The sequence below is a fragment of the Sporosarcina koreensis genome (assembly GCF_001531445.1).
Taxonomy (GTDB): domain Bacteria; phylum Bacillota; class Bacilli; order Bacillales_A; family Planococcaceae; genus Sporosarcina; species Sporosarcina koreensis_C.
The window spans coordinates 1-57,671 of the sequence record NZ_LQYA01000023.1; the positions used below are offsets into that span (position 1 = coordinate 1).

Here is a 57,671-nt window from a genome sequence, read left to right on the forward strand (position 1 = left end):
TCCTTGAACCAGATGGAAGCGAAGCATCCTATTGAAATGATCAAATCGAACGGATAATGAACAACGCTTACACCAGCTTCCCGCCAATAGAGCACCCATACAAAATGATGTGTGACTGCTAGGAAAGATAGTAATAATAAGAAGTTCCCCGGTGTATCTTGATAGATCTTTTTGGCGATCGTAAATAACGCAACGGCTATTCCTATTCCCCCCAGTAGATAATAAACAGGGAACATCATAAGAATTTGACTCGGCGACAGAAACAATGTAACAATCGCCATCACGATGCTGCTCATCGAATAGATCGGTTTTATGATTCGCCAAAATGGAACCCTGCTGTAATCCATGGAGTGTAACAAAGCAATGCAAGCAATCGGAATAAGAGCATTTGACACCCGGAAATCCCATTCATATCCTCCATCGATTAATAAGTGGAAGAGCTTTTCATCGTTGCTAATTAAATTCATTAATGTTATGCAAAATAATAGAAGAGAAAAGAATAACAGCTTTTTATCCCGATTTCCTAGGAAAAATAGAGCGAGTGCATAAATGGAATGAATCAGGAAAATGACCGATGCCACCATCTGCATCGCCAAGGACAAGCTTCTTTCCTTAGCCATTGCAGCTTCCGATCCGAACTTGATCGAACGGATGATGCCGCTGCGGCGGACATCCTTGAAATTTGCCGCCTGGATAACGATGTCAATGACACCATTCTCATCCGCAGTAAACGTTGCTGTATAGGGCAGGTTTTTGGGACTGTACTCATCTTCTGATTTTCCAACTTGCCCGGACCCGGCCAAGAAACGCCCGTTGACATACAATTCCGAAGAGCTTCGTACGCTTGGTACATATAAACTATAGCTGATCGGTTTTTCAGGATTCACGTATATGCGTAGGTGGTAGGAGCCATAGCCATAGGGAGTTGATTCGCCTTCATTCATATCGTCATTCCACTTTCCAGGCACTTGAACAAGCCTCTTTGGAAGATCATCTACTTGCCATTTCCCATCCATCACCCATTGTGACGGATAAAACTCCCACTCCCCGTCCAACAGCAGAACATCGCTCTCATTCGCATGCCAATCGCTCAAATCCAATTGTCCATTTTGTACGTCCGTATCGGAAAGACTGTTAAATGTATTCATCCACAAAGTACGGGAGGCCGATAAAACTAGTAAAAATAAGCCTATGAGCAGTAAAATGTTTCTTTTTTTCATATATGTATTCGCGGAAATCCTCTCCGCCACTCCCCCTTCAAAAATCATCTGCTCTACTTCCGCATAACAAAATCTGTTGATTCAATGGTTGGACATAAAGTTGGAACATATTACTACTTATTGTACAGGAACAATTTATTTCTGCCAGACGCGCTTTTAAAAAAGTTTCCCTATTGTTGGTGGTTGCTAGGGTGAGCAAAATGACTATTTTCACGACGATTATATGATGGTTTGTGTGAGGGAGTTTAACACTCGTGCATCCCACCTCACAGAATAGTTATTATTGCTATACATCGGTAAACAGGTGGGCATATATCTTTCAAATGACACTCCTGCAAAGTTTTTGAAATATTCTTGCGGTATTTCGAAACTTTTGACATGCCTGTCCGTACACCATAATGCACGGAGTTTGTCAGTCTATGAATAATGCAATTTTGTCGTTTTCATAAAAATGAATCGGGGATGGAAATGAGAATGGTGAAGAGGATGATCATAGGGGGATTTGCAGCGATTGTGGTTTTACTTGCGGGATGTCAGAAGGAAGAGAAGGCGGTTGCTGAATTGGTGGAGACGGAAATTGTTGAAGAGGTCGAAGCCCATCAAGAAGATGAACCAGTAGTCGATGTGTACTGGTCGCAGCCGATTGATTCGGAGCTATGTCAAACAATAGGCGAATGCCGCGATTTAGGGGATGAATACGGAAGCGAACATTTTTCTAGTTTTTTAGGAGGACTCAAAGCGTCAAACCAGATGTCGTATTTGTACGTAGCTGCTGAAGAAGATGAATCTGTTCTTGCATTTTCATTTAATGATGAAGTGGAAGAAAATCCCGTTATCGCCCGCTACGAAATAACAGAAGATGAATTTGTTTTGACGGAAGGCGAAGAAAATGACTTTTTCAAACGCATAGCTGATATTGTGCTCGCGTTGTTCGATCGAAATAAAGTGAATTTGCAAATCCTTGATTTTCAAGAGGACGTTTACCCGTATGTTGATCCTTATGAGGGGAAATTGGTGTTGCCTTCTAATTTGATAGCACATTGGATTCAGTCTAACATGGTCAGTACACTGATTCATGAATATGGCCATATGCTGACATGGAATGAAGCAGATGTTGTCATTTCAGATACATGTCCAGCTGATCAATTTCATATTAAGCCATTCTGGCAGTGTTATAACGCTGACAGTTATATGAATCTTTATTATCAGGCTTTTTTGAAGGAATATGAGGAGCAGTGGCTTCATACTGATAACAGGACTGTGGAAGAGCGTATTGCTTTTTATGAAAAAAATAAGGATTCATTTGTGACAACTTATGCTACGGTTAATCCTTTAGAAGATATAGCGGAGTCTTTTTCTTACTTTATGTTAACGCCGTACAATGACAACCCTCAAACGGTACCAGAAAGAAAAGTGAACTTCTTTTATCAGTTCCCGGAACTGGTCGAGTACCGAGCGTTTGTGCTTAAGGAGTTGAAAGATCGAAAAGACGAGATGTGGTCTTTTTATTGAGGCATTTTAAAATGATCGTAGAATAAAATCAAATAGTAGAGAGGTAGGAATTATAGTGTTTAAGACTAATTGATCGTAAAACTATTCACGTGCCCCCTGTGTTGTTTGTGTCCTAGATTGCAACAAAAACAACTCATACAGGAGGTACATGATGATTGAATTATGTAAAATTACGTGGGAAAACTTTGACGAGTGCATTCAGTTGGAGTTAACAGAGGAACAGAAGGGCTTCTTGGCATCGAATGTTTATAGTCTTGCACAATCATATGTCGCCTTGCTGAATGATGAACTGCCGGCAATGACTTTTGCGATTTATGACGATGAAACGATGATTGGTTTTGTTATGATATATCACGATACCGCGGAAGAAAATGAATATGGCAATGAAGAGGCTTATGGAATTCTTCGTTTTATGATAGATCGGAAGTATCAAAACAAAGGGTTCGGAACGAAAGCTCTTCAAAAGGTTCTCGATTATATTCGATCATTCCCTCAAGGAGAAGCGAGCGCTGTCTATCTTTCTTTTGCTCCTGAAAACGAGGCTGCTAGACATCTATATGCTAAATTTGGTTTTCAGGAGATAGGCATAGAAGATGATGAAGATGAAATAGTGGCGAAACTGATTCTATAAGTGAAAGCTTGATGAAACCGGCTCATTTGGCTATTCCAACTGAAGTAGCCATTTTTTATAGCCGTTGAAAATACAAGCACAGAGAGGAGGGACAAAGGATGGGTTTTCTAAAACTCAGATTTTATATTGAGTTAATGTCCGTTGCTTTCGGTGTAGTAAGTTTGCTGTATATCGTACCTATGCAAATTGTTTTCGCAGGATAACCCAAGTAATAATGATGCACCTCATTCCAAAGGGTGCTTTTTATAATACATAAAGTATCAGAGAATGCAGATAGCATTAACAATCAATGATTTGGAAAGTAGGTACATGATATGACCAGCAATGAAAAGGCGCTTCAGCTTTTTGAAGATAATAAATACAAAGAGGCACTCGTGCTGCTGGAACAAGCGGTCAGAGAAGAGCGCACGGTGCAGTCGCTGAATAATTTGGCGTGGATGTATGTATATGAAGAAGAGGATGTACACCGTGCAAAACCGCTTCTTGAAGAAGTGGTGGCACTGCATCCGCAGTCTTATTTTCCGTATAATATGCTCGGTGAAATTGCGCTACAGGAAAAAGACTGGGAAGGTGCCAGGGAGATTCTGAATAAATCAATTGCTATTCAGCCTTCACCTGAAGCGATTCATAATTTAGCGGTTGCCGACTATCACACCGGCCGTTTCAGACAAGCGGCAGAAGGATTTCATTCAATCGCTAAAGACTCGGATTGTATCAGTTGGTATGAAGTGATTGCGCATATCCAAAATGAAGAGACCGCGGTTGCCAAATTGATATTGGACAGGTGGAATAGCGAGTCAAATCATTATCTAGGGGCTCTCGAAGCGGCGGATGCCTATGCGGAAATAGGCTGTTTGCAGGAAGCACGAGAGATGTTTGAAAAAGAGTGGGAGGACTATTTTGTTTCGCCTTATGTAATTAGCAGGTATGCGTATGTTCTATTTCATTTGCAAGAATTGGAGACTTGTCGACAAGTGATTGATCAGGCAATTGCAGGTAAGCTGATTGAAATAGAAGAAGAAAGACAGGGACTTTGCGATGAGCACTGGTCTGAAACCGATAAAGCTGAAAGGATAGAGGAGCTGGAAGTAGAACTGAGCGGACTGCAGCAATTGTTTTCAAAATTGCTGGCGGGATTCCGGCCGGCTTTCGAATTCGAGCTACATCATGAAGGTGGTTGCTACCTGTTTGGCTGCAAGCAACACGGACACCCGGAATATGCGGGATGAATATTGTAGCACGATCGCAAAGTTTCATCCAGCCAATTGAAAAAAGCCATTGTTGAACAATATACAAGGGCTTCTCAGTAATAGAGAAGCTAGGAAAAAACTAACGGGTTCGGAAAATTGGGAGAAAACGTGCATTTAGAAAGGATGAGTAAAAATGAAGAAGACTAGAGCAATCTTTATTGGTGATGTTAGATTTGATCAATGTCCGGTTTTTGAATTAAATAGCGAAACTAACTACTTTGAAATGATAATAGATAAAGAATTTAGGTACTTAAAGGAAGTCGTTGAGGAAGATAATGATTTTCTAGTTTTTGAAATCGAAAACGATATTGCAACTTTTATCGAGCAATAAACGGGCGTAGTTGGCGCATAATTGTTTACCGCAAAAGGGTTTGTTTAATAATGAAACCTCAGCAGACTATCATTCGTAATTAGGGTATAGTAAAACAATTCAAAAAGGAGGTATCCTAATTGGATATTAATATAGGATTGGTTGCAACAGTAATTTTGGTCTTTGGATTGCTACTCGTTATTTTTGGACAGTATCGGCAAATAAATGCCTTAAAGCAGCAAAATCAAAAGATAGCGTCTTATGAATCAAAAGATAAATTGGTGGCAATAGCAAAAGAAAAACTGCAAACACTTGGCGATGTTAAAACTGTAAAATTCTTAAGACAAGAAAAAGGAATGTCAATGCTGGATGCTAAGAAGCTTGTCGATTCTTTGCAATCGAAAAGATAAGCAGTCGGGCGCGATTGTTTGATAGCACAATCAAGTTGATTGGAGTGGAAAGCGACTCCAGCGGAAATAGCGCGAGCTGAAGATCCCGCAACGAAGCGCAGCGTAGTGAGGAGGCTGAAGCCGTGCCCGTGGAACGCGTCCGCCTGAAACGGAAATCGACGGGTTATACACTGTTCTATTATTGAGCACGTTTATGAAACAAGTAATACCGATTTTATATAATGGAATCGGGCAAGAAAAAACGCACAGGCGTAATAATCTGTGCGCTTTTTCTTGCTTTTTCTATTGATAATCCAAGTCGAAAACATATGCTGAAATATTTGTTATGTGACTTTAGCGTATATCTCCCCATCAAACGAATCCATTAGAGGAGAACATTCTCTTTATAGTACGGTTTTTATTTAAGAAAACCCTTACACAGGCACCGTCAAATTATTTAGGCGCCAACAAGTTAATTGTCGTAATAATAATCGGTGCGCTGAAGATAACGTCCATCAGAAACGCGCCGACGATCGGAACGACTAGGAACGCGGTGCGTGAAGGGCCGAACTTATTCACAGTGGCGCCCATATTGGCCATCGCGTTTGGTGTGGCACCGAGTCCGTGGCCAAGGAAACCGGAAATCATAACCGCGGCATCATAATCTTTGCCGAGCGCGCGGAACATGATGAACACGGAGAATCCGACAATAAAGACTACTTGGAAGAGGATAATGCCGATCAGTGGAAGTGCTAGACCCGCGAGTTCCCATAGCTTAATGCTCATGAGTGCCATGGATAGGAAGATGGCGAGTGACACATCTCCGATCAGATTGATTTCCTTCATGTTGACGGTTCCCGGTAGGAAGCGGTCCACGATGTTGCGGATGAGCACCGCGACGAACATCGCGCCTATGTATCCAGGCAAAACGAAGCCGGTTGCTTCGGTGAACAGGTCGCCAAGGATTGTCCCGCCAGCCATCGATAAAGTGATCATCGTCACCTGAATCATAAAAGAATGCTGGCCGATTGGCTTTTCATCCTCTTCCACATACTCTGCAACGATGCCTTCTTTCGGCTTCAGATTATGCTTGCCGATCAAATGCCGGGCAATCGGGCCGCCGGACAGGCTTCCGCAAATTAATCCAAGTGTGGCTGCGGCCATCCCGATCGTTACAGCGGATGTGATGCCGAGACCCTCGATCGTCTGCCCATATGCAGCCGCTCCTCCGTGCCCGCCGCTCATCGACACAGCGCCGCTCATGACGCCAAGCAGCGGATCAATATTGAAGACCTTCGCAAGGGAAACGCCGATGACGTTCTGCATGAAAACGGTTACGCCGCACAGCAGCAAATAGATGATCAAAAGCTTGCCGCCAAGCTTTATCAGCTTAAAACTTGCACCGAGTCCAACTGTCGTGAAGAAGGCGATCATGAACAAGGATTGCAAGGAAGTATCCAATGAAATTTCCACAATGCCTGACGATTTCAAGATGAGCGCGACAATCGCGAACAGCAGACCGCCGACGACTGGCGCGGGAATAAGGAACCGGTCAAGGATGCCGATCCGGTTGACAAGCATCGTGCCGAGCAGGTATAGTGCTGCGGCTAGAAATAATGTTGTTATCTGGTTGAGTTCAATCATGCAGTTTCACCTTTCCTTTACGTCGAGAGGACGATTTGATGCTGATAGTTCCTCTCCCTTAAACAGGCCATTATATCCCCTGTTTTGGGACCAGCTCAATGGGCCTTATTTGTGTACGATACCCGTTTCGGAATGAAACACGCATGCCCATTCTAAAAATGTAACAAATCCATGGGCAACTTGGAACAGTATAGTAATATAAAATAGTCTTGGCAATTTTCTTCAAATATAAATAAATCGAGCCGGTACTTCTGTGACCAAGTGCTTGCACACTTATATCGGTCCCTGTGCGAAAAGCTATTCGGCGAATTCACTACAATTGATAAATAGCGAAACGGAAAATTGTTATTTCCACTTTGATTTCATCGTTAAATAGATATAAAATATACTTCTGTACTTCAATGATTTACAGAAGAAGTTTGAACTGATATAAAGAATATTTGTTTTAGTGGAGGCTACTTATGAATTATAGAATCAGTAACAAGCAAGTATTTGAACAAGCACAGCTGCGTTCGGTTTCAGATGTACCGTTTACGGAGGAGGAAATTCAAAACGGCATGCAGCTAGCGATATCCAAGGAGGATAATACCCTTGCGTTGTATTTGGTGGAGTTAGAAGGTCATAAGAAATTCGAAGTTCGTTGGGATGACTCGCACGAGCTTTTCACCGGCTGGTATTCCGCTTGGGAAAATTTCTCTTGGTGCCTAAATATCGCAGGCAACTGACTTGTAGAGTATTTGAGCTGAGATTTAATCAGCCATACATTGCAATTGAAAGGCTCCGCTGGTTATTATAACCTAGCGGAGTTTTTGCGTGTCGTCGAATAGATTTCAGATAGGAGGAGCTTAACTATTTCCTGAAGTTCTGAGAAAAGGGTATTTTTCCAATGCGGTTAAAGTGCATAATTATACGTGGGAACAGGAAGGCGGTTCGACGGGACGTACGGAACGATTGTTGACCGAACAGGGAGAAGGCGAATATGTGAAAGAAATGTTCAAGAAGTAGTGGATCGTTTTATCATTGGCTAATAAATGCTTGCTAAACAGTTCAGGCTATGAACTACAATTGCATAAAAAAATGGGAGCCAATCATATCGGTTTTTGATTGGCTCCATTTAGTACTTTTATTGCTTTCTATGAATTGTCATAACTGCTCCGTTCACAAGTACGGTCACAATCAGCAGCCCTTTTTCCATACAACACGTTCTTTGGATTTAGTACAATCAGTAAAAGTGCTGCTGCCGCATAAAAAATAGTGTTATAGATGAGTAAAGTAACGAGGTTTCCATTTATGATGCCGATAAAAAAATTAAATAATTGGTGGATGATAATTGGAATGAATAAATTTTTGTTCATATTGTAAAATGCCGTTATGACAATCGAAATGGATAGGATCGAAATCATAAAGAATAAACTGTACTTGAGTAAATCAAAGCCCATAAACCCAGTTGTAAGCCATATCGGTAGATGCCACATACCCCACCAAAATCCGATAATAATCGAAGCGATTAAAGGTGAATGCTTTTTTTGGAGCTCAATTTGAGCAAAGCCTCTCCAACCTAGTTCCTCTCCAAGTGGTCCTGCAAGAAAGCTCTTGACGAAGAAATAAATGAGAGCGTCCCATGAAGAAATCGTAATAATAGAATCTTCTTCACTTGTCGTACGCACAAGTAGCAAAATCATTAAAAATATGAATGTTTGGATCATGCATACGGTAAGTATTACAGAAGGCTTCAGTTTTGTTTTGAATTTATCCTTTACAAATTGTAGAAAAGTCTGTGTAGGATAGATTTTTTTAAAAAGAGCTACGAATGCAAGAGTTGAGGACCATGCTGATATGCAGAACATGATATCAAAAATCCAAGAGGGAAAGCCTAGCGAACTGGCGACCCCTAGAAAACAAAAAAATGGCCAAAATATGAGATTCGTTAGGAGAATAAAACTGGTGATTGGTTTTTTAAGCTTCTTTTCGCTGTTCATACGTAACCCCTTTTCAAGCTAAGTATTTTGCAAATGCGGATGCCGATATTTACGGATACCCTTAGCTTAAACCTGGGAGTTACACACAGGTCAATAAGTTACTATTAATTAATCCGGCAGAAAAAATGTTTCACTATTTGGTGGTAGGGATGAAAAAGTTTCTAAACTCACTTAATAGGTGCGTGAATTTCAAAAAAGACTCGTTCTAAACTATCCTCATACGTCGTTAGCAAAAGGTTTATATAAACCTTCCCGAGTAGTTCATGTCCCTGTTCCATGGCAACCTTTTGTAAGCTAGCACCTACGTTATGATCAATGTTCTTTCCATCAGTTGACCATCTTCCATCTTCAACAACTGTATAAATACATTTTGGATGGGAGAGAATTTTACCTCCACTATGCTTTTCTAAGTTTTCCAGTTCATTTACAACGAAAAACTTGTCGTTTATAATCCCGTCGTCATTAAAATGGATAACTCTTCGCAAAGATGTAAGAGTGATTGCACTTTTTAAGCTATCCGTGTTCCTTTGTAAAGTTTCGTATTCATCATACGAAGTGAAATGTCCTATTTCTCCTTTTATTTCTATAGGCCTCATTTCTTTTACTTTATATTTTCCTAAGAACCGCCTAATTTTTTCGCAATCCTCTTTTACAAAGTGGATTTTTTTAAGAAGCAACTTCTTATATTCGATTTCCTCTAAAATCATCCGTTCTTTCTCATCTATTAATGAGTGGATTCCCTCTATGCTTTTACTTTTTCGTAACTGCTGGATTTCCTTAATTTCAATATCAATTTCTCTGTAAAAATTGACTGTTGTTATATCAAGTATATCGTAATGGCTGTACTTTCTATAGCCATTCTCCGAATCTTGTCGAGGCTTCACTAATTCCTTTTCCTCGTAAAACTTCAAAGTATCTCTAGACACTCCTAAAAACTTTGCTACTTGTCCAATCGTGTACATAAGATTCTCCTTTATAAAAATGCAGATGCAAAATTGACAACGCTATCGCCGGCTGGATTTATACCGATTATTTCCCGATTTTCTATACTCTAGCATATAGGTTAGCGGTACGAACGGTAAATAGCAATCTTCTTGGAAGGGATACCAGACACCTGAACAAATGCGAATTGTCCGGGTGCCTAGTACTTTGCACAATGGAAGAAACAACGAGAAGCATATACAAAACAATTATCGTAAGAAATTCTACCAATGATTAGAGAGGAGACGGAGCTGACGAAACTATATAATAGAGAAAACGCTTCCCCTACGATCAAGAACGCATTTGATTTGGAGCTGGAGAGGGGAAGAGAGCAGGAAATAGAGCAAGGATTGGAGCAAGGCGTAAAAAAATGGTGATGGAGAAGATTCGTTCGATTGTATAAACGGAGTTTGAGAAGGCGGCGAGCAGTGCGGTCTGGTAGCCGGATCCCGTTCCTATTTCCAGCGCTTTTAAGTCGGGCTGCAAATTGATGGCTACTGTCATTTCGAGTACGAGAGAAGGCTGGGAAATGGTTTGTTCATGTCCGATTGGAATGGCCTCGTCCATATAGGCGAATTCTTTGAGTTCATCAATAAAAAAACCGCGATCGAGCTTTTGAAAATAGGTAATGATGTCTTCGTTTTGATTGGCCATTGTATGATGCCCCTTCAGTATAGTAGTTGCTTACCCATTTCCTGTATTGGGTATTTGTAAACAACCTACAGTAGTCCTTTCAAATAAGACCTAACCATGGGCATCGGTGAACAACTTTTATTCTTTCTCTATTTCTTTGAAACTTTTCCCGGATTCTCTCGTCTGTACGTTGCTTACCAAATAGTCTCATATGAAAAAGAGAGGATGTCAACAATTGAAGAAAAAACTACTTACGGCATTTGGCGCACTGGTGCTCGCATGCAGTTTGCCTTTACATGGCACGGCGGCAGGTAAACAGCAATTCTCTGACGTGCCGATGACAAAGCATTTTGCAGAAGCGGTGAATGAACTTGCTGAACGCAATATCATCGGAGGGTATCCGGACGGCATATTCAAGCCGGGCAATCCAATCACCCGGGGGCAGGCGGCTGCCATCATCGTGAAATTGCTCCAGCTGGATACAGAGAAGGTGAAGGATCCCGGCTTTAAGGATGTGACGCCTGCAAACGGCTACTACAAGGCGATTGCCGCGTTGGCGGAGAAGGAAATCATCGGAGGCTACGCGGACGGCCGTTACGGGCCGAATGAACCGATCAAGCGGGGGCAGATGGCATCGATTCTCGTGAAGGCATTCGATCTACCGCGCTATGACATCCCCGAACACGAAAATCCGTTCAAGGATGTGAAACAGTTCGTTTCGCACAGCCCGAACATCTTGGTTATCCATCGTCTCGGTATTACCAATGGAACGTCTCCGACTACCTTCAGCCCGAATGCATCCATCACGAGGGGACAGGCGGCGAAACTGTTGAAGGCAACCGAAGAAGCGAAGCCGCAAATGAAGACACTCCAGGCAAGCGACTATGGCTGGAAAAAGATCGAGTGGTTCAAAGACGATGAGAAAAATCCGGGGGTCTTCAAGGCGGCATTGGTGACAGGCAGGGATACGCCGGCAGGTTACACGGGCGACCGTCTGCAGCTCGTCCCGTTGAAGGAAGGGACCGGCACGCTCAGCTTTGGTGAGGGAAGTGTCTATTTTCCGGATGAAGTTAAACACAAAAAAGTTTATGTGCATGTCAAGGAAACGGATGGCGAATGGGAGCTGACGCTGGAAGAGACGGACGAATTGCTCCCGACGGCCGCTGCGCTTGAAATGACACTTGAGCAGACGAAGCAAGTGGAACAGATCTCCCTGTCGACGATGGAAGGTGAGGAGCTGACGGACAGCGCGGCGTTCAAGCATTGCAAAAAGGGCATGATGGACAATATTTGTATCGATATTGACAAACCGGGCCAATACATTGCCACAGTCCGCTACAAGGGCGGCGAGGAAATTCGATACGGCATAGAGGCGAAGCAAAAAACAGCACACTTCTATTATGAAATCCAAACGCTGCAGGAAAGAACGACGCACTCGGTTGATTTAAGTAATGACGATTACTACTCCGTAAAGCCAGGGCACAAAATCGGAACGTTTGATATCCCGAAAGGTTCAGAGCAGATCGCTGTTGTCACGAGAGAGAAGGGCACTAACACTTTCTACGCGGAAGCAAAGAAAGCCGGCACATTTGAAGTGATATTCCCTGATGACCGCGTTCTCGTCTACCGTGACAGCGCTGTCTACTTCGAAGGCGTCAGAATCGAAGTATTGCAGTTGGGCACTATTTTGCACGTGAGGATATTTCCATATCTCCATGATTACTGGATGTAACGAAAAGTAGATACTAGGCACCCGAAATGTCGAATTGCACGGGTTCCTGGTATCTTACACGAAGCCCAGTGTGAGGACTTTACACCACCCATCGCCCCGAAAAGTCGATAAAGGGTTGGTGTTTTTTAATGGGGAAGTGGGGGGAACGTTTGGAAGAGTGGCGATGGAAGGTAAATAGAGCGAGTTGAATTATATATTGATCATTTCCCGCGGGTTATCGTTCATTTCCCAAAGTATATCGATTATTTCCCAACATATATCGATCATTTCATGAGTTATATTGTCATCTTGTGGCTTTAGACCTAATCGATTCATGCCTATACAAGTCATGTTATCCTTTTCTAATGTTGACTGGGGATTATTGTCATCAGTTCAGACAGCCGGTTTCATCGGTTATGCCATGGGGGCTATGTCCAACTTTCATCATTCTTTAATGCCGTCGTTATTACAAAATTTGAATCAAATAAATGGATAAAAGTAAGACCGCTAATTCATATGTGAATTAGCGGCGTGCGCTTTACTCATACTTCCCTTTCAACGGAACAAACCGCACTTCCTCCAACACTGTCTTATGGATTTCTCCGTCTTCATCTTTTTCCAACAGCAGGAGCTCCTGTAAAAGGGATGTCCCGACAGGAATGATCATTTTCCCTCTGATAGCCAGCTGATCCATGAGCCCACGCGGCACTTGGGCAGCGGCGGCAGTCACCATAATGCGGTCATAAGGGGCGTGTTCTTCCCAACCGGTGCTCCCGTCATCCAGCATGAAATGGATGTTGGAGAAACCGGCTTTTTTCAATCTTTCTTTTGCCCGTTCATGCAAGGCGGCAATTCGTTCGATTGTATAAACGGCGTCTGAGAAGGCGGCGAGCAGGGCGGTCTGGTAGCCGGATCCCGTTCCTATTTCCAGCACTTTTACGTCGGGCTGCAAATCGATGGCTACTGTCATTTCGAGTACGAGGGAAGGCTGGGAAATGGTTTGTTCATGTCCAATTGGAATGGCCTCGTCCATATAGGCGAATTCTTTGAGTTCATCCATAAAAAAACCGCGATCGAGCTTTTGAAAATAGGAAATGATGTCTTCGTTTTGATTGGCCATTGTATGATGCCCCTTCAGTATAGTAGTTGCTTACCCATTTCCTGTATTGGGTATTTGTAAACAACCTACAGTAGTCCTTTCAATTAAGACCTAACCATGGGCACCGGTGAACATCTTTTATTCTTTCTCTATTTCTTTGAAACTTTTCCCGGATTCTCTCGTCTGTACGTTGCTTACAAAATAGATACATTAGAATTAGAGAGGATGGCAACAATTGAAGAAAAAACTACTTACTACACTAGGGGCACTGGTGCTTGCATGCAGTTTTCCCATAACTGGCACGGCAGCAGGCAAACAACAATTTTCTGACGTGCCAATGACGAAGCATTTTGCAGAAGCGGTGAATGAACTGGCTGAACGCAATATCATTGGAGGGTACCCGGATGGAACATTCAAGCCAGGCAATCCGATCACGCGAGGCCAGGCAGCTGCAATCATTGCGAAATTGACGAAAATGGATCTGACAAATGTCAAGAACCCGAATTTCAAGGACGTCTCGGAAGCGAACGGTTACTATAAAGCGATTGCCGCGCTGGCGGAGGCAGGTATTATCGGCGGTTACGAGGACGGTCGCTACGGGCCGAATGATCCGATCAAACGGGGGCAGCTGGCCTCGATTCTCGTCAAAGCGTTCGATTTGCCGCGCTATGAGTTTTCCTACGTCGGCAATCCGTTCAAGGACGTCGCCTATAACGAGTCTCACAGTGCCAACATCCTTATTCTTTATCGACTGGGCATCGCGGGCGGAACATCCCCCGACCGGTTCAGCATCAACGTTCCAGTGACGAGAGGCCAGGCGGCGAAAATGATGAAAGCGACCGAAGAATTGAAACCGGTAATGGTGTCGCTTGAAGCGAAAGAATTGGGGCTGGACAAGATTAGCAGTGTTATATGGAAAACGGATCAGGACTTGTACGAACCGTTCGTTGTGCGTGGTAAAGCAGGCTATTCAACAGACAGACTGCAGCTTGTTCCGCTGAAGGAAGGAACTGCCACGCTTAACTTGAGCGGGTACAATCAGAATTCACCTGTCGATAAGAAATTCTACGTGCATGTCAAAAAAGAGAACGGTGAATTGAAGCTTACCTTGGAAGAGACGAATGACTATTTGCCGACAGAAGCGCCGCTTACATTTTCTGTCGGTGAAAAGGTCGAGAACATCAGTCTTTCCACAGTAGACGGGACGTTGCTGAACGAAAATGCCGCGTTCAAAAAATGCGAAGGGACGCAAAACGTATGCCTGTCCATTGATGAGCCGGGTAACTATATCGCCAAGGTGAGTCTCGTCGGAGGAAAGGAAGTGCGGTACGCCATCGAAGCGAAAAAGCCGGAACGTGCCTACTTCCACTATGACATGAAGACATTGAGGGAGCAGACGTCCTACGTATTCGATACGAAAGCGCTGTTCTCTCATAATGATTACTATGACAAGAAAGCGGCCGAAAACATGGGCAAGCATAAGATCGTAACGAAAAACGCTGACGAGATTGCGGAGATTACAAGACATCCCGGCACCAATGTCTTCCGCGTTACTGCGAAGAAAGTAGGGACGGTCGAAGTGGAATTTACGAATAAAGTTTATTGGATGGATGGTCAGCCCGGCGACGCGGTATCGGGCATGACGTCCGGCATGAAGATCATCGTTCAGGAAATGAATGGACTCATCAATATTTCCGCATCACAAATCTTTGAAATAAATCCCGATATGTAATCAAATAATGACTGTAACCTGCTTGTGAAACTACTTATCAATTAAACCGCAAGTGATGGAAATAAGAAGGGGGCCGATCTACGTTAGAATTGGCTTCCCTCTAACAATACAACAACATCCCATCGACTGGAAAACGATCGAGGGTTGGTGTTTTTTTAGCAGTAGAGCCAATTGGATTTACATCGATCATTTCCCAACGTATATCGTCATCTTGTGACTTTCCAAACCCATAACGGTAGTCCTTTTCAATGAATTTCACTGTTCCAAATTAATAACTCTCCCAAGGGCAAATTTGCCACTATTATAATCAATCCACTTTGTCATCTCTCTTTCGACAGCCCTATTTTGCCATTCGAACCAGATCCCTACACATTCGCTGCAATGGCTTTCTACTCCGATATTATTATGTGAATCTTTGTGAGTAAAAAAGGTGATTTTGCGGCAGATATAGCAAAATACTTTCTTGTCTTCATAATATCTACTTGTCACGAGTATCAGCTCCACCATTTTTTACTCATTATCTCCAATTCCAATTCATTTAATTCAAACTATCAACGGTCTTTCCCGCTTTGTCGTTTAACTGGTGTTCAATCTGGCTAGATTGTATGGGAGAGAGCCTGCTTACTTCATAACGATTTCACATGATTATTATAAATTGATAGAGGAAAATAAGTGTTTTTTATCCAGGAAATTCAGGAGGAGATATTTTGAAACGATTTTTTATCGCAGCAGCAGTGACTTTACTCGCAATATCTATTTCTACTAGTGCGTTTGCTCACTCGCATTTAAGTGGATCGAATCCAGCAGATGGCGAAGTTGTAACGGAGCCATTACAAGAAATTACACTTGAATTTGATGGGGACATTGAAAAGGGGAGCTTTATCGATGTAACAACGACTAGTGGGAAGGAGATTGAAGTACAGGAAATTAGTATAGGTGAGGGTACATTAACAGGCACTCTTGCTGAGCCCCTCCCAAATGACGATTATCAAGTAAATTGGAGTATTATAAGTGCAGACGGTCACCCATTAGAAGGTAAATTCACTTTTGCCGTAAATGCACCTGTTTCTGAATCTGCGGAGGAAGTGACAGAAGAGCCTTCGGAGTCAAATGAAGTAGTAAATCAAACGACAGAAGACCAAGAAAATACAGCTACAGCGGACGAAGTAGAGAACGAGTCGTCTTCTATGACAGTTATCCTTATTGTTCTATTGGTTGTCATTGTAGCAGGTGGTTTATTCTTCCTGATCAAAAGAAAGAAGTAATACATGAACATCGTTGTGATAAGTAGTCAGGTGCTTTTATATGTATGCTTTGCGATACTTGCAGGAAGTTTTATTCTTCTACTTGTCCCAAGCAACTATCGCCCTGACCTAAAAATCCGAAAGCGCTTATTACTTTTGAGTGCTGTGGCGCTGCCTGTTTTTGCGTTTATTCCCGTACTTGCCATTACTTTATATATTGCTCCGCGTTTAGGTTTAGTTGAGTCGTTAAAAATTGTTTTAACAACCTATACCGTTGGGACTGCATGGGATTTTACCCTTCTCGGTTCCATTGTGTTAGTACTATTAATTACTTTTGCGAGGTCTACTGAAAAGAGCACTTTCGCTGTGTTAGGAGCTCTTCTAACATTTGGATTACTGCTGACGGTTGCTTGGTCAAGTCATGCAGGCTCAGTTGCTCCAACTTTGGGGATTACCAGTCACTTTATTCATATGGCAGCTGTGAGTATTTGGGTTGGAATCTTGCTTATTGTTGGTTGGTGTTCCCGCAATCATAAAAACTGGCTTGAATTTTTAAGCTGGTTTTCAATGGTCGCTTTTGGCTGTTTATTCGCGACTGGTTTTAGCGGTCTGCTTTTGATGGATACAATGGTGGATGGGTATATTGATTCGTGGATGGTTTCCTATGGACAAGGATTATTAATCAAACATTTATTCCTGCTGCCACTAGTTTTTTATGCATTGGTAAATGGGTTCATTGTGAAATATAAGCTATCAAAAGATGCTGCATTCAATCCCATTCCTTGGATTCGTGTAGAAGGCTTTATTTTGTTTGTGATTTTTATAATCACAGCTATTTTTTCAATTCAATCACCGCCACATGGCCATTATTTGACGAACGATGCTGTTTCACCGTTATTTCGCTTGTTTCATGATACTGTCATCGATTCTGGTAACACCATTGGCTTTGTTGTGAAGTTACCAACAGTCGGCTTCTTTTTCCTATCCATTTTATTGTTCGGATTACTGGTGCTTTCGATTTTCAAAAAAGCGTCGATTGCGGTATCTTTTCTTCTAAGTTGTTTATTTGTGGTGAGTCTATATCTTATGTTAATGATGACTGTAGTGATTCGTTGAGAAGTCGCCAATTTAGTCAATATGTAAAAATCACAAGGCAAGCAAGGTATAAAAGTATTCGATACCTTGCTTGCCTTTTTTGTTGAAATGTACTGAAACACTCAATATTGTTCTGGTCTTCAACAAAAAATAATCCATTCTTGAGGAAGAGCTCAAATAGCATGGATTATATGACCTAGCAATTAAGCACGATGCATCATCTTCCTGGCACCCCGCAGCCGCAATAATTGCCCCGAAAAAAGCAATCCCCAGCTCGCCGTCCTTTCAAGGAATAAAGAGCGCTACCCCTGTCAGCATGGGATTATTCTCATTCAAACCTTGTCTCACACTTGCCTAATCTCCTTCCCCATCTGTTCGATCAACTTCCCGATTACCGCTGACAAGAATGCACTCGCTTCTTGTTCCAATGAGGTGATCGAAGTTGCTTTCCCGCTACTTTCAGAAAACTACTATGCATATTGAATCTGCCCCTCATTCACATTCAACTTTATGATTGGAAAATTAATTTAATATGAATTCCAGACGTGAATTTAGTAGTAATATACGAAACCGCTAGACGTAAAAATACGACCAGTCTAGATTTGAAAGGCTTTATTTTACTTAGATAAAAAATTAATAAATGGTGATCATTCGTTATATTAAAATATGATTGACAAATCAAAACCATTAATCTATTCTAATTTTAGTATACCGTATACTGTCGACGAGAATTGAGGTGGCCATAATGTCGCAGTTCGTAGTGAAAAAAACGACATTGAAGGAACAAGTCTATGAGTATTTGAAAAACGGAATCATTATGGGGCAAATCGCTCCGGGCGAGCGGCTTATTGAAGAGAAAATTTCTGAGACTTTGAAAGTGAGTCGCAGTCCGATTCGTGAAGCGGTCAGAATGCTGGAGAAGGATGGATTGTTGGATGTTCATGCAACTGGTGGGGTGACTGTTGCCAATCCAACGACAGAAGATTATCGGAACCTTTATGAAATCAGGGTGGAGATGGAATCACTTGCAGCCTTTTATGCGGCGCAGCGCAGAAATGAGGATGAGGTGGCTGCTATGGAATCCTTTATACAGGATATGAAGAGGGAAGTTGAGGCTGATAATTTGAAAGGATTGCTAGACGTCAACTTCAAATTCCATGAGTCCATTGTCTGCGCAAGTCGAAATCCGTTCCTAGAAACGATGACATTGCAACTACGGGGTGTGAATAGCTTTTACAGAAAGGCGATTTTGGAGAAGAATCCGGGCTATGCACAAGAAGCTCTTGAAGATCATGAAGAGATCTTTCAAGCGATTGTCGATCGAAATGGGGATAATGCCCGGGAATTAATGAGGCAGCATATCGAACATGATTATCAACTGTTCATGAAAATGGCTGCCAAGTAGGGGGAATGACAACAATGTTGAATAAAAGAAAACCTCTTGAAGGTGTAAAAATATTGGAATTAGGCAACTTGGTCGCCGCGCCCTATGCCGGAAAGCTTTTTGCTGAATTCGGAGCAGAAGTAATTAAAGTGGAGGAGCCTAAAAATGGCGACCCTCTCCGCAATTGGCGGGTAATGCATGAGGATACTTCCGTCTGGTGGTACGTCCAAAGCAGAAATAAGAAATCGGTCACCATCAATCTTCGTGAACCGGAAGGACAGGAGATTGTAAAGACGCTGATTGGCAAGGTGGATGTCGTTCTTGAAAATTTCAAGCCGGGCACATTGGAGAGATGGGGGCTAGGCTATGAGGAGATTCAGAAAGTGAACCCATCTGCTATCCTCACCCGGATATCCGGATACGGACAAACGGGTCCCTACAAAGAAAAACCCGGATTCGGAAGTGTTGCGGAAGCGATTGGCGGACTGCGCTTTTTGACGGGATACCCGGATCGCCCACCAGTCCGTGCGGGCATTGCGATTGGTGATATGATTGCCGGTCTGTATGCTGTGATCGGAACATTGATGGCACTTCGTGCACGTGATGAAGACCCGGAAAAGAAAGGACAGGTCGTTGACGTCGCACTTTATGAGGCGGTGTTCAGCCTGTTGGAAGGTATTCTTCCTGAGTACGATTTAACAGGGCTCGTTAGGGAGAGGACGGGCAGCACATTGCCAGGTATTGCTCCTTCGAACACGTACAAATGTGCTGATGAAAAACATATTGTCATCGGTGGAAATGGGGATCGCATCTTCCAGCGTCTCATGACAGCAATAGGTAGAGAGGATATGGCGAATGACCCGCTTTATGCATCAAACCAAGGTCGCGCAGATCATGCGGAATTCATAGATAGTGTGATTGAGGATTGGACGTTGCAGCACTCCATGGATGAAGTTCGACGGATCTTGGATGAAGCTTCTGTGCCGGTAGGTCCGATCTACGGCATCAATGACATCGTGAATGATGGGCATTACCAAGCACGCGATATGTTGAAGGAAATTGTATTGCCCGACGGTGTAAAAATGACTGTTCCAGGGATTGTACCGAAGCTATCTGAGACGCCTGGGGATATCGAGTGGAACGGCCCGATTCTTGGCGCGCACAATGAAGAAATCTATAAGGATTTCATTGACCTGTCGGAAGAAGAGTTCAAGCGTTTGAAAGAGAAAGGGGTCATTTGAATGGAAGGCGTTACGATTATTGACGTCAGCCCCCGTGATGGTCTGCAAAATGAACCGAAACCTGTAGACGTGGAGCAGAAATTGCAGCTAGTAAACAAGCTCATCGATTCTGGAATTCATAACATCGAAGTAACATCTTTTGTCCACCCGTTGAAGGTGCCTCAAATGGCGGATGCAAATGAATTGCTTCATGCGCTTTCTGACAAGGAAGGCCTAAAAGCAATTGCATTGATTCCTAATCTGAAAGGCTATGAACGGGCGAGGGAACATCGGTTATCAGAAGTGAACTGGGTAAGTGCTGCAACGGAAAAGTTCAATGAAAAGAACATCGGAATGTCTATCGAAGATAATATGTCACAATTCCTTCAGGTTTTGGAGAAAGCAAAAAAAGACGGTATCAGAACCTGCTTTTCTGTCGCTGTCAGCTTTGGTTGTCCTTATGAAGGGGATGTCGATGAAGAGAACGTCTTACAAATCGTCCGTCGCATCAAGGAGGCTGGAGTCGACAGGATTGGAATCGCGGACACAATCGGAATTGCAACTCCCGATCATGTCGAAAGGCTGATGAAGAAAGTTCTCGCCATTGCAGGGGACACGCCTGTTGCCATCCATTTGCATGATACTCGTGGGCTTGGATTGACGAATGCATATTCAGCTTACAAGGCGGGCGTACGGATTTTTGAAACGTCTGCAAGCGGCATAGGCGGCTGTCCATTTGCGCCAGGTGCTGCAGGCAATTTGGCAACAGAGGATCTCGTTTACTTATTCGAGAGGATGAACATCCCTACAGGGGTTAACTTTCGAAAACTATTGGGAGCCGCTGATTATGCAGCGAGTTTATCAACAAAAAATCCACTCGGGCGAATCCGCCATGTGGAAAGCCAAAGGGAAAAGGGGAATGAATGATGAAAAAATGGCTGTTAGGTTTGTGTGTATCAGTAATCGCAATGGTTTTACTGTCCGCATGCAATAGTGAAAAAGCTAATGATAAAGCTGCTGCTGATAGCGGGGACGGATATGAAGCTACGACGATTCGACTTGCTTACAACTTGCCTCAAGATCATCATGTCTCAATCGGGATCGAAGACTTTGCAAAAAAAGTAACCGAGAAATCCGATGGAAAAGTGAAAGTGCAAGTGTATCCAGCGGGGCAATTGCTTAGCGATAAGGATATGAACCAGTCGATTCTGTCAGGTGGCGTTGAAATGGGTGTGAATTCTTCCACTCTATGGGCTTCCACTGTTCCGGCAATGGGGATTTTCGATGTCCCTTATGTTTTCAATGACTACTCTGCTGTAGGCGAAGCGGTGAATGGCGAATTCGGCGATAAGCTTCGTGGTGCGATGGAAGAAAAAGGTGCCAAAATTCTCATGTTCGCTGACTATGGGTATGTTCAATTTGCCAACAACAAGCGTCCGTTAAAATCACCAGAAGACTTCACAGGATTGAAGATTAGAAGTATCGGAGATTTGCCTTCCGAATTGATTCAAGCATATGGCGCTTCACCAGTGTTCATGGGTGGAGGGGAAGTCTACATGGCCCTTCAGCGTGACACGGTGGATGGCGCAACATCAGGTACGACTGCGATGCTTCAACGTAAATATGACGAAGTAACGAAATACTTGACGATCAATAACTATGCTTATCTTGAATTCCTTTTGGCAGTCAATAAAGACTACTGGGACGGGCTTCCTCAGAAGACACAAGACCTTCTAACAGAAGTCGCGGCTGAAACGGAAACTTGGATCCGTGAACAAGCTGAAAAAGAGGATAACACCTCCGCGAAAGCACTAGAAGACAATGGAATGGAAGTATACGTCGTACCGCAAGACGAACTGGATGTCTGGAAAGACGCAGCAGCTCCTGTCCGTGATGTATTCGTGAAAAATGCCGGTGACTTAGGTCAAGAGCTTTTAGACTTGGTTGACGAGAAATAACTAGATTTAGGGGGTACCGCTTTGAAAAAGGTCTATCATTTTATGGATCTGCTCATCAGATGGGGCGCATACATCGCGGGCGTGTTAATTTTATTGACAACCGTCATGACGTTCTACGAAGTTGTTTCAAGATCCTTCTTCCATAAACCGACTTCCTGGGCGACTGAGCTATCCATCTACGCGATCATCGGCAGTTGTTTCTTAGGTAGTGCCTATGCGGTTCGGACCTATTCGCATATTACTGTTGATTTATTGATCAATAATGTTAATGATCGAATGAAAACGTTGCTGGCTTACCTTACGAATTCTCTTGGATTGGTATTCAGCATCATCTTTACACTGTATAGTTATTGGCATGTCATCAAGACGTTCAACTTGCAAGTCACATCCGCATCACTGTTGAGGATTCCGATGTATATTCCGGAATCCCTCCTCGTGATAGGGGGCCTTCTTCTATGCATCGCATTCATACTGCAGATAATCGATGGTGGCATACATAAAGGAGGAGAGCACCTATGAATATATTTTTTACAGGTGGATTAGGACTTCTTCTTATTATCGGATTGCCTGTTGCTTTTTCGCTCAGTCTGCTTGCGGTTGCAGGGATGTATTTCTTCAACGGCGGTACATTCGCCTTCATGCAGATTCCGATTATATCGTACAAGTCATTGGATGACTTTACACTTACTGCTTTGCCGATGTATGTATTGATGAGCCAAGTGCTTGTCGTCAGTGGAGTTGGACGGGATTTGTATGAAATGGCAAGCAGATGGTTCAGGCATTTTCCTGGTGGGCTTGCCATTGCGACGTTGTTCTGTTGTACCGTTTTCTCCGCAATATCCGGATCCAGTGTGGCGACCGCCGTTACTGTCGGTGCCGTAGCACTGCCTGAAATGGTGAGAAGAGGATACAACAAACGTCATGTATTAGGATTATTGGCTGCAGGTGGAACACTTGGAATCCTGATTCCACCAAGCATTCCGATGATCATTTATGGTTCAGTAACCGGGGAGTCCGTTGGAAAGCTCTTTATTGCCGGTATCATTCCTGGTACAATCCTGACCATTGCATTCATGATTTTCTCGGCGTTTCAAACACGCCATATTAAAGACAAGCCAGCGACTTGGGGCGAACGGATGGAAGCTTCAAGAAAAGCGATCTGGGGATTATTGCTGCCCATCGTCATAATCGGGGGAATCTACACGGGCATATTCACTCCGACGGAAGCAGCTGCTGTCGGCGTCGTGTTCAGCTTTGTAATCGCGATATTCGTCTATAAAAATATCAATATGACGACATTGAAGCAAATTCTGATTTCAACGGTGAAAACGAACGCAATGATTCTGTTCATTATCATCGGTGCAATGCTGCTGGGCTATATTTTGACAATCCTTCAGATTCCACAGGAGATCGTCAATTTTGCAACATCCCAAGACATAAACCCATGGATCATCTTCATTTTAATCAATATCGTGCTGTTGATTCTCGGTATGTTCTTGGAAACTGTTTCGATTCTCGTTATCACATTGCCAATCCTTTATCCGATCATCATGGCACTCGGTTTCGATCCGATCTGGTTCGCGATCATCATGGTCATCAATATGGAATTGGCTCTCATCTCACCACCGGTCGGACTGAACCTGTTCGTATTGAAAGGGTTAAACAAAGAAAACACGATCAGTGAAATCGTGAAAGGCGTCATTCCGTATGCTGTCATCATGGTCGTCTTCATGATCATTCTTTCGATTTTCCCTGAAATCGCAACGGTTCTCATCCATAGTGATATCAAATAAGCAAAGCCCACGAGGAAGAATTCCTTCGTGGGCTATTGTATTTAGAATGGATTGGATTTCGCGTTTCCCGACCAAAGGCTGTATAAGCAGGTGTGCAAAACGTCCATGTAATTGTCGGGTATGGCTCACCTAAAACAACGAATATCCGATTTTTTGATCAAAGCAGGCAGACTTCATTCTGATTGACATATAAAGCATTACAAAATACAATACATACATATGAATGTTTGTATGTGGAGGTACTAAATTGGCACGTAATAAATATCCTGAAATAACGGTGAAAAGAATATTGGATGCAGCAACTAGACTTTTCCTTGAAAAAGGATGGGATCAGACAACAATCCAGGACATTATTGATGATTTGGGTGATTTAACTAGAGGTGCGTTCTACCATCATTTTAAATCTAAAGAAGAGATTATAAATGCAGTTCTTAAACAATTAGCATTGGACAATAATCCTTTTGAACAAGTTGAGAAAATGGATGGATTAAATGGTTTATTGAAATTAAAAACTGCTATTCAGCTTTCATTCGCTACTGATCATGGACCAATGAATGCGCTCACGTCTATTCCATCTGTTCTAAAAAGTCCTACACTCATTGCAAACCAGTTATTGGAATGTATCAGAATAGGAGCGCCAAGTATTCAATCAGTTATTGAAGAAGGGGTAAAGGATGGTTCCATTTCCGTTCGCTATCCAAAACAAACTGCTGAAACACTTGTAATGCTATCGAATATATGGCTAAGTCCAGTTATTTTTACAGTTAGTACGGAAGAATATATGCAAAAGGTAAAGCACTTGCAAGAACTATTTCACGGTATTGGTTTGCCGATCATTGATGACGAAACACTCATTTCTTTTGAAACTTTTCACAGAAATCTTCAAATTAAATAGGCTGTCAGAGGACAGTTTATTTTTTTGGGAACATACATATATATGTATGTAATTAGAGGGGGATAATAATGACAACTGAACTTGTTGTAAAAGCAACTAGCTTAGTAAAGAGATTTGAAGGCAAAGAAGTAATTAAGGATTGCAATATGAATGTTCGTAAAGGAACAATTTATGGATTTTTAGGAGCGAATGGATCAGGGAAGACTACTGTATTTAAAATGCTACTAGGCTTACTCATACCTAGTGCTGGGGAAATCGAAATTCTAGGGAATCGTAGTTCTGAAAACAGAGATAAAATTCTAAAAAGTATAGGCAGTATTATCGAAACTCCTGTGTTTTATGAGCATTTATCCGCAAAAGAAAATTTAGAGCTGCACCTTTCTTATATGGGTGTAGTAAATCCCTATATTGAAAATACCTTAGAATTGGTTGGGCTTAACGATACCGAAAACCTGCCAGTTTCTAAATTCTCACTCGGCATGAGACAACGTTTAGGAATTGCAAGAGCAATTATTCACAACCCTAAATTATTGATTCTTGATGAGCCGATCAATGGATTGGATCCGTTGGGTATACGTGAAATGAGGGAACTATTTCTTCACCTTGTAAAAAATCGAAATATGACAATCGTAATTTCTAGCCATATTTTAAGTGAGATTGAACATATTGCAGACAACATAGGAGTTATTGTAAATGGAAGGATTGTAGAGGAAGTATCCTTATCATCCATCAAAGACCAGTTCCCAGAGGGGTTAGAAGATTTTTTCTTCAATATTATGAGCGGGAATGGAGGTAAGGTAAATGCTTGATCTAATGAAACTTGAACTTAGAAAGACTAATATTCGTACGTACATCAATTCGACTTTCGTTATCTTTATTGTCTTATTGGGATTTATTTATATATTTGCTTATATGCCACAGGTAAATCCAAATGATCCAATGTTAGAGTTGTTCGCTAGTTATAAAAACATCGTTTCACTGTTCGGCGCTCTCAACATGGCTACCTTTTGTATATTAGCTTCTGTCATGTATTCCCGATTTGTAATTGAAGAATATACAGGAAAGCGTGTAATCCTTCTCTTTTCTTATCCGATAAGGAGAGAGAAGATTTTCGTCTCAAAAATGATTATTGTTACGTTGTTTACGATAATCTCAATGATAGTTTGTAATATACTCGTTTATTCTATTTTTGGTTTAAGTGAAACTTTCTTTCCTTTAGTAAAGGATAACATTACACTAGGGGTTATACAAAAAGCGATCATAACAACTATTGTAATGACTGTATTAGCCGCGGCGTTAAGCATTATTTCAATGGCAATCGGATTTATAAAAAAATCTACCCTAACAACTATTGTTTCGGCGTTTTTACTTTGCTCAATTGTAACTAATATTTCATCCGGAACGTTAAACTCCAATACAGTCGCAATTATAGTTATGGCAATCACGATACTAGCTGCAATCTATGCTGCAAAAATCATATTGAAAAAGATTAACTGTATGGAGGTCTAACGGAGATGGAATTAGCAATTGAAAAAGTTGTAGACAATTTCTTTGTAGGTACTGCACCTCAGTTTTTAACAATCGTAAACGTTATTTTAGGAGTCATTTTATTCTTTATTGGTGTGATATTGCTGATGAAAAAATCTCCAAATAAAAAAATGAAAACCATTGGATTGATTTGTTTTGGAATTGGAGTGGTTTCAATTACTAGTGGCGCGATGCAGATGGGGATATTTTCGTAACTTTAGTAGATGGAGGGGATGAGCGACGGTCCTGACCCATACCGATAAGAAATAAACAAAGCCCACGAGGAATTTCCTTCGTGGGCTGTTTCTATGGATAATATGCTGGATTAGACTTAAATCAATCTGCCGTTCCATCAAATTGCTTTACCCATTCCTGATCATACCAAATATCAGGATGGTCGATCGTTTCATTTTCTCCTCGCACCATGAAGTCATACGTATCTTTTCCACCCGTATACCAATCGACAATGACTAACTTGCCGTTTACATTACGTACAAGAAATTCAGTGGCTTCTCCATAACCGCCTTGATAGTTAGTAATCTTAACAGGCATGAATAAATAGAGATACTCTCCATCCGCATTGTAGTCCGCTTCCCAATCGTATATCTCAATATCCTTCACCTTGTCGTTCTTGCCATACAACGCATGTTGGGATTGAATCTTCTTTTCGGTATACTGTGTAAGGTTTTCGTTTTCGATAAATGCATCCAAATCAATATCTGTCCCGTTCCAAACTGCTTTATAATAGTCTGTCAGCGCATGCACACACATTTTATAAGCCGTTTCAATATCGGCATCAGATAGTTCATCTGCACTTTTAGCTAGATATTCGGTTACGGTGCTGGATCCGATCTTTTCCCACTCCGTCACCTTTCCGTAAATTAATAAAGTACCATGCGAAGTGACGGGGTAGGAGAGAGAATCGTAAACTACCCTGATATCCATGCCAAGCGAAATCTCTTCCAGAGCGTCATCGATGATAAATCGGGAGGCGGCCCCTTTCATTATCAACTTTTCCTTTTTCGAAGGAGCGTCCTCTACAAACCCATGCGTGACAAGGACTCGGTCACCCTCAATAGCAGCGACTGTCCCTTCGAATTCATCGTACTTCACGGACAAATCGAAAGGGGGGATCGTTTTTAGTTCCATGAAATCAGCAATAGCACGCTCGTGTTTATTCTGGAGCAAGCTAAGCACTTCGCCCAGCGTTTTCGGATTCTCCTGCGGATTGCGAATGAGCCATTCATTAGCTTTCTCATATCGGGTCGTCCACTTGTAAATGACATTGAAATACTCATCATGGGAGATGCCGAAATTCTCTTCCTGCGCTTGAAGAACGATATTCTTTCTCTCTTCTCCTTCTTTATCCAAATCCGCATAGAAAATATCCCGTTGTTCAGCGACAGTGTCGTCGATCGCTTCCATGTCTTCCTCGTAGCCGACCGTTTTGGCATAATCAATCAGCGCGTCTATTTGCAGCATGCTCTGTAAAACAGCCTGTTTCATATCATCGGTAGCTCCGTCTTCATTGCCATCCGATTCCGTGCGCAGCATGAAATCATAGATCAGTTTATTAACCTCATATTCTTCATCATCCGCAGTAGAGAAACCATCCTTCAGCACGTTGAATGCAAAAAATAGGACCGCCGCGGCTACAAGTCCAGTCACCGCTCCCGGAAAAGGATTTCTCTTTTTTTGTCTGCGTTTTCCGGAGAGGACACTTCGCTTCACTTCTTCCATATCTTCTGACGTTATACTGGACAAGGCATCTAAACTCTTTTTCACTTCATTCACTGGATAGCACCTCCCAATCCTCAGATTTCAGTTTTTCCTTCAATAACTTCCGTGCTTTCGTCATTCGTGCCTTCACGGTATTCTCGGACAGCTCCAAAAAAGCGGCGATTTCCCTGATCTTGTACTCTTCGTAATAATATAAAATGATAATTTCCCGATATTTCATTGGCAGCTTCAATATCGTAATGGCAAGCTCGATTCGCTCTTCATTCAAAACAAGCGGGTCCTGCTGCGTATGTATCGTTTCCACCCAATCATGCGTGAACAGCAAATTCCGGAATGACCAGCTCCGCAAGTGGTCCTTGCATCGATTGACGGTCATCTTTGTCAAATACGAACGCATTGTACCTCGTTCCTCATAATTCGACGACGTATAAAAGGAAATGAATACATCTTGTACAATATCCTTCGCCATCTCGCGGTCACGCAAATAAAAGAAAGCCATCCTCAATAGATGTTCTCCATGCGCATCCATGATTTTCTCCAATTCTTCCTGGTCCATGTCATCACCGCCTCTTCATAATGGTAACGGAGCTCAAGGGGGAAAGGTTGTTGTTTTCTTAATTTTACCGTAAATATGATTCGATGAGAGATAGGCGAAATCTGTATAATAATAAGACCGCCTAATGTTAGCGCATTAGGCGGTCCTTTTTAACTATATTTTTTTCACTCGAAGCCGATAGGATAGGCAAGAGGACAAGGAAGCCGTTTCCACGCATGTCCAGTTACTAAAATCCATAGCACCTCCGGGAAGATTCCGGTAATCGCTAATCCTGCATTTTCACACATAGAACTAATCTCATCAACTGTATAGCAGCGCAGTGATTGCATCACAATTTCGTCCGGGTTTTCTAGATGCCACCAGCTGTCCAACATGCGACTGTTTTCTACATCGAATGAGTAGACTCTTTCCGCGTTGTCGAATTTCATTTTTTGCCTGCTGCAATGGTCAGCCAATAATTCGGGTTGTAAATGTCGATGAGAAGTGTACCTTCATCCTTCACCCAGTCTTTCATTCGTTTCAAAAGTGTGAGCTGGTCTTCATCCGAACCTATGCCGAATCCATCGAAATAGCTTACGACATCGAATTGCTTGGAAAAGGTATATGTGTAGAAATCGCCTAGGTGGATGTCGGTTGTGTTAGGTGAACGAAGTCTGGCTGTTTCTACCAGTTCAGGTACGAGTTCCAATGTTGTCATGAAAATACCGCGGGCGTCCAAATCCCTTGCGATGCTACCGATGTGTGCACCGATATCGAGCATCGATTCAAATTTTACACCGATTTGCCTCTCTATTTCCTCAGCTTCCTTATTTAAATAACTCTCCATTTCCTCTTCGATGTCACGTAACCACTCAAATTGTTTTTTATAAAAGAGAATGACCCATTCGTTTGTTGTCATGTTTTTGCCGCCTGTAATTTATTTTCATTATAGGTGGTGCTGTAAGTTTTGAATGCCCATGTTCGATTGCTCCTGCCCCCCTATTGAACGCAGCAGAAAACAGGATTTTAATACTATTCAGAAAAAAATGTATGAATATGCATGAACACCCCAATAAATTCACTTGCTTTCATTTCATTTTTTTGAAATAACGAAATTCGCAATTAATTAGGAAACCGATGCGGTGATTCTCCGTATTACCGTTAGGGGGTGGGCAAATGTTAGATAAAATTGGGTCGCGACAGATTTTCATGGCTATCACGATTGGGATTTTTGTGTGTTCTCCTATTTTTGTTTTGATAGTGCCGTTGTTTATTGCCAATGCGCTTTACCAAGAGTCGAATACATGGGCCGTTGTTGTCCCCGCGAAGGCGTTTATGTCGTTCGGGCTTGGTGCGCTTTTTCTAATCACTGCCACTTTTTTGCTATGGATAATGTCCGTGAATAAAAAATCGAAATGGCTTGCAGCAATCTGTGTCCTCCTATCGATTTTGCTAATGGTAGACGGATCCGGGCGTTATGTTGGAGTGTCGACGGATGGCATTTCCTTCAAACGGGGGCTAGCGGGGGCGAATCAGCATTATGAGTGGAGCAACATACAGCAGGTCGTTTATCGTGAATTTCCTGAAGAGGGAGGGTTCCCGAAGTTCGATTTCTATTTTAAGGATGGGGAAATGGTGACGTTGCCTGAAAACAGGGATATGCGAATATTCACGAATACGCTAACCAAGGTGCTTCAGAAGGAAGAAATTGAATTTAAGCGCAACTGAACAGGGAATTCTTAATGACTTAGAAGCGAGGGGAATTAGATGGAGCTACTAGTGATCAGACACGGCGAATCAGAAGCGGATTTATTGGAGGTGCATGAAGGAAGGGCAGACTTTCCGTTGACCGAAGTAGGGGAGACTCAAGCAAGAAAAATGGCTGCGACTGTTGCGAAAGAATATCCGCCTGAAATCATCTTAGCGAGCACATTGAAGAGAGCAAGTGGGACGGCGAAAATCTTGCAGGAGGCAATCGGGTGTGAACTCAAGTGCACTTGACCTTCGATTTCGAGCGGAGCGGATACTCCTGGAGATTCTCCATGATTATCGGGACTATAAAAGAATTGCGATTGTGTCCCACGGCAAGCTGATCTCTAATCTGATCAATGCGTTTCTCAAGCTGCCAATTGGAGATGTTGCATTTCCGACAGGGGATACGGGAATCTATCTGCTTGAACTACGGGAAGATATTCGAGTCGTTAGGTTTATAAATAGGCAGGGTCATTTATCTTGCCAATGGTTTCATAGGTAAGGAGAAATACAAGATGAGTATTATAACGGACATTCAAAAAGGGTAACTGATAATAAAAAGGAACGGACGGACTAAGCGCCGTCAGTTCCTTTAGAATGAATTACCAAAAGTGCACCACACGGTTCCCAGCATACAATGGGCTCTACCCTCTGAGTCTGTTAATTAAATTATTGAGTTCGGTATCATGCTTGCCAGTTTTAGCACTTAGATAGTCAACATCTACTTTTATACCTCTAAGCTCGCCTGATACGACCCCGAAAACTTCGCGATGTTCATCTAATTTGCCATTTGTATAGTTGAAATTACTGCGCAGTTCTGATGATAGGGAAACGACCTTTTCCTCAATTCTTCCTTGGCCATCCTTTAACACTTTACTATCTTGTTTTAATGCAATAATATCCCCTTTCACCGCTGAAACATCCTCTTTTAAAGCTGTGCTATCTGCTTTTAATGCCGCAACATCCCTTTTTAACGCTGAAACATCCCCTTTTAACGCCGAAACATCCCTTTTTACCGATGTAATGTCCTCTTTTACCCCTTTAATCTCGGTTAAAATTAGTTTTAAGGTCTCCTCCATCTTTATCAACTCCACGCACGATTTTTATTATAGTAATTATAACACACCGGGAAATTTCAGGTATCAAGTCCGCTATGACTAAAAAAGCCTTACCATTCAAGCTCACACTCAAATGGTAAGGCTTTTCTATTTGTCCATTCACTCCGTCGTACTTAATTCCTTTTGTTTTCGGTGCCTGTGCAAGATACAATTCAGTTAATACACTACAATTGCATAAGACATCTAGACAACCTTTTAACATCAACTTCTATGTTATTTGAATATGTATTTTTATTCATTTTTTGGTGAATTGTCATAAATGTATCTTGCACAGGCACCTGAACATCACCGCCGCTTCATAATGGTAACGGAGCTCAAGCGTGAAAGGTGGTCGTATTTTAATTTTATAACTAGGTATATCAAGAAAAAAAGCAACCGCCTTGGTTACTTTTTTCTTCGTTCTTTAATAAACACCCAGCCGGCAAACAAAGTGACTGCCAACATAATCAAACAGACAAGTGATTCCCAGGTCATGACTGCCTCAAAGATGTCCAGAAAGGAATTGCCGCGTACAAATAAGTCATAGGGATTTACATTGCGGTAAGCAATCGGCAGCTTATCCCCGATGCCGTATTGCTGGTAGGTTTGTCCTGTCACGTCTTTGATCACCTGGAAAGTGCGTCCTGCGTGATCTTCGAAAGATACAGTCAGTTCGTAGGACGAATCCTCGTATTTGCGGTATGTGACATGGGAATCACGGTCGAGGATCAGAGCATCGGTATCTGTCTTGCCGAATGGAAGCAATTTTCGAGCCAGATTCAATAGGAAGCGCCCTATGAAAATCAGAAATACAAGAAGTACGACAGCGACAATTCTCCAGCCTTTTCTTTCTTTTTTCTGTTTCTCTTTCTTCCGCCTTTTCTGTTGACGTTTCTTCTGCCGTTTGTAAGAGATTTTCTTTTCCAATGCGTCCAATACAGGGATGGACAGCAACAGTGCAATTAGGCAGCAAAATGCCAGAAACCCGAATACGGCAATCCCGAATAGGAAAAGTGAACTGTCAAAGGTGAAATCGTGGATCGTCGAAAAGTCTGAGGGGCGTAACGAGTACCCATTGATTGAATCTCCAACTTGGATTGCCTTCTCCTCACTTTTGGAAATCCGGTTGAGGTACGTAGATTCCTCTCCGTTCGGCAATTCGACCCGCACGTAATAGGCGGGTGGTGTATATAAGCCTTTTGCAGCTATTTTGTCAACAGTAGTCACGGTCACCGGCTCAGCAGAAAACAGATTGTATTCTTCTATGTAGGACGCCGTCAGCACCCATGTAAAAAGACTGAATAAAAACGTGATAACTGCCAACCCAGCGGTTTCTTTTATCCATTCCATCTTCTACACTCCCGTCCGTTCGTTGAACACATCTTATCGAAAAGAATGCGAGATGAACAGATGCCAAATAGCCATTTTCCTATTCACTTCAACTTCTATGGTAATATTGTAATAAATTCAAAAAGTTCATAGATTGATATGGAAACATATGATTAACTCAAAAGTGAGGGGTAATTGATGGAAATACTGATCATCAGACATGGCGAATCAGAAGCGGATTTATTGGAAGTGCATGAAGGAAGGGCGGACTTTCCGTTGACCGAATTAGGGGAGACGCAAGCTAGAAAAATGGCGGCGGCTGTCGCGAAAGAATATCCTCCCGAAATGATTCTTTCGAGCACCTTGAGGAGGGTTGGGACGGCAAGAATTTTGCAGGAGGCAATCGGTTGTGAACTCAAGTTTTATGATGATTTGAGGGAATTCAATAATGGAGTGTTAGCTGGAATGTCGAGAAAAGAAGCGGCGATCAAGCATCCGTTACCTGAAGGCGGGAGGCCGGTTCATATACCGATACAAGACGGGGAATCAGCTCTTGACCTACGCTTTTGGGCAGAAAGGATACTCCGCCAGATCCTCCATGATTATCAAAGCTATCAACGGATTGCGATTGTCTCCCATGACAAAATGATTTCTAATCTGATCAATGCGTTTCTCAAACTGCCTATTGGAGATGTCGTATTTCCTACTGGCGATACAGGAATCCATCTGCTTGAAATAAGGGAAGACATGCGAGTCGTTAGGTTTATGAATAGGCTGGATCATTTATCTTGAGAATGATGCATGGAGTGTTGCACATAGTTAGGAGAAGCATAAAATGACTAATTGGGACATTTTAACGGGCACCTTATTTCTGTTTCTCTGTTTCCGGTTCTTTCGGTTAGTCATTAAAATGAAACAGCCTATTGTTTTCCCCGTCACAGAGGAAGACTTGCAGGCAATACGGGTACAGCCGAAAAAAACGATTGAGCGGCCTATTGTTTTCGAGCAAAAGTCTGCTCTTAAATGGCTAGGTTTCAGTCTAGCGATCTTCCTTATCATGGCTGTTTATAATTTGCTAGACACAACTATCCATCTGCCTTCCGCCTATGTTTTTATCTGGTCTTTGATCAATTTTAATCACATTTGGAATTTGTTTGCAGTTGTGGAAGACGGGGTGTTATGTGGAGGCAAGTTTGTTTCATGGAAGAATATTCGATCATATCATTTCGAGGAAATAGATAAGCACCACCGTTTTTACGGGGATTCTCCTGAAGTGAACAGCGGGTATGAATTGTGGATTATGACAAAGTACTCCGAAGTCAGCTGTGTTGTCACATCGGAAGTGGTGAAAGAGAAATTGGCCGGTATATTGGATGCGCATTTGCAAGGTGGGGAAAGGATTAGAAAATAATGGGGGTGTAGATTAATGGTATGGGGAACTATTATACTGTGGCTTGTTAGTTTATTCATTTTGTATATCGTAATCTTTGCAGCTGTAAAGGATGGGATTGATCGGTCCGAAGTTGGGCAATTGATTAAAAAGAAATACGGGGTAAAAGAAGAAATTGTACCTGTAAGTGATGAGGAAATCGAAAAGGAATTAGAAGATCAATTTAAGGAATGAGGAATCTTAATAGGAAAAGGAACGCATGAAAAAAGCCATGCGTTCCAAAGTTATAACCTCTATCACTACTATTCTACATGTACTTTCTCCATCCAGTCTTTCCCTTCCAATTGCCTAGTTACAAGCATACTTGCGACTGTGTCTCCGGTAGCATTTACCATTGTTGCAGGCGGATCGACAACAACGCCAATTGCCGAGATCATTGGCAGGGCTTGGATCGGTAGACCGTAAAGGGTGACAATGACCATTTCACCAATAAATCCGCCGCCAGGAATTCCGCTCATCACGACTCCGGCCATTAAAGAAATCGCAATCGCTGTAACGAAAGTGCCGATTCCCGTGAAATCCATGTTGAATACACCGAAGACGAAAGCGATTTTAAGAATAGAAGAGAGACAAGATCCATCCATATGAATGGTCGCGCCGAGCGGCAAAACGGTTTCCCGTATATCTTTTGGCACGCCGATTTGTTTTGCTGCTTGTAAGTTGATAGGGAGAGTTGCAAAACTACTTCCAGTGCCAAGCGCAGTTGCAGCTGGTGCAAGGATGTTCTTCCAAAAACGGACAACCCCTTTTTTCCCGCCGGCAATGAATGCGTAAAGCGTGAATCCAATCGCAAAGTATAGAAAGGCAACAGGGTAATACAGGATAAAGGCTTGTGCATAATCACCGATCAATTCTCCGCCGAAATCTCCGATCAGTGCTGCAAAATAGGCGCCCAAGCCGATTGGAGCATAGTACATGACGAGCTGAATCACTTTCATGAAGATTTCAGAGCCACTTTCTAAAAAGCGGGCAAATGGCTTTCCGGCTTCTCCTGTCAATCCAGTCGCGATTCCTAATAACACCGAGAATACAATTAAAGCAAGCATATGTTTACGTGAAAATAAATTCACGAAATCCGGCACTGTAAACGTGTTTACGAGTTGATCGGACAGCGACAGCATTCCCGTATTTTCTACAACCTCGTTAGGAATATCAACTCCTGATCCGACTGGGAAGATAAGAACGGCTACTAGCATCACAATGGATGCAATAATCCCCGTAATGATAAACACCGAAAGCATGGAGCCCATGATTTTCCCAAGACGTTTCATACTATCCATATTCGCGACAGCTGATGAAATCGAAAAGAACACAAGTGGAACAACAATCATGAACAATAAATTTAAGAATAAATCCCCGAATGGTTTAATGACGCTTGCCTTTTCTCCAAAAATCAGCCCAATAATGGATCCGATGATAATTGAAGCAAGAAGTATGAGTGGGAAGCGGTATGCTTTCAATTTTTTTGCCATGCAATTGATCCCCCTTTTTATTAAAGAATCTCTATGTCTATAAAGCCTGACGCTTCCAGTGGAAGATCCCTTGAATCGTAGTCTCCGCGGGTCCGGTCATCCAAACGTGATCATCGTCTGCCCATTGAATGCATAGATCTCCACCGCTTAAATGGACTGTGACATCCCCTCCTTTTTCGATATAGCCGTTTAATACTGCAGCGACTACTGCTGCGCTTGCTCCTGTTCCGCAAGCTTCTGTTACACCTGAACCTCGTTCCCATACTCTGTAATTCATTTCATTTCTAGTTATGATTTCAACAAACCCAACATTCACTCGATCCGGGAAACGCGGATCTTCAGTAACGATTGCGCCCAACTCTTGTATTGGCGCTTCTTCAATCGCATCGACAAAAAACACAGCATTTGGATTACCCAAAAATAATGCCGTTACCTTCAATGAATGTGAAGCAACTGGGAACTCTTCTGCAATCACCTGGTTATCGTCGGTACCGAGCATTGGTATATGACTTCGATTTAATAAAGGCGCACCTAAGTCGACGGTCACTTGGTCAACACATTCTCGTTCTCCGTACACTTCGACAGTTACGATTGCTGCCCTCGTTTCAATTTGAAAGACGTTGCTAGAAACGAGATGATTTTCATAAGCATATTTTGCTGTGCAACGTAAGCCATTGCCGCAACTTTGTCCTTCCGATCCATCTTTGTTGAAAATCCGCATACCAATATCGGCCACGTCACTCGGGTGAATCACAATGAGGCCATCTGACCCTATGCCTGTATTGACATTTGAGATGTCTTTCGCCAGTTGATGGAAAGTTGAAGCGTCGAATTCATGTGCAACAGCATCGATGTAAATATAGCTGTTTCCAATTCCGTGCATCTTCGTAAAAGGTATTTTCATAAGCTAACCTCGCTTCAAGCTTTATAATGCAAATAAGTCCTCATTGAATAAAGTATGGTTTGCATATAAGGACGGGGATCCACCTGTATGAATAAACAACACATTGTCTTCTTTCTTGAATGTTCCGTTGCGAATCAAGTCGATAAGTCCAGCCATCACTTTTCCTGTATAAACGGAATCGAGCAGTATGCCTTCCGTTCTCGCCAACATTTGTACCGCTTCAATCATTCCTTGTGTCGGAATGGTGTAGCCTTCGCCAACATAGCCATCGTAGCAATGGACACTAGTAGATAAATGGTTGTCCGATATGTTTAGATAACTAGCAGTTTGGTGAACTAACTCAGTAATTTTCAGGATTTGTGTTTCATTAGGTCTGGAAACATTGATCCCATGCACTTTAATGGGTGCGCTGCTTGCAGTAAAACCGACAATCAACCCTGCCTGAGTCCCGCCACTGCCGCTCGCAACGACTACATCGTCAAGTACAAGCCCGGTCTCAAAAGTTTGTTGAAGGATTTCTTGTGCACATGCTACATATCCAACCGATCCTAAATCATTAGACCCTCCGATAGGAATTAAATAAGGTTTCCTGCCTGCCGTCGCTAATTCCTCACCCAAAGTATGCATTTCCGCTATGACATCTGATCCATGCGGCACAACCTTAATAGATTCGGCCCCTAGTAATTTAAATAGCAGGTTATTGCCGTTTGCATCTGGATCATAAGGAGTCGCAACACCTTCCTCCAAAACGAGCTGGCATCTTAAACCTTCTTTTACGGCAGCGGCTAACGTCAGTCGGCAATGGTTTGATTGGAGAGCGCCACAAGTAACAATCGTATCTGCCCCTTGATGTATCGCATCCGCGATTAAAAATTCCAGCTTTCTCGTTTTATTCCCGCCCCCGGCAAGTCCTAGTAAATCATCCCGTTTTATGTAGATGGAAGGACCATTCAATAGTTTGGATAAATGAGGCAACTTTTAGATTGGTGTTGTTGCATGCGTATAACTTCTTCTTGGGTACTTTGCTAGTAACATTTGGGCATCTCCACCTTCATCATTAATTGACCATCAACATAACTAAGCGACTCTTATTTTCATCCCCTTTCGAAATTTTAGTTATTTCAAAGTATCGACTAGACACTCTCTTCTGTCAATATACAAAATATAAATTTCGACATTTTTCTACATATGTTTGCGGTTACGTGTTCAACCTACTAATTTAACAGCTCGCTGCCTTAATCCAGTATATTTTAAGGATTTATTTATTATGCTGATAGTTTCGTGAAAGGTTGTAGGCGGTTGATTTTCATACAGGCAGTGACGAAAACAGCCTTATAACAATAAAAAAAGCCTTACCATTCAAGAGAGCACTCAAATGGTAAAGCTTTCTATTTGTCCATTCACTCCGTACTGCTTAATTCCTTCGCGGCTGCGAATAAAATTTCGACAGCTGGGAGGAGGGTGTCTTCGTTAATATCGAAGCATTCGTGGTGATGTCCTGCGGCAAGGTCGGTGCCAAAGATGCAGTACGTTGCTTGGCCGCCGCGCTTTTGGACTGCTTCCAAGAAGTACGTAGCATCTTCTGAACCTGCGTTTGCTTCACTCGTGACTTCCACATGTTTAAGGAAAGTGTGCTGTTTGGCGATGTCGGCTAATTTTTTCGCCAAGTCGTCGGAGCATTTGCAGCTAATGGCTTCGCCGGCAGTTTCAATCAAGTACTCGATGCCATACATTTGCGCAGCGCCTTTTACGATGTTTTCCACTTGCTCTTTCATGTAATTATTCACTTCACTCGTTTCCCCGCGTGTTTCAGCGATGAGTGTAGCGTGATTTGCGATGACGTTTCTTCCTGATCCGGCGTGCAGCTCCCCGACGTTAATACGTGAGTCCCCGCCGGAATGACGGCAGATCGCGTGCATATTCAATGCGGCACTTGCTGCGGCAAGCAATGCATTTTTGCCGACTTCCGGTTCACCCCCGGCATGCGCTGCTTTTCCTGTAAACGTAATATTTAACTTTGTTGTCGCCAAAAAGCCGTTATTTGCAGCGACAAAATGATACTGGGGCACGCCGGTTCCAATATGGGAAGCGATGAAGAAATCGGTATCGTCAACGACTCCAGCACGAGCCATCGCTTTTGCTCCGCGTGTGCCTTCTTCGGCTGGTTGGAAAATTATCTTGATGACCCCGTTTAGCTCATCTTGCTTTTCAGCTACCATCGTAGCGAGTCCAAGTCCGATGGAAGTGTGGGCATCGTGCCCGCAAGCATGCATGGAGCCTTCCGCAGTGGAACGGAATCCTGCTGTTGCAGGTGTATGCTGCGCCGAATCAGACTCGATAATTGGCAATGCATCCATGTCTACACGAAATGTGACAGTAGGTCCGGGTCTCTTCGTATTGAACGTTGCGACGATTCCGGTGAAACCTTCCTCGAAATAAGGGAGGAAGCGTTCCACGGCTCCGTTTTCTTTTGCCCATACGACATGTTCTTTCGTTGTAGCGGCATCGGGTTTCCCCATGCATTCGTCTTCATTCATGACTTCTTTGCCAAGCTGTAAGTCAAAACCTAAGGATTCTACTATGCTTGCTACGATGGATGCCGTACGCATTTCTAGAAAACCTTGTTCAGGAAAACGGTGAAAGTCTCGTCTCCAGTTAATCAGTTGCTTTTCTAGTTGCATCATATTGCCTCCTGTAATGGTTAAAAGTCTCTATCAATTATAAGCGTGCGTGAATACCAGGTCCAAACGGAATGCCCAAGTAGAAGAATACGAGAATCAAAATAATCCAAGTTGCCAAGAAAACAAGGCTATATGGAATCATTAAGGACATATACGTTCCGATGCTAGCTTTTTTATCGTAACGTTGCATGAATGCCAATATGATGACCATATATGGGAATAGCGGTGTAATAATATTTGTCGATGAATCAGCAATACGATATGCGACTTGTGTAAATGCCGGATGGTAGCCGAGTTCCATGAACATTGGGACAAATATCGGCGCTTCAATGGCCCATTTCGCTGAACCGGATGTAATCAGGAAGTTCATCAGCGATGTGAAAATAATATAACCGATGATGAGCGGCATTCCTGTAAAGTTGACGCTTTCAAGGAATTCAGCACCGTTAACGGCTACCCAAGTACCTAAGTTGGACCAGTTGAAATACGCAGTGAATTGCGCAATCGCAAATACGAGCACGATATAGCTGGACAAGTCTTTGACTGCTTCAGACATGTAATGGCTAATATCTTTACTAGTCTTGATTTTACCGACAGAAATCCCGAACGTTACCCCGATAATGATGAAGAAAAACAAGATGATCGGAATGATGCCACTCAAGAATGGAGAACTTGGGATCAATCCACCGTCTTCGTTCGTCAATGGACTGTTCGTAGGAATGAAAATGGCTGCTAAAATAATGGCAACATAGATCAGGCCGGCAAGGATAGCATGAATGAATGCTCTTTTTTCATTCGGGAGATCTTCCGTTCCTTCTTCTTCCAATGCTTCGCCTTTATACACACCGAGGCGCGGTTCGATAAATTTGGAAGTTAACAGACCACCGACGATCGTCAAGACGAAAACAGAAGCGATATTGAAGAACCAATTGTCCACGGGTGAAACTGTGAATGTTTCATCCATGATGCGTGCCGCTTCTGTAGAAATACCAGCGAGCAATGCATCTGTTCCAGCGATGAACAAGTTTGCTGTGAATCCTGCCCCCGCACCAGCGAATCCGGCAGCAAGTCCAGCCAATGGATGGCGTCCGACTTTATAGAAGACGAGTGCTGCAAGCGGCGGAATGAGCACAACGGCAGCGTCGGAAGCGAGGTTCCCCATAATTCCTACAAATACGACAGTGTATGTCAGTAAGAAAGGAGGTGATTTCAAGATCGTTTTACGTACGGCATAGTCCAGCAAACCGACTTTTTCTGCTAATCCAACACCAAGCATCATGACGACTACGAGACCTAACGGCGCAAAGCCGGTGAAGTTATCGAGCATCGAAGTTAAGATGAATTGCAAACCTTCAGCGGAGATCAAGCTCTTGATCGGCATGACTTCTCCTTTGCCCGGATGGACGACAGAGGCATTGAATAGGCTGAAAATCCATGACGTGATAATCATGAGTACTGCTAAACCGACAAACAGTGCAAACGGATCGGGAAGTTTATTGCCAACCTTTTCAACAATGTCTAAAAATCTTTGGAATATACCTTTTTTCTTTTTCATCATTTCACCTCGTTAGTAGATTCTTTTCCCGCCCAGTGTAGATGGACTGACATCTTTCGGGATAGGGGGGATATAAGGATTTTGTTTTTCGAACTGAGCATGTTCTTCTTTCACTTGTTCCAGTTTTTCGGATGAAGTGACCAGTTCAATGCCGGTCAATGCCATAGCGGAAGCCGCACGCAACATTCCGCGATTTGCGAAATCGGAAAGGCCTTGTGCTGTCATTTGCCATGTGTGTAAAGCAGTTCCAAGTGTGCTTGTGGCGGCAGTTAATTGAGCAGTCGGGAGTACCCAGCTGACATCAGCTACATCTGTAGAACCGTAGAAAATTTCTTTCGATTCTTCATAATCCGAAATGCTGTCATTCAAATATTTTCCTTCGAATTCGCTGCCGTCTCCGATATAACCGAATCCATTCATGACGTCTAAGTAGAATTCCTGCTCATCAGACGAGAAAGTATCCCAGATCTGTTTTGCATAAGCTTTTTCTTCTGCAGAAGGTTCACTGGCTCCAACTTCTTTCAGATTTTTGTACAGGATTCGTTCTAGACTTCTATTTGGAACATAGTTGGAGCATGCTTTCATGAATTCAATTTCCAGTTCCGTTTCTGTCATTAGTGCAGCACCTTCTGCTATTTTGCAAATCCGCTGATAAATCCCTTCCACCTGATTGTTTTTCGGTGCGCGGATCAAATACAGAACTTCTGCATGAGGCTGCACAACAGCAGGTGAAAAGCCGCCTGTATCTGTAATGGCGTAGTGAACCCTGGCATCTTGGATGATATGCTCGCGTAAATAATTGACGCCGACATTCATCAACTCAACGGCGTCCAGCGCACTGCGGCCTAAATGCGGGGAATTTGCCGCATGGGCAGCGACGCCTTTGAAACGGAAGGAAACTTGATAATTTGCCAATGTCGGCCGGCCCATAATGGAGTTGCCCGGAGACGGATGCCAGGTCAGAGCTGCAGCGACGCCTTCAAACGCACCGTCTCGCACCATGAACGTTTTCCCGGATCCGCCTTCTTCACCTGGACATCCGTAAAAAACGACTGTCCCTTTCAAGTTGTTATCTTTCAAATAAGCTTTCGTAGCGCATGCTGCGGCAAATGCCCCTGTACCGAGCAAGTTATGACCGCATCCGTGTCCGAAGTCAGGGGATTCTTTCACTTGCTCTTCTTTTGATATAGAAGGTGTTTGGCTTAAGCCGGGCAATGCGTCATATTCACCTAGAAACGCAATGACAGGTTTACCAAATCCAAATGTCGCTTTGAAGGCGGTAGGGATATTTGCGAGGTTGCGCTCCACTTCAAATCCTTGTTTTTCGCATTCTGAAGATAAAAATGCAGCAGACTTGTATTCTTCAAAACGTGTTTCCGGATGGTGGAATAGATAGGCAGATACCTCATTGAAGTAATCTGCGTTTTCTTCCATATACTCTTTGATGAATGTATACATTTGATGTCCTCCTAGTTTTTATTCTAATGAAGAGTAGTCGTTGCCAGCTGTTTCTCGTAGATATTCAGCTAGCACTCTCGTTCCTTTCAATAGATCTTCACTATCGGCGTGCTCTGACGGGTTATGGCTAACCCCGTCGCGGCAAGGGATGAATACTAGCCCGCATGGCCAGCGTTTGGCCAAATTCATAACATCATGCCCAGCCCCGCTATCTAACGGCATCGATGACAATCCAATTTTCTCGCAAATATGTGTGAGCTTAGCTTGTATGGATGCATCGAGTTGGATTGGTTCATCATCAACGAGCGTTTGAATCGTAATCACAACCGGTCTGTCCCTTTGGACTGCTAGTGCGAAATTGTTAATTCTACTAACGAGTTCGTGTTTTGCTTGTGCGTTCGTACTCCGGATATCGACGACTAACACGACTTCTCCCGGTATCATGCTTATCGCATTCGGGCTGTTTTGTATCGTGCTGACAGTAGCTACAAGCGGGACATTTTGTTGTTGATTGATGTCTACCGTTGTTTCCTCAATGAAGCTGATGATCGGTGCAATCGCGACAAGTGCGTCCTGACGTTCATCCATCGGCGTGGTGCCTGTATGGTTTGTTTTTCCGACAGAAGTGATTCGGAGTCTAGTAGGTTGGGCAATTGCTTGCACAATCCCGATATCTCTTTTGGACTTCTCCAGCTTCTTTGCTTGTTCAATATGCAATTCGACAAATTGTTCAAGTTGATGATCTTCCAGTCGGGCTTCATGAAGTAACTCCCAGTCCAAATCACAGTTTGTAAACGCTTTCTTTAAGGTGATGCCGCTACTATCTTCAAGGGAAGCAAGTTTGTCTTTATCCAACAGCCCGCAGATTGCTTTACTGCCAATCGTAGAAACATTGAAGCGCGCGGATTCCTCGCAGGCAAATGCAATAACGGCAATGTTCTTTGTCGGCTGGAAGGATTGCTCTTTGAGTAGTTTCACTGCCGCTAGGCTTGCGACTACACCAGCCGCGCCATCGTAGCCTCCGCCGTTGTAAACAGTATCGAGGTGGGAACCGGTGGCAATCCAACCTGCTGCTTCATCGACTTTCCACAAAGCCCATTGGTTACCTGCAGCATCTTGATAGGTTTGCAGTCCAAGGTCTTTGGCGATGTACCGGAATTGTTCCTGTGATGCCTGCTCTTCCTTCGTATAACCAAGACGTGAAAATCCTTCTGCCTGGTCCATTGTGTTTACAAGATTGACTTGCAGAAGCTTTTCTTCGATCCACGTAGTCAGATGTTGCATCGTTTACTCCTCCTTTCCAAAGAGAAGTTCTTGGTCCGAAAAGCGATACACATTGCTAGGACGTCCTCTTGGTGTCGTTTGTGTTTTATCGTAAATCTCAATGATACCTGTTTGCTGTAATTCCAATAAAATCCTGCGGGCGTTTCGCTTTGTGTTCGTGAACCATTGCGCCACATCGTCAGCTGTAAATTCCTGTTTGTTATAGCGCTGACAATTAAAGGCCAATCGCAACACATCGCGTGCGTTGCTGTCCGTCAATTGGAAACGTTCCTGCAAGATTGTCCGCAACTCGGTAGTGTTCAACATATTTGAATAATCGCTTTGAACTTTTTGCGTAATATCTTTTTTTGTTTTCACAATCAGAAGATAGGGCTCTTCATCTGCTTTTAATTGATTGAGACCATGTCGTACATGTTGTTCAGCTTCTACAACAGTTTGTCCATAACCGATTGTAAAACCGATATCCAATTGGTCATTCAATTTGAATGTTCCGATAGTAGTTAGTAAGGATGATTCAATATCTTCATCAATTTCGCCTTTCGTCGTGTAGATCGAGTAAAGGCCGTCTGCGATTTCAACGAAGGAGCCGTTCAATTTTTGCGTTAACGTCAGAAGGTGTTTCTTAACGAGTAAGTCTTGGTGCTTCCATTCAAATATCGATTTCTCGATATTTTCATTGGCATTTAACACTTGGCAGCCTATCACAGCCATCTGTAAGTTTTCAAAGTGTTTGGACTGCGCTTTTTTAATCAGCAATTCAATAGACAATTTGATTGCAATGTAGGAAGGGGTCAGCCGGTAGACCGGAACATCGGCTTCTTTTAGCCGATCATATACTTCCTTCATAGCTGTAATGGCAACTTCGGTTTTCTGATCTTTATAAAGTTTTTCGTGAAGAAAAGAGAGTTGCTTACCATCTCCGTTACAAGAAGAAGGGATCGTTTCGAAATGAAGGTAATTTAAGTCGTAAAAAGAAACTACTTTTTGCACTTCTTCAGCCGTAATATAATCAATGCTCACAGACCGAATGATTCTACCTTCGTTTGCTTGTATTTCTAATAGTTTTCCAAAAAAGCTTGAACCGTGCAAATAAGGAAAACTCGCTTGTTCTTCCTTAACTAAGCCATGTTGTAGAGCGTACATATGATTCATCATTCCGGAAAACAACCACTGATCCACGATGGGACGTCCTTGCTCAATCAGTGCAGGCAATTCGGTCACTGTTTCGTAGATAAAAGGGATACATTTTGTATTAGGAAACTCCTCCGCAACTGACAAAATCTTACCAACTGATTCCGCAGGCCCGACAACGCCGATTGTGACTAGCAATATCCCATCCCCCTCTGTATTCAATGAATCTATATAAGGACAAATTCCTTTAAGTTTCCTTATACGTTACTATAAAGCGCTTTCATTGTCTATATGTTTTTCTTTGGAAATATTAGATAGTTCGCAATGACATTGCTATGAAGCGGTTTAAGAGAGGGAAATTATGTTTAGGGAAGGGAAATTGAATCAACAGCAACCGTTCCTGATGAAGGAAATAGAGACACCAAAAATAACCCATCCTTGAGAGATTGCTCACTTAGGATGGGTTATCTTATCATTGATTCACTCGGAATCCTCAATCTACACTCTCTTCCGTATCGTGAAAGTGTCTCCAAGCAATAGCCAGTTTTGCGGGAAGGGGTAGCCAAGCACCCAGTAACTGATGCCTCGGAGTTTATAGTCTTTTACCATATTGAACTTTGCTTGTGCGCTACGGGCGTCTTCAAACCAGACTTCATGGGTGCGCCCTTGCTCGTCGGTGTAACGGAAAAATGGAGATTGTGTTTTCGTGTCATATTGAATGGCTACTTGATGTTGAATGGCTCGACGGACCGCTTCCTGTGCGCTGAATGTTTCAGCTTCCTGCCCTTGAACGAAAGGAAGAAGCCAGTCTCGTGCATAAATTTGGAAGCCGAAAAAAATTTTGTCCCGCGGTATGACCGTGACAGCATAGTCGAGAACCTTTTTAATCTCATTAATGGGTGAAATCGCTTGAGCAGGTCCCTTTCGATATCCCCATTCGTATGTCATCAGTACAACAAAATCGACGATTCTACCGTGCGCTTGATAATCATGCGCTTCAAATAGCAATCCTTTTTGTTCACTACTCGTTTTTGGAGCAAGAGCTGATGATACAGAATATCCCTCTGGATGTAACCGATCGACCGCAAGTTGTAAAAATTGATTGTAATTCTCTCGGTCAGCAGGATACACATTTTCAAAATCGATGTTTAATCCCTGATACCCTTTCTCTTTCATAACAGCAAGTACATTCGTAATGACCTTTTCTTGAAGTTCACGACTTGATAGGACAGTATGAGCAAGGTCAGATCCGGTTTCTGTGGCACTGAAATTTGTGATAGCCATCACTGGCACGATTCGTTCGGCAGTTGCGGATTTGAGCATTTCCTCATCATCGAGAGTCGTTAAACTACCATCCTCTTTCACGCTATACACAAATGGCATCCAGTACGTTAAATAACGGCCGACTTCTTGAATCTCCCTCGCGCCTGTTTCCCCTGTATTGATTGTATAGGCATTCACATCAATGACTGGCTTTTGGGCGGTTGAACGGGAAACGGTCGGTATTACAAGCGCTTGACCGATGACTAATGCATTCGGGTTTTCCAATTGGTTGGCCGATGCAATTTGATTCATTGTAACACCGTATTGATTGGCAATTGCCCACAAAGAATCTCCCTGTCTGACGACATGAATCTGCAATGCACTTCTCTCCTTATTCTTCATCTCCTTTATGGTATTCCGATGGGAAACGGGATGTTATCACGTATTAGTAAGGGGGATGGAAGTCCAATCGAATAAAAAAATGAGGAACCAAATCAAACTAGAATTTGATAGATTCCTCATTCTATTGATTACGGCGGCAAACATTTATTCCAAGCCGCCACTATACAAGCTTCTCAACAATTGTTTGTCGCCGAGGTATGACATTTTTGCAATTTGGTCGTCGCGCATAATGGCGACACCTGTTACTTCGATCGCCGTTTTCTCCCCGTCTTTATTCACATAATCCAGATCGACTGTAAAGTTATAATTTGTTGGCGTCTCTTCGTTTTGCTCCACTGTGACATCGTTTACCTTTAACTGATAGTCGTATCTGTCGGCTACAGTATGGAACATATCAAACTCATCCGTTCGAGTGTATAGCTCGAATGTGCTTTCCGTAAAGTAAGGTCCGTACGTTTCCTTTAAATATGACATGTATTGAGCGTATTCTTCCTCGAATTTTCCTTCGTCGTCCGAGAAGTAGTTCTGGAAAATAGCTTTTTCATCGGGCGCATTCATTTGCAGTTCGACAACCTTTTTTACCGTTTCCTTAATTTGATCTTGCTCATCGAACTTCGAACAACCTGCAAATAGTATGCAGAATGCGATGAAAAATATAGCAATTCCTCTTTCTCTCTTCTTCATCCTCTCACCTCGTATCTTCGCAGTTTCTGTTAACTATTTATACGAATGATGAGAGATAAATGATTCATTTTCTTCTACTATCATAGCGTTGGATTTTTATCGATCATTTCCCGGCTTTTATTGTCATTTTGTGACCTCTGACCTAATGAAATTTGCGTTAAAAGAACACCCTAAAAACTTTTTTAAAACACTATGAAACTTTTCCTGAAAATCTCCGTCTGTACGTTGCTTGATTGACAGTGGAGGTAAAGACTATGAGGAAATTGCCGTTAGTTGTTTTCTTAATCGTATTTATTATAAGTGTTGGAGCGATATGGATTTTGATTGAAACGCAAGGAAGAGTGTTTGCGCAAAGTACGGATCGGTTTCTCGCAAAGAGGGAATTTGAACGGGTACTGACTTTGCAAGAGCGCCAGCCGATTTATATGAAGGGCGCTGCCTTGACGCAGATTGGTGTGTTGGAGGCGGATCAGCCTGTTGCGATCACGGGTGAGGATGAGGTGTATTATGAGCTTCGGCTCGGAAATATGTCTGCCTTTGTCCGTAAGGGGCAGGGGACGGTCGAAAAGAAGAAGCTTTCGACAGTTGTCCAAATGGAGCGGTTGGCTGCCGTTCACGCATTGCAAAAAACCGCAGTGTATGAGAATGCTAACTTAGAGAGCAGTGTTATCATGGAATTGGAAGAAGGCTATCGCTATCCAGTCGTGCGGGAGGAAGGAGATTGGTATATCCTAACGATAGCGGAGCGGCCGGGATATATTCATAAGCAGTCTGTTGCATTGGATGCGGGATTGCCTGTGCTTGTCTACCATCAGGTGTTACCGCTTGAGTTGATGAGCACGATGAATAGCACGATTTCGTTGGAATCATTTGAGCAGCAGATGGGATACTTGGCGGAGCATCATTTCGAGACGTTGACAGCACATCAGCTTTATGATTATTTGGAGGGACGTCTCGTTGTACCGAACAAAGCGGTGCTCCTTACATTCGATGACGGGTTATTATCGACGAAGGAATATGCGTATCCGATTTTAAAGCAATACGGGTTTACGGCGCTTCAGCATATTATTTCTTCGCGAACGGGTCGGGCAGAGGGAGCGCAACTGTTTGATGCGGAAGGCCCGCTGCAATTTTTTACCGTGGGGGATATAGAAGAGTTGGCGGATGTTTTCCAATTTGAAGCCCATACGTATGAATTGCATTCATTGAATGAGGATACGGGCACAGGGATTGTGTTTGATCAATCAAAAGAAGAGATCCTATTGGATTTACAGCGAAATATCGAGCAAGTGCCTACAGCCGTTTCAATCGCGTATCCGTTTGGGCATTATAATGGGGATTTCATTGCGGCGGCGAAAGAGACGGGATTGCTGATCGGCTTTACGACGACGGAAGGGTATGCCAATCGGAAGACGTCAAATTATGAAGTATGCCGATACGGAGTAACCGAGAAAAAGTCGTTCGAACAATTTGTTGCGTATGTGGAGGGTGACATGACGTGGCCGTAGAAGAGGGTGAGGGTTCATAAATGAGTAGTATTGATCAAATAATCGATGAGCATTCGCGTTATTTAGTGCGAATCGCTTATTTATATGTGAAGAATTGGTCGACTGCCGAAGATATTGTGCAAGAAGTATTTGTTACGTATTTTCAAAAGAGTGACCAGTTTCGCAATGAAGCGTCGTTGAAGACGTATTTAACAAAAATGACTGCCAATCGAGCAAAAGATTATTTGCGCTCGTGGAAGCATAAAAAAGATGTGCTGTTCGATACAATCTTTGTTTCGGAAAAAGGTGCGGATGAAGTCGTGTTGGAGCAAGAACGGCTGGCGTCACTTGAAAAGAATCTTTTCCAGCTTCCGTTAAAATACCGCGAACCTTTAATCTTGTTTTATTATGACGAGCAATCGATCGCGGAAATAGCAGACTATCTGCAGCTGAATGAAAATACCGTGAAAACACGGCTGCGAAGGGCAAAGCAGCAGCTCAAGGAATTTTTTGAGGAAGAGGAGGTGGAGAGCAAATGAATGAATTCAAACGCAAGCTCGATGACATGATGGGCGATACGTCGATGCAGGAACGGCGGATCAAGCAGCGTGTACGCGAAAAGCTGCAGACGCCACCGGCTAGGAAGTTTTCTTGGCAAGTGCTGTTTGTCTCGGCTGCGCTTCCTGTCGTGGCATTGGTTCTTTTTCTAGCGATTGACCCGATGAACTATCTTTCTGCAGACCAGGGGCCAGGCACCCCATATGATCCGCTTGATGATTTGGCGCAAATCTCGGCACTGCAAAAGAAGAAGCAACTGTCGGCCGTTGAGTATGAGGAATTTGCTGCGCTTCCGCATTTTGACGAAGTCGAAGGACTGCATTATGTGGATAAAGAAGCATTTTCATTACAAGGGAGTTCGGATGTTTTCCATACGGTCATTGAGCGCAAAGCGAATTTATTCGATGAAGTTGTCTATGAGGCGGGCGATATTGTTCGCACGATGACGAACACGTCAAGCCATTTACCGACCTATATGGATGCCTATTACGAGGTGATTGCGGTTCCGGGGGATCGGGTTGTGTTGAAAAACGGCAAGTTGCGCATCAACGGCAAACCGGTGAAATCCGATCTTATGGATCGCTATGAAGAACAGGAAGTGAAGATTTTAGGAGGCTATGACCAGCTGTTGAATGCGCGGGAATATTTATTGTTGAACCATTTCCCTGCCAATGAAACGGTGCAGGGGGCAACGATTACACCTGTGCACAAAATTTACGGACAAGTGGTAGGTATTGCAACGGAAGAGCGAACCGACTCGATTTATATCGATTATTTATCTGATCAGCTTACGGGCGATTATACACCTGAGCAATACTTTGATTTGTATTTGTACGATGATCTGTTAGGCTTCGGCAATTTGCCAGAAACGCCGCTGTTTGCACAACTGAACCGGTTGGGCGAATTGTTCCTGGAGGCATCGTACAGGACAGCGACCCCTGTTTCTGACAGTGAAGTAGAAATCCGCTACCAATATGGCCGTACAGGAGTAGCCGAGCAGGTGTTTCATATGAAACGGGAATCGAACTCAAATCGCTGGGTAATAGAAGAATAATGCTGAAGGGGGATGGGACCCCCGACATTTATTTCGGAAACCAGGTTGGCAGCCGTTCAGAAATAGCCGTCAACCAACCGCTTCATATAAAGGGCGCGCTAACCTGGTCCTCGAACTACTTTTTCTTCGAAGGAGCCCTTCGAAGGTGCCTGTGCAAGACACAATTCAGATTATGAACTACAATCGCATAAATGAACGAGAGAATCCAGTAACATCTAACTTTTCTTGTATTTTTATCACTTATGATGAATTGTCATAAATGTGCCTTGCACAGGCACCACACTGAAATTATCAATCAATCGTGGAGGAAAGGTTTACGTTTTTAAAAAATGGGTATAATTGATTGCTGTATGTTTAAAAATGCATGACAAACTGCCGTCTATGACGATTTTTTAAATCGGATAGGCGGCTTTCGTGCAACATGCTGCAAAGTCGATAGGGTCAACCAGGAAAGTAAATGCCACTTACATGATTGATGTAATTCTTTGAAGGGATGACAAGTGGAAAAAGTAGAAAGGGGAATTTTTTTTGCATATTACAAGGGTGTTTTGGTATGCAGTCGTTATTTGTATAGCGATTGTACTTTGGGGTGCTTTTGCCCCAGATAGTTTAAACGAGTTGACTGTATCTGCGACAGCATTTATTTATGATCATTTTGGGTGGTTTTACATATTTGTCATTGTTGCGATGATTAGTTTTTGTTTCTATATCATGTTTTCCCGTTTTGGCAAGGTGAAGTTAGGAAAAGAAAATGAGAAGCCTGAATTTAGTTTACTTGCATGGTTTGCCATGCTGTTCAGCGCGGGGATGGGCATCGGACTGATGTTCTTTACAACAGCGGAAACCATTTCACATGCTTTCATCAGTTCGCCGAACGGGGCGCCAGGGTCTGATCAGGCGATTATCGAATCCATTCAATACGCGATGTTTCACTGGGGCCTTCATGGCTGGGGATTGTATAGCATTGTAGCACTTGTGCTCGCTTACTTTAAATTCCGCGTTGGTGCCCCGGGGTTGATTAGTGCTACGCTGGAGCCGTTGTTTGGCAAGAAAATCATGCGGGGCACAGTCGGTCATATCGTAGATACGCTTGCGATTTTTGCGACTGTTGCTGGTGTTGCATCCACTCTCGGATTCGGTTCAGCACAAATTAATAGCGGCTTGACGTATTTGTTTGATGCCCCTAAAACGTTTTGGTTTCAATTAATCATTTTAGCAATCGCGACGGTATTATTTATTTTATCCGCATGGTCGGGGATCGGACGGGGAATAAAATACTTAAGCACCATCAATATTGTCGTTGCATTTATCCTGTTAGTTCTATTGTTTATTGTTGGTCCGTCCATGTACATTTTGAATTTATTTACAACTTCAATCGGTAAATATGCAGGGAATTTCATTGAAATGAGTTTTGAACTTAAACCGTTGAATGGAGAACAGCGTCAGTGGATCAATGATTGGACGATATTTTATTGGGCATGGTGGATTTCTTGGGCACCATTTGTAGGCATGTTCATCGCACGTGTGTCAAAAGGCCGTACGATAAGAGAGTTTGTGGCAGGCGTATTACTTGCTCCTACACTTGTAACATTTATCTTCTTTGCCGTGTTTGGAGGCTCCGCATTATACTTGGAGCAAAACGGGCTTGCCAAGCTGTCCACGTTAGTTACGGAAACGGTGACATTCGGCATGTATGAGCATTATCCGCTTGGGACAGTTCTGTCCCTGATTACAGTGTTTGTCATCGCCATATTTTTCGTGACGTCTGCGGATTCGGCAACATTTGTACTCGGCATGTTCAGTACGGGGGGACAATTGAATCCTTCAAATGTTGTCAAAATCGTTTGGGGGCTCGCATTAGCTGCAATGGCCGCCATTGTCATGTATTCCGGAGGTATTAAAGGCTTTCAAAATATGCTTATCATATCGGCATTGCCTCTCTCCCTTATTGTCATTTTAATGGTCGTATCCTTTTATAAAATCATACAGCATAAAGAGTGATAAGCTCATGCATAGGAATGAAAGGTGACAGCAAACCAGAAAAAATTAAAAGGTGGGGTTGTAGTGAATCTATTAAATGTGAGGAAAGGACAATTTGTCTATTATCACAATAAGCTGCATAAAGTGTACTCGGTAAACCCGTTTTTTAGGAAGTCTGTGCATCTTATTCGACTTGAAGATTTGGAACAGCAACTCGTCACTGCAAAAGAAATTACATTGTATAAACCGAAGCATTTAGATAGTTTCATGTTCAATTATCAACGGTATACGCTTCATAAAGATGTAAAAGCAAACGTCGGCGATTATATTTTAATTATAAATCCTAAACCTGACTCGATTGATCATCACCATCTTCACGCGATTGAAACTGTATCTTCGATTGAAGCGAACGGCGTGATTAGCAATAAATCGAATGGCATCAAACATAGCGAGTATTGGGTAATGGTACCGAGGCTCGAAGAGGGTGCAACAATCATAGATCTAGCACAACCTGATGCGCATGAAAGGAGCGCCCAAGCAAAGACGCAGGAACACCATTCGGTTCCAGTCTATATACCTAAAATCGGCGACGTTTTCCAAAAAAATAATAGTGATCCCATGGTTCAAGCGATGGTCGTTGCAATTAAAGGTGAGACTGTCTATTTAGGTGGCGATATTGAAGTGCATATAGATAAATTGACGAAAAGTGGTGTGTGGAGCTTAGTTGCACGAGTACCTTTGTAAGGTAGTTCATTACTAATCGGAGACAAAAGAATAAGAAGAGAAGGGGAGTCAATCATAGCAGGTCTTGATTGGCTCCTTTTTGTTGCGCTGTTGTGCTTGCGAGGGAGCATCTAACCATATCGTGCTGGAGGCTACAGAACATCGAACGCATTTCTTTATTTTTCCTCTATTCAAACAATGTGATAATTGTGGTAATATTAACTTGGAATTTATTTGGATGCGAACAGAGTAGACAAGGGGGAGGACAATGGCTATTTTGGCAGTCCATGATCTATCAAAGTCTTATAAAAATCACCAAGTGCTCGACAAGATCCGCTTTACGATTGATTCACCCGGCATTTGGGCGTTGGTTGGTCCGAACGGTGTAGGGAAAACGACGTTTCTTAACGTTGTCACAAATATTCTTCCGGCTGCTTCCGGGACGGTCGAATTGATGGGCAAGTCGAATAAAGATCCGTCTGTTTTTAAAGAAGTTGCGTTTCTTCAGGACAATACGGTCTTATTTGATTATTTATCGGGGTATGATCATTTGAAGTATATTTGTGACGTGCAAAAGATTTATAAACAGCGGATCAAAGAAGTGGCGGAGTATGTCGGCATGGAAGGCTATCTAAAGAAGACGGTCGGCAACTATTCTCTCGGCATGAAACAACATTTGCTGCTGGCGATGGCACTCATTAATGAACCGAAGTTGCTGCTATTGGATGAACCATTGAACGGCTTGGACCCGACAAGCGCTATTTTAATGAGGGGAATCTTACTGGAACTGGCTGAAAAAGGTACAACCATCCTTTTATCCTCCCATAATTTAGCGGAAATTGACCGTGTGACCAAGCAGATTTTATTTTTAAAAGACGGGAAACTGACAGAGGTCGATATGAATACTTTCGAAAATACGTACTATGAATTTGTACTTTCCAATCATGGGCTTGCTCATCGTGTATTGACTGAACACGAGTATGACGTTGAAGCAACCAGTGGAGGAATTCGAGTTCAATTGGACAATGAACAACTGGACAACGTAATTGACCTCATCAAGGGTGAAGGCATTCACATTTTGGATATCCAAAAAGAAATAACGGGATCGGAAAAACTGTATAAAGAGATCTTTTCAGGAGTCAACACATGAAGAAAATCCTGTTTGAGTGGAAAAAGATCACTCGATTGAAAGTATTTCCTGTTTTTTTGCAGCTGACGTTCGTCTTTGTTTTCGGCCTTTTTTTCTATAACCATATGTCACAGGATCAAATTAAAGTGAAAAAGAATGAGCATTTCACGGAGTTGCGAAAAGATGTTAGCCAGCAGCTTCTCAGGGTTGAAGAGGAGCTGAAAAAGGGTTCCTCCATGGGTCTTCGAGGACAACAGCATTTTGGCACGGAACTGTCAGCAAGGTTACAAGAATTGATCGGTACAATTCAAAGCGGCGACTGGCAAGTGGAATTACAGACGGAAATCGAAGTATATGAAACCGCTATTCAATATATTCGATATGATGGCGCATACTTCGGAGTAAGCAAAATTGATATGGAACGGATCATCAAATTGAATGAAGAATTGCTGAAAAGGAATTTACCGAAGGAAGATTTTGATTTATCCACCCAGACGTCGATCTTTATGAAAAAAGTCGTTTCGTTAGTGATGAATCCTGTCGGCTTTGTCATGCTGCTATTTGTGTTAGGTCTCATTGTGACAAAGGAATTTGACGACAATACGATCCGGCAAGTATTGACGTTGCCGATGGCGAGAGTGGAGTATATGTTCATCAAGTTCGTGGCAATCGTTTCAGGTGGCGTTCTCTGGCTCGCACTTATTTTTGGAAGTTCCTATCTATTAGGAGAGCTTTTAGGCCGCGCAAAAGGGAATGTTTTTCAATATCCGATCTATACGAGCCAAGATACATTTATTAGTTCAGGGAAGTATCTAATAGAAGCTATTCTGTATAGCTTCAGCTTTATGACGTTTGCTGTAGGCCTGCTTCTGTTGTTGGCGTATGCATTCCGCAATACAATCGTCACGTTCTCGGCATTGCTTTTCATCATGGCCGGCGGGTGGCTGCTAACGAGTTATGGGTTTCAAAATATGTTCAATCCATTCACGTATCAAATGGTGGACCAATCCATTTTACAAACTCCACAATTTTTCCCTACTGGATTAGCGGTCTTATTCGTGGCACTATTCGCATTGTTAGGGGCTACCATGATGGTCAACCGAAAGCGGGGGATGTGACATGAAGTACTTTCTTTTTGAATGTAAAAAGATGCTTAAGAAGAAATCGATATGGATCGCAATGATTCTTTCCGTTGTGGCAATCGCGGGGTTTTATTTCTTTAATTATTCCGTTGCTGATCGTGTTCATCAGACTCGCATGCTTGATTTGGAAAATAGCCAAATCGATATTCCGGAAAAACTTGCGCAGGACAGGATTGATCTTGAAGAGGCAAAGAAGGCGGGAGATAGCGCGAAGGTTCTTGATATAGAGCGGGGGATCGCTATCTATGAAAAAATGCTCGAAGATAAAACGTTTCAATGGGACAATATTATATCTGGCAATTGGGCAGCAATTTCGGAATGGCAGTTTGAACAGTTGAATAATCTTGTACAAATCTCCATCAGCCAGAACTATATCGCGCACTCTATTATGGATCAACAAGTTTCAATGTTTACGATGAGGGCATCCGCAGAAGAGAGAAAACTCGTAGCGGAATTAGGGGTCGAACCTTTCGTGCAGTGGGACTACTATATTCCTTATCATCCAACTATGTACGATAAACATGATGGGAAAGTATTGGAAATGTGGGAGAGGAGTACGAAACGTTACGGGAAGCAGGGATTCTATTTTTTATATCAAGTGATTCCCGCCTTCATTATCCCGTTTATCATTCTAATCGGCTGCTTTGTCTTCGGAAATAATGTCTCTTCCGAAGCGACAAAGAAAAAAAGAGGGATGAATTTGTATGCGGTTCTTCCTTTAAAAAGACGACAGCTCTTTTTTGCCAAATATCTCAGTGGATTACTGTTCACGCTTTCTTTTGTTTTAATTATTTTTTGTGTGCCACTTATCGCCAGTCTATTTACATCCGGTGTCGGCAGCTTGCAATACCCCGTACTGATTTATGATGGTCCAGTTGAAAGTCCATTCGGATTTGAAACGATCATTTTGAATGAATGGACGGATGCATTTCAATTTATAACAATCGGACAGTATTTTAGTACAGTACTCCTAATGACGGCTGTTTTGATTGTTTTCATGTTTTCGATTTATTATCTCCTGTCGCTGTTTATTAAAAACCCGACGGTCAACGCAGCGATTTTACTTATCGGAACTTTCTTCGGGATGACTGTTTTGCCAAAGACTGCGTATAATCCATTCACCTATGTCGATATTCATAGAGTCGTAAATAGGGAGTTTGCCGTTGCGGGCTTTAACGAGGCGATCACTGTAGGGAACGGGTTGATGGTTTTAGGGGCGATTGGAGTCATAGCGATTGTTTTATGTTATTTACGATTTAGGAGATACGTGGTCGAATAGGTGCCTGTGCAAGATACAATTCTGTTTAATACAATTGTATAGACTTGCTAGTAGATCTCAGTAGATTCAATCTTCAATCTTTAACGGAGTTTCTTGTGAATATTTATTGTTCCTAGTGAATTGTCATAAATGTGTGATGCACAGGTACCGACACAATTTATTTTGTGATAAAACTCAGCATATCCCATGGCTGTTGGGAGAGATGCGGACATATGATAAATAAGTAATAGAAAAAGGTGACGCAAGGGTGGTTGGCCGTTTCCCCTGAGAAGGGAGGTGGTCGTATGACAATCACTGATGCGCTAAAGATTATGCTCACTTTTGGAGCATTAATTGTAGCAATACTGGCGTTCCACAATAAAAAGTAACCCATCCTTCAGAGTGGGAACTCATAAGGGACGGGTTATTTTAACGACCGAGCTGATCCCCCTTGAAGGGAACCTGCTATTACAGACCGTCTACTGGTAGCGCATTGGACGGTCTTTTTTAGTTTATTCTTCTTCGCCTAGGTTGGTGTCCTTTATTTGTGATTGCGCCATATATATGTAGGTCCAATTCAAAAAAGAAAGGGGGAGCCAAGTTGACTGGCTCCCCTTAAGTGGATGTCACGCGTTCGTACAGAGGAATAACAAAATGCATCTACCTACCGTATTTTGCACATGTAGCTTCATTGGATCATGGCCAGTGGCATGAGCAGGTCGCTCCTATAGGGTTAACCTCTATCACTTCTTGATGGGAACTGTATTTTTATTCCCCCTGAAGGAAATCTACTATACAAGAATTGGGTGGTTCTTTATTGTTACTTCTGCTTTAATGAATGTATGCTTGTTAGCTGGCAGTCATTTTTTAGCATAAAGGAGCAGCATGTCATGAGTTTGCGAACATTTGTAAATACGCATCGTTTTTGGGTGCTTGTTTTGATCGTTTCGATTTCCGGTTTTTCACAAGGAATGCTATTGCCGCTCATCTCCGCCATCTTTGAAAGGGATGGGGTTTCAAGCACGTTGAACGGCTTGAGTGCAACAGCGTTATACATAGGGACGTTATTCGTTTCTCCGTTTATGGAAGCACCGCTCAGGCGGTTCGGCTATAAGCCGACCATTATCGCTGGCGGCATATTTGTCATCCTTTCTCTTTTGTCCTTTCCTTTATGGAAGAGCGTTGCTTTTTGGTTTTTCCTTCGCTTGATGATCGGGATAGGGGATCATGCGCTTCATTTTTCCACGCAAACTTGGGTGACGAGTTCGTCGCCGAAGGAGCGGCTTGGCCGGAATATTTCCATTTATGGCTTATCGGTTGGCGTCGGGTTTGCAGTAGGTCCGTTGTTTGTGCCTTTAGTCGATATATACGAAGGACTGCCGTTCATCGTTTCGGC

55 protein-coding genes and 2 pseudogenes (1 of these 57 running past the window's edge) are annotated in these 57,671 nt (G+C 42.8%); 36 read left to right on the top strand and 21 right to left on the bottom strand.

What is annotated here, in order from left to right:
• Window positions 1-1,268, bottom strand: a 1,268-nt coding sequence (locus AWV70_RS04770; protein WP_276525629.1) for a 7TM diverse intracellular signaling domain-containing protein, incomplete at its 3' end; no start/stop codon positions are given.
• Between the two features lie 426 nt (window positions 1,269-1,694).
• Here AWV70_RS04770 and AWV70_RS04775 point away from each other — a divergent pair.
• The 5 genes from AWV70_RS04775 to AWV70_RS04795 all read left to right on the top strand — a co-directional run bounded on the left by AWV70_RS04775 (window position 1,695) and on the right by AWV70_RS04795 (window position 5,333).
• Entirely contained in the window at window positions 1,695-2,732 is a 1,038-nt protein-coding gene (locus tag AWV70_RS04775) for a hypothetical protein (RefSeq protein ID WP_060204865.1), read from the top strand.
• A gap of 151 nt (window positions 2,733-2,883) precedes the next feature.
• The gene (locus tag AWV70_RS04780) at window positions 2,884-3,363 is read left to right on the top strand and encodes a GNAT family N-acetyltransferase (protein ID WP_060204866.1); all 480 of its coding nucleotides are present in this window, start codon (window positions 2,884-2,886) and stop codon (window positions 3,361-3,363) included.
• Window positions 3,364-3,677: 314 nt separating this feature from the next.
• Window positions 3,678-4,592 carry a tetratricopeptide repeat protein gene (locus AWV70_RS04785; protein ID WP_060204867.1) on the top strand — a complete coding sequence of 305 codons (915 nt, stop codon included), beginning with the start codon at window positions 3,678-3,680 and terminating at the stop codon, window positions 4,590-4,592.
• Window positions 4,593-4,746: 154 nt separating this feature from the next.
• A complete protein-coding gene (locus AWV70_RS04790; RefSeq protein ID WP_060204868.1) occupies window positions 4,747-4,944 on the top strand; it encodes a hypothetical protein in 198 nt (65 codons plus the stop codon).
• 119 nt (window positions 4,945-5,063) lie between these two features.
• On the top strand, window positions 5,064-5,333 hold the full coding sequence (locus AWV70_RS04795) for a hypothetical protein (RefSeq protein ID WP_060204869.1): 270 nt from the start codon (window positions 5,064-5,066) through the stop codon (window positions 5,331-5,333).
• A gap of 432 nt (window positions 5,334-5,765) precedes the next feature.
• Here AWV70_RS04795 and gltS read toward each other — a convergent pair whose 3' ends face one another.
• Window positions 5,766-6,956: a sodium/glutamate symporter gene (gltS, locus tag AWV70_RS04800; protein WP_060204870.1), complete on the bottom strand. Its 1,191-nt coding sequence runs from the start codon at window positions 6,954-6,956 to the stop codon at window positions 5,766-5,768.
• Window positions 6,957-7,417: 461 nt separating this feature from the next.
• Between gltS and AWV70_RS04805 the strand changes: the two genes are divergently transcribed.
• Together AWV70_RS04805 and AWV70_RS24345 are read left to right on the top strand one after the other, a co-directional pair.
• The gene (locus AWV70_RS04805; RefSeq protein ID WP_060204871.1) at window positions 7,418-7,681 is read left to right on the top strand and encodes a hypothetical protein; all 264 of its coding nucleotides are present in this window, start codon (window positions 7,418-7,420) and stop codon (window positions 7,679-7,681) included.
• A gap of 139 nt (window positions 7,682-7,820) precedes the next feature.
• Complete coding sequence (locus AWV70_RS24345) at window positions 7,821-7,961, top strand: DUF6241 domain-containing protein (RefSeq protein WP_268777245.1); 141 nt, start codon at window positions 7,821-7,823, stop codon at window positions 7,959-7,961.
• A 128-nt stretch (window positions 7,962-8,089) separates the two neighbouring features.
• Here the strand turns inward: AWV70_RS24345 and AWV70_RS04810 are convergent, their stop codons facing one another.
• The 3 genes from AWV70_RS04810 to AWV70_RS04820 form a co-directional block, all read right to left on the bottom strand.
• Window positions 8,090-8,935 carry a CPBP family intramembrane glutamic endopeptidase gene (locus tag AWV70_RS04810; RefSeq protein ID WP_060204872.1) on the bottom strand — a complete coding sequence of 282 codons (846 nt, stop codon included), beginning with the start codon at window positions 8,933-8,935 and terminating at the stop codon, window positions 8,090-8,092.
• A gap of 167 nt (window positions 8,936-9,102) precedes the next feature.
• On the bottom strand, window positions 9,103-9,897 hold the full coding sequence (locus AWV70_RS04815; RefSeq protein WP_060204873.1) for a MerR family transcriptional regulator: 795 nt from the start codon (window positions 9,895-9,897) through the stop codon (window positions 9,103-9,105).
• Between the two features lie 310 nt (window positions 9,898-10,207).
• Window positions 10,208-10,570 (bottom strand): protein-L-isoaspartate O-methyltransferase family protein, encoded by a 363-nt coding sequence (locus AWV70_RS04820; protein ID WP_060204874.1) that lies wholly within the window; start codon window positions 10,568-10,570, stop codon window positions 10,208-10,210.
• 214 nt (window positions 10,571-10,784) lie between these two features.
• Here AWV70_RS04820 and AWV70_RS04825 point away from each other — a divergent pair, with 214 nt between their 5' ends.
• A complete protein-coding gene (locus AWV70_RS04825; protein WP_060204875.1) occupies window positions 10,785-12,281 on the top strand; it encodes an S-layer homology domain-containing protein in 1,497 nt (498 codons plus the stop codon).
• Window positions 12,282-12,798: 517 nt separating this feature from the next.
• On the opposite strand, the gene AWV70_RS04830 is transcribed toward AWV70_RS04825, so the two are convergent.
• On the bottom strand, window positions 12,799-13,380 hold the full coding sequence (locus AWV70_RS04830; protein ID WP_082713468.1) for a protein-L-isoaspartate(D-aspartate) O-methyltransferase: 582 nt from the start codon (window positions 13,378-13,380) through the stop codon (window positions 12,799-12,801).
• Window positions 13,381-13,594: 214 nt separating this feature from the next.
• Here AWV70_RS04830 and AWV70_RS04835 point away from each other — a divergent pair, with 214 nt between their 5' ends.
• From AWV70_RS04835 to AWV70_RS04900, 13 genes are all read left to right on the top strand, one after another.
• Complete coding sequence (locus tag AWV70_RS04835; protein WP_060204876.1) at window positions 13,595-15,091, top strand: S-layer homology domain-containing protein; 1,497 nt, start codon at window positions 13,595-13,597, stop codon at window positions 15,089-15,091.
• 707 nt (window positions 15,092-15,798) lie between these two features.
• On the top strand, window positions 15,799-16,356 hold the full coding sequence (locus AWV70_RS04845) for a copper resistance CopC family protein (RefSeq protein ID WP_060204878.1): 558 nt from the start codon (window positions 15,799-15,801) through the stop codon (window positions 16,354-16,356).
• A 3-nt stretch (window positions 16,357-16,359) separates the two neighbouring features.
• On the top strand, window positions 16,360-17,451 hold the full coding sequence (locus tag AWV70_RS04850; RefSeq protein WP_060204879.1) for a copper resistance D family protein: 1,092 nt from the start codon (window positions 16,360-16,362) through the stop codon (window positions 17,449-17,451).
• A gap of 724 nt (window positions 17,452-18,175) precedes the next feature.
• Window positions 18,176-18,835, top strand: coding sequence for a GntR family transcriptional regulator (locus AWV70_RS04855; RefSeq protein ID WP_060204880.1), 660 nt, complete (start codon window positions 18,176-18,178; stop codon window positions 18,833-18,835).
• A 5-nt stretch (window positions 18,836-18,840) separates the two neighbouring features.
• The gene (locus tag AWV70_RS04860) at window positions 18,841-20,055 is read left to right on the top strand and encodes a CaiB/BaiF CoA-transferase family protein (RefSeq protein WP_349675583.1); all 1,215 of its coding nucleotides are present in this window, start codon (window positions 18,841-18,843) and stop codon (window positions 20,053-20,055) included.
• Entirely contained in the window at window positions 20,056-20,961 is a 906-nt protein-coding gene (locus tag AWV70_RS04865; protein ID WP_060204881.1) for a hydroxymethylglutaryl-CoA lyase, read from the top strand. It abuts the gene before it with no gap.
• Window positions 20,958-21,992, top strand: coding sequence for a DctP family TRAP transporter solute-binding subunit (locus AWV70_RS04870; RefSeq protein ID WP_306464363.1), 1,035 nt, complete (start codon window positions 20,958-20,960; stop codon window positions 21,990-21,992). The genes AWV70_RS04865 and AWV70_RS04870 overlap by 4 nt, the downstream gene beginning before the upstream one ends.
• Window positions 21,993-22,013: 21 nt before the next feature.
• Window positions 22,014-22,511 carry a TRAP transporter small permease gene (locus AWV70_RS04875; protein WP_060204883.1) on the top strand — a complete coding sequence of 166 codons (498 nt, stop codon included), beginning with the start codon at window positions 22,014-22,016 and terminating at the stop codon, window positions 22,509-22,511.
• Window positions 22,508-23,785, top strand: a complete 1,278-nt coding sequence (locus AWV70_RS04880; protein ID WP_060204884.1) for a TRAP transporter large permease — start codon at window positions 22,508-22,510, stop codon at window positions 23,783-23,785. The genes AWV70_RS04875 and AWV70_RS04880 overlap by 4 nt, the downstream gene beginning before the upstream one ends.
• 247 nt (window positions 23,786-24,032) lie before the next feature.
• Window positions 24,033-24,680: a TetR/AcrR family transcriptional regulator gene (locus AWV70_RS04885; protein WP_060204885.1), complete on the top strand. Its 648-nt coding sequence runs from the start codon at window positions 24,033-24,035 to the stop codon at window positions 24,678-24,680.
• A gap of 68 nt (window positions 24,681-24,748) precedes the next feature.
• Entirely contained in the window at window positions 24,749-25,489 is a 741-nt protein-coding gene (locus tag AWV70_RS04890; RefSeq protein WP_060204886.1) for an ABC transporter ATP-binding protein, read from the top strand.
• Window positions 25,482-26,189, top strand: a complete 708-nt coding sequence (locus AWV70_RS04895) for an ABC transporter permease (RefSeq protein ID WP_060204887.1) — start codon at window positions 25,482-25,484, stop codon at window positions 26,187-26,189. The genes AWV70_RS04890 and AWV70_RS04895 overlap by 8 nt, the downstream gene beginning before the upstream one ends.
• 5 nt (window positions 26,190-26,194) lie before the next feature.
• On the top strand, window positions 26,195-26,422 hold the full coding sequence (locus AWV70_RS04900) for a hypothetical protein (protein WP_060204888.1): 228 nt from the start codon (window positions 26,195-26,197) through the stop codon (window positions 26,420-26,422).
• A gap of 121 nt (window positions 26,423-26,543) precedes the next feature.
• Here AWV70_RS04900 and AWV70_RS04905 read toward each other — a convergent pair whose 3' ends face one another.
• The 3 genes and pseudogenes from AWV70_RS04905 to AWV70_RS04915 form a co-directional block, all read right to left on the bottom strand.
• Window positions 26,544-28,001 (bottom strand): hypothetical protein, encoded by a 1,458-nt coding sequence (locus AWV70_RS04905; RefSeq protein ID WP_060204889.1) that lies wholly within the window; start codon window positions 27,999-28,001, stop codon window positions 26,544-26,546.
• Window positions 27,994-28,503, bottom strand: a complete 510-nt coding sequence (locus AWV70_RS04910) for a sigma-70 family RNA polymerase sigma factor (RefSeq protein ID WP_060204890.1) — start codon at window positions 28,501-28,503, stop codon at window positions 27,994-27,996. The genes AWV70_RS04905 and AWV70_RS04910 overlap by 8 nt, the downstream gene beginning before the upstream one ends.
• A 153-nt stretch (window positions 28,504-28,656) precedes the next feature.
• Window positions 28,657-29,401 (bottom strand): annotated as a pseudogene (locus AWV70_RS04915) (class I SAM-dependent methyltransferase).
• 257 nt (window positions 29,402-29,658) lie between these two features.
• Between AWV70_RS04915 and AWV70_RS04920 the strand changes: the two are divergent.
• Both AWV70_RS04920 and AWV70_RS22810 read left to right on the top strand, forming a co-directional pair.
• Complete coding sequence (locus AWV70_RS04920) at window positions 29,659-30,210, top strand: hypothetical protein (protein WP_060204891.1); 552 nt, start codon at window positions 29,659-29,661, stop codon at window positions 30,208-30,210.
• A 39-nt stretch (window positions 30,211-30,249) separates the two neighbouring features.
• Window positions 30,250-30,736 (top strand): annotated as a pseudogene (locus AWV70_RS22810) (phosphoglycerate mutase family protein).
• Between the two features lie 142 nt (window positions 30,737-30,878).
• On the opposite strand, the gene AWV70_RS22815 reads toward AWV70_RS22810, so the two are convergent.
• Together AWV70_RS22815 and AWV70_RS04940 are read right to left on the bottom strand one after the other, a co-directional pair.
• Window positions 30,879-31,313 (bottom strand): hypothetical protein, encoded by a 435-nt coding sequence (locus AWV70_RS22815; RefSeq protein WP_082713470.1) that lies wholly within the window; start codon window positions 31,311-31,313, stop codon window positions 30,879-30,881.
• Between the two features lie 423 nt (window positions 31,314-31,736).
• Complete coding sequence (locus AWV70_RS04940; RefSeq protein ID WP_060204894.1) at window positions 31,737-32,681, bottom strand: DUF3592 domain-containing protein; 945 nt, start codon at window positions 32,679-32,681, stop codon at window positions 31,737-31,739.
• A gap of 177 nt (window positions 32,682-32,858) precedes the next feature.
• Between AWV70_RS04940 and AWV70_RS04945 the strand changes: the two genes are divergently transcribed.
• The 3 genes from AWV70_RS04945 to AWV70_RS04955 are packed head-to-tail and all read left to right on the top strand — an operon-like array spanning window position 32,859 to window position 34,284.
• A complete protein-coding gene (locus AWV70_RS04945; RefSeq protein ID WP_060204895.1) occupies window positions 32,859-33,452 on the top strand; it encodes a histidine phosphatase family protein in 594 nt (197 codons plus the stop codon).
• Window positions 33,453-33,495: 43 nt separating this feature from the next.
• Window positions 33,496-34,071: a hypothetical protein gene (locus AWV70_RS04950; protein ID WP_060204896.1), complete on the top strand. Its 576-nt coding sequence runs from the start codon at window positions 33,496-33,498 to the stop codon at window positions 34,069-34,071.
• Between the two features lie 15 nt (window positions 34,072-34,086).
• A complete protein-coding gene (locus AWV70_RS04955) occupies window positions 34,087-34,284 on the top strand; it encodes a hypothetical protein (protein WP_060204897.1) in 198 nt (65 codons plus the stop codon).
• 68 nt (window positions 34,285-34,352) lie between these two features.
• On the opposite strand, the gene AWV70_RS04960 is transcribed toward AWV70_RS04955, so the two are convergent.
• From AWV70_RS04960 to AWV70_RS05005, 10 genes are all read right to left on the bottom strand, one after another.
• Entirely contained in the window at window positions 34,353-35,582 is a 1,230-nt protein-coding gene (locus AWV70_RS04960) for a dicarboxylate/amino acid:cation symporter (protein WP_060204898.1), read from the bottom strand.
• Between the two features lie 37 nt (window positions 35,583-35,619).
• Window positions 35,620-36,486 carry a diaminopimelate epimerase gene (dapF, locus tag AWV70_RS04965; protein WP_060204899.1) on the bottom strand — a complete coding sequence of 289 codons (867 nt, stop codon included), beginning with the start codon at window positions 36,484-36,486 and terminating at the stop codon, window positions 35,620-35,622.
• A gap of 21 nt (window positions 36,487-36,507) precedes the next feature.
• A complete protein-coding gene (locus AWV70_RS04970; RefSeq protein ID WP_235588549.1) occupies window positions 36,508-37,461 on the bottom strand; it encodes a D-cysteine desulfhydrase in 954 nt (317 codons plus the stop codon).
• Between the two features lie 425 nt (window positions 37,462-37,886).
• Entirely contained in the window at window positions 37,887-39,170 is a 1,284-nt protein-coding gene (locus AWV70_RS04975) for an amidohydrolase (protein WP_060204900.1), read from the bottom strand.
• Window positions 39,171-39,204: 34 nt separating this feature from the next.
• A complete protein-coding gene (locus AWV70_RS04980) occupies window positions 39,205-40,725 on the bottom strand; it encodes an AbgT family transporter (protein WP_060204901.1) in 1,521 nt (506 codons plus the stop codon).
• A gap of 9 nt (window positions 40,726-40,734) precedes the next feature.
• Window positions 40,735-42,180, bottom strand: a complete 1,446-nt coding sequence (locus AWV70_RS04985; protein ID WP_060204902.1) for an amidohydrolase — start codon at window positions 42,178-42,180, stop codon at window positions 40,735-40,737.
• An 18-nt stretch (window positions 42,181-42,198) separates the two neighbouring features.
• Window positions 42,199-43,464 carry a Zn-dependent hydrolase gene (locus tag AWV70_RS04990; protein WP_060204903.1) on the bottom strand — a complete coding sequence of 422 codons (1,266 nt, stop codon included), beginning with the start codon at window positions 43,462-43,464 and terminating at the stop codon, window positions 42,199-42,201.
• Between the two features lie 3 nt (window positions 43,465-43,467).
• The gene (locus tag AWV70_RS04995) at window positions 43,468-44,793 is read right to left on the bottom strand and encodes a hypothetical protein (RefSeq protein WP_060204904.1); all 1,326 of its coding nucleotides are present in this window, start codon (window positions 44,791-44,793) and stop codon (window positions 43,468-43,470) included.
• Window positions 44,794-45,093: 300 nt separating this feature from the next.
• A complete protein-coding gene (locus AWV70_RS05000; RefSeq protein WP_060204905.1) occupies window positions 45,094-46,236 on the bottom strand; it encodes a glycosyl hydrolase family 18 protein in 1,143 nt (380 codons plus the stop codon).
• Between the two features lie 168 nt (window positions 46,237-46,404).
• Complete coding sequence (locus AWV70_RS05005) at window positions 46,405-46,944, bottom strand: hypothetical protein (RefSeq protein ID WP_060204906.1); 540 nt, start codon at window positions 46,942-46,944, stop codon at window positions 46,405-46,407.
• 254 nt (window positions 46,945-47,198) lie between these two features.
• On the opposite strand from AWV70_RS05005, the gene AWV70_RS05010 reads away from it, so the two are divergent.
• The 10 genes from AWV70_RS05010 to AWV70_RS05050 form a co-directional block, all read left to right on the top strand.
• Window positions 47,199-48,452, top strand: coding sequence for a polysaccharide deacetylase family protein (locus tag AWV70_RS05010; protein ID WP_060204907.1), 1,254 nt, complete (start codon window positions 47,199-47,201; stop codon window positions 48,450-48,452).
• A 20-nt stretch (window positions 48,453-48,472) separates the two neighbouring features.
• On the top strand, window positions 48,473-48,970 hold the full coding sequence (locus AWV70_RS05015) for a sigma-70 family RNA polymerase sigma factor (protein WP_060204908.1): 498 nt from the start codon (window positions 48,473-48,475) through the stop codon (window positions 48,968-48,970).
• Window positions 48,967-50,043 (top strand): S26 family signal peptidase, encoded by a 1,077-nt coding sequence (locus AWV70_RS05020; RefSeq protein WP_060204909.1) that lies wholly within the window; start codon window positions 48,967-48,969, stop codon window positions 50,041-50,043. Before AWV70_RS05015 ends, AWV70_RS05020 begins: the two co-directional genes overlap by 4 nt.
• A 528-nt stretch (window positions 50,044-50,571) precedes the next feature.
• Window positions 50,572-52,044: a BCCT family transporter gene (locus tag AWV70_RS05025; RefSeq protein WP_060204910.1), complete on the top strand. Its 1,473-nt coding sequence runs from the start codon at window positions 50,572-50,574 to the stop codon at window positions 52,042-52,044.
• 63 nt (window positions 52,045-52,107) lie between these two features.
• Window positions 52,108-52,767 (top strand): hypothetical protein, encoded by a 660-nt coding sequence (locus AWV70_RS05030; protein WP_060204911.1) that lies wholly within the window; start codon window positions 52,108-52,110, stop codon window positions 52,765-52,767.
• Between the two features lie 247 nt (window positions 52,768-53,014).
• Window positions 53,015-53,896, top strand: a complete 882-nt coding sequence (locus AWV70_RS05035; protein ID WP_060204912.1) for an ABC transporter ATP-binding protein — start codon at window positions 53,015-53,017, stop codon at window positions 53,894-53,896.
• Window positions 53,893-54,993, top strand: a complete 1,101-nt coding sequence (locus tag AWV70_RS05040; protein WP_060204913.1) for an ABC transporter permease subunit — start codon at window positions 53,893-53,895, stop codon at window positions 54,991-54,993. Before AWV70_RS05035 ends, AWV70_RS05040 begins: the two co-directional genes overlap by 4 nt.
• A gap of 1 nt (window position 54,994) precedes the next feature.
• Complete coding sequence (locus AWV70_RS05045; RefSeq protein ID WP_060204914.1) at window positions 54,995-56,296, top strand: ABC transporter permease; 1,302 nt, start codon at window positions 54,995-54,997, stop codon at window positions 56,294-56,296.
• A gap of 284 nt (window positions 56,297-56,580) precedes the next feature.
• Entirely contained in the window at window positions 56,581-56,664 is an 84-nt protein-coding gene (locus AWV70_RS25275) for a putative holin-like toxin (protein ID WP_414714817.1), read from the top strand.
• Window positions 56,665-57,165: 501 nt separating this feature from the next.
• A protein-coding gene (locus AWV70_RS05050; protein ID WP_060204915.1) for an MFS transporter crosses the window boundary here: on the top strand, window positions 57,166-57,671 show its 5' end (the start). The gene runs 670 nt beyond the window's last position; 506 of the gene's 1,176 nt are visible here — the first part of the coding sequence; the start codon lies at window positions 57,166-57,168; its stop codon lies beyond the right edge, outside the window.

What these genes read in the sequence shown, in the direction of transcription:
- AWV70_RS04775 (WP_060204865.1), top strand. Translation starts at nt 1,695, where the DNA reads ATGGTGAAGAGGATGATCATAGGGGGATTTGCAGCGATTGTGGTTTTA.
- AWV70_RS04780 (WP_060204866.1), top strand. Translation starts at nt 2,884, where the DNA reads ATGATTGAATTATGTAAAATTACGTGGGAAAACTTTGACGAGTGCATT.
- AWV70_RS04785 (WP_060204867.1), top strand. Translation starts at nt 3,678, where the DNA reads ATGACCAGCAATGAAAAGGCGCTTCAGCTTTTTGAAGATAATAAATAC.
- AWV70_RS04790 (WP_060204868.1), top strand. Translation starts at nt 4,747, where the DNA reads ATGAAGAAGACTAGAGCAATCTTTATTGGTGATGTTAGATTTGATCAA.
- gltS (WP_060204870.1), bottom strand. Translation starts at nt 6,956, where the DNA reads ATGATTGAACTCAACCAGATAACAACATTATTTCTAGCCGCAGCACTA.
- AWV70_RS04805 (WP_060204871.1), top strand. Translation starts at nt 7,418, where the DNA reads ATGAATTATAGAATCAGTAACAAGCAAGTATTTGAACAAGCACAGCTG.
- AWV70_RS04810 (WP_060204872.1), bottom strand. Translation starts at nt 8,935, where the DNA reads ATGAACAGCGAAAAGAAGCTTAAAAAACCAATCACCAGTTTTATTCTC.
- AWV70_RS04815 (WP_060204873.1), bottom strand. Translation starts at nt 9,897, where the DNA reads ATGTACACGATTGGACAAGTAGCAAAGTTTTTAGGAGTGTCTAGAGAT.
- AWV70_RS04820 (WP_060204874.1), bottom strand. Translation starts at nt 10,570, where the DNA reads ATGGCCAATCAAAACGAAGACATCATTACCTATTTTCAAAAGCTCGAT.
- AWV70_RS04830 (WP_082713468.1), bottom strand. Translation starts at nt 13,380, where the DNA reads ATGGCCAATCAAAACGAAGACATCATTTCCTATTTTCAAAAGCTCGAT.
- AWV70_RS04850 (WP_060204879.1), top strand. Translation starts at nt 16,360, where the DNA reads ATGAACATCGTTGTGATAAGTAGTCAGGTGCTTTTATATGTATGCTTT.
- AWV70_RS04855 (WP_060204880.1), top strand. Translation starts at nt 18,176, where the DNA reads ATGTCGCAGTTCGTAGTGAAAAAAACGACATTGAAGGAACAAGTCTAT.
- AWV70_RS04860 (WP_349675583.1), top strand. Translation starts at nt 18,841, where the DNA reads ATGACAACAATGTTGAATAAAAGAAAACCTCTTGAAGGTGTAAAAATA.
- AWV70_RS04865 (WP_060204881.1), top strand. Translation starts at nt 20,056, where the DNA reads ATGGAAGGCGTTACGATTATTGACGTCAGCCCCCGTGATGGTCTGCAA.
- AWV70_RS04870 (WP_306464363.1), top strand. Translation starts at nt 20,958, where the DNA reads ATGATGAAAAAATGGCTGTTAGGTTTGTGTGTATCAGTAATCGCAATG.
- AWV70_RS04880 (WP_060204884.1), top strand. Translation starts at nt 22,508, where the DNA reads ATGAATATATTTTTTACAGGTGGATTAGGACTTCTTCTTATTATCGGA.
- AWV70_RS04890 (WP_060204886.1), top strand. Translation starts at nt 24,749, where the DNA reads ATGACAACTGAACTTGTTGTAAAAGCAACTAGCTTAGTAAAGAGATTT.
- AWV70_RS04895 (WP_060204887.1), top strand. Translation starts at nt 25,482, where the DNA reads ATGCTTGATCTAATGAAACTTGAACTTAGAAAGACTAATATTCGTACG.
- AWV70_RS04900 (WP_060204888.1), top strand. Translation starts at nt 26,195, where the DNA reads ATGGAATTAGCAATTGAAAAAGTTGTAGACAATTTCTTTGTAGGTACT.
- AWV70_RS04910 (WP_060204890.1), bottom strand. Translation starts at nt 28,503, where the DNA reads ATGGACCAGGAAGAATTGGAGAAAATCATGGATGCGCATGGAGAACAT.
- AWV70_RS04920 (WP_060204891.1), top strand. Translation starts at nt 29,659, where the DNA reads ATGTTAGATAAAATTGGGTCGCGACAGATTTTCATGGCTATCACGATT.
- AWV70_RS22815 (WP_082713470.1), bottom strand. Translation starts at nt 31,313, where the DNA reads ATGGAGGAGACCTTAAAACTAATTTTAACCGAGATTAAAGGGGTAAAA.
- AWV70_RS04940 (WP_060204894.1), bottom strand. Translation starts at nt 32,681, where the DNA reads ATGGAATGGATAAAAGAAACCGCTGGGTTGGCAGTTATCACGTTTTTA.
- AWV70_RS04945 (WP_060204895.1), top strand. Translation starts at nt 32,859, where the DNA reads ATGGAAATACTGATCATCAGACATGGCGAATCAGAAGCGGATTTATTG.
- AWV70_RS04950 (WP_060204896.1), top strand. Translation starts at nt 33,496, where the DNA reads ATGACTAATTGGGACATTTTAACGGGCACCTTATTTCTGTTTCTCTGT.
- AWV70_RS04955 (WP_060204897.1), top strand. Translation starts at nt 34,087, where the DNA reads ATGGTATGGGGAACTATTATACTGTGGCTTGTTAGTTTATTCATTTTG.
- AWV70_RS04960 (WP_060204898.1), bottom strand. Translation starts at nt 35,582, where the DNA reads ATGGCAAAAAAATTGAAAGCATACCGCTTCCCACTCATACTTCTTGCT.
- dapF (WP_060204899.1), bottom strand. Translation starts at nt 36,486, where the DNA reads ATGAAAATACCTTTTACGAAGATGCACGGAATTGGAAACAGCTATATT.
- AWV70_RS04975 (WP_060204900.1), bottom strand. Translation starts at nt 39,170, where the DNA reads ATGATGCAACTAGAAAAGCAACTGATTAACTGGAGACGAGACTTTCAC.
- AWV70_RS04980 (WP_060204901.1), bottom strand. Translation starts at nt 40,725, where the DNA reads ATGATGAAAAAGAAAAAAGGTATATTCCAAAGATTTTTAGACATTGTT.
- AWV70_RS04985 (WP_060204902.1), bottom strand. Translation starts at nt 42,180, where the DNA reads ATGTATACATTCATCAAAGAGTATATGGAAGAAAACGCAGATTACTTC.
- AWV70_RS04990 (WP_060204903.1), bottom strand. Translation starts at nt 43,464, where the DNA reads ATGCAACATCTGACTACGTGGATCGAAGAAAAGCTTCTGCAAGTCAAT.
- AWV70_RS05005 (WP_060204906.1), bottom strand. Translation starts at nt 46,944, where the DNA reads ATGAAGAAGAGAGAAAGAGGAATTGCTATATTTTTCATCGCATTCTGC.
- AWV70_RS05010 (WP_060204907.1), top strand. Translation starts at nt 47,199, where the DNA reads ATGAGGAAATTGCCGTTAGTTGTTTTCTTAATCGTATTTATTATAAGT.
- AWV70_RS05015 (WP_060204908.1), top strand. Translation starts at nt 48,473, where the DNA reads ATGAGTAGTATTGATCAAATAATCGATGAGCATTCGCGTTATTTAGTG.
- AWV70_RS05020 (WP_060204909.1), top strand. Translation starts at nt 48,967, where the DNA reads ATGAATGAATTCAAACGCAAGCTCGATGACATGATGGGCGATACGTCG.
- AWV70_RS05035 (WP_060204912.1), top strand. Translation starts at nt 53,015, where the DNA reads ATGGCTATTTTGGCAGTCCATGATCTATCAAAGTCTTATAAAAATCAC.
- AWV70_RS05040 (WP_060204913.1), top strand. Translation starts at nt 53,893, where the DNA reads ATGAAGAAAATCCTGTTTGAGTGGAAAAAGATCACTCGATTGAAAGTA.
- AWV70_RS05045 (WP_060204914.1), top strand. Translation starts at nt 54,995, where the DNA reads ATGAAGTACTTTCTTTTTGAATGTAAAAAGATGCTTAAGAAGAAATCG.
- AWV70_RS25275 (WP_414714817.1), top strand. Translation starts at nt 56,581, where the DNA reads ATGACAATCACTGATGCGCTAAAGATTATGCTCACTTTTGGAGCATTA.